This window comes from Streptosporangium sp. NPDC053982 (assembly GCF_055585205.1).
This window is the reverse complement of record NZ_JBVJKQ010000013.1, coordinates 217,133-272,426: the sequence shown is the minus strand read 5'-3', so window position 1 is coordinate 272,426 and position 55,294 is coordinate 217,133. Positions and strand designations below refer to the sequence as shown.

At 72.6% G+C, this 55,294-nt stretch carries 53 protein-coding genes (1 of these 53 only partly in view); 26 read left to right on the top strand and 27 right to left on the bottom strand.

Annotated elements, in window-relative coordinates; translation table 11 throughout:
* A protein-coding gene (locus tag ACZ6W9_RS25155; RefSeq protein WP_470119925.1) for a cellulose-binding domain-containing protein crosses the window boundary here: on the top strand, positions 1-787 show its 3' portion. The gene continues 470 nt to the left of window position 1, outside the view; 787 of the gene's 1,257 nt are visible here — the last part of the coding sequence; its start codon lies beyond the left edge, outside the window; it ends in the stop codon at positions 785-787.
* 148 nt (positions 788-935) lie between these two features.
* On the opposite strand, the gene ACZ6W9_RS25150 is transcribed toward ACZ6W9_RS25155, so the two are convergent.
* The 4 genes from ACZ6W9_RS25150 to ACZ6W9_RS25135 form a co-directional block, all read right to left on the bottom strand.
* A complete protein-coding gene (locus ACZ6W9_RS25150; RefSeq protein ID WP_470119923.1) occupies positions 936-1,796 on the bottom strand; it encodes a sugar phosphate isomerase/epimerase family protein in 861 nt (286 codons plus the stop codon).
* Positions 1,797-1,967: 171 nt separating this feature from the next.
* The gene (locus ACZ6W9_RS25145) at positions 1,968-2,804 is read right to left on the bottom strand and encodes a carbohydrate ABC transporter permease (RefSeq protein ID WP_389957300.1); all 837 of its coding nucleotides are present in this window, start codon (positions 2,802-2,804) and stop codon (positions 1,968-1,970) included.
* Positions 2,798-3,685 (bottom strand): carbohydrate ABC transporter permease, encoded by an 888-nt coding sequence (locus tag ACZ6W9_RS25140; protein WP_470119921.1) that lies wholly within the window; start codon positions 3,683-3,685, stop codon positions 2,798-2,800. The genes ACZ6W9_RS25145 and ACZ6W9_RS25140 overlap by 7 nt, the downstream gene beginning before the upstream one ends.
* Positions 3,686-3,847: 162 nt before the next feature.
* Positions 3,848-5,173: an ABC transporter substrate-binding protein gene (locus ACZ6W9_RS25135; RefSeq protein WP_470119919.1), complete on the bottom strand. Its 1,326-nt coding sequence runs from the start codon at positions 5,171-5,173 to the stop codon at positions 3,848-3,850.
* A 343-nt stretch (positions 5,174-5,516) separates the two neighbouring features.
* Here ACZ6W9_RS25135 and ACZ6W9_RS25130 point away from each other — a divergent pair, with 343 nt between their 5' ends.
* The 3 genes from ACZ6W9_RS25130 to ACZ6W9_RS25120 all read left to right on the top strand — a co-directional run bounded on the left by ACZ6W9_RS25130 (position 5,517) and on the right by ACZ6W9_RS25120 (position 8,884).
* Positions 5,517-6,518, top strand: coding sequence for an SIS domain-containing protein (locus ACZ6W9_RS25130; protein ID WP_470119917.1), 1,002 nt, complete (start codon positions 5,517-5,519; stop codon positions 6,516-6,518).
* Positions 6,519-6,775: 257 nt separating this feature from the next.
* Entirely contained in the window at positions 6,776-7,651 is an 876-nt protein-coding gene (locus ACZ6W9_RS25125; protein ID WP_389957310.1) for a PfkB family carbohydrate kinase, read from the top strand.
* A gap of 84 nt (positions 7,652-7,735) precedes the next feature.
* On the top strand, positions 7,736-8,884 hold the full coding sequence (locus ACZ6W9_RS25120) for a LacI family DNA-binding transcriptional regulator (protein ID WP_470119914.1): 1,149 nt from the start codon (positions 7,736-7,738) through the stop codon (positions 8,882-8,884).
* Here ACZ6W9_RS25120 and ACZ6W9_RS25115 read toward each other — a convergent pair.
* The 3 genes from ACZ6W9_RS25115 to ACZ6W9_RS25105 form a co-directional block, all read right to left on the bottom strand.
* On the bottom strand, positions 8,793-9,542 hold the full coding sequence (locus ACZ6W9_RS25115; RefSeq protein WP_389957315.1) for a hypothetical protein: 750 nt from the start codon (positions 9,540-9,542) through the stop codon (positions 8,793-8,795). The two genes, ACZ6W9_RS25120 and ACZ6W9_RS25115, sit on opposite strands and share 92 nt — an antisense overlap.
* A 125-nt stretch (positions 9,543-9,667) precedes the next feature.
* Positions 9,668-10,513 (bottom strand): hypothetical protein, encoded by an 846-nt coding sequence (locus ACZ6W9_RS25110; protein WP_389957317.1) that lies wholly within the window; start codon positions 10,511-10,513, stop codon positions 9,668-9,670.
* A gap of 161 nt (positions 10,514-10,674) precedes the next feature.
* Positions 10,675-11,640, bottom strand: coding sequence for a hypothetical protein (locus ACZ6W9_RS25105; protein WP_389957320.1), 966 nt, complete (start codon positions 11,638-11,640; stop codon positions 10,675-10,677).
* 236 nt (positions 11,641-11,876) lie between these two features.
* On the opposite strand from ACZ6W9_RS25105, the gene ACZ6W9_RS25100 reads away from it, so the two are divergent.
* Positions 11,877-12,311, top strand: coding sequence for a hypothetical protein (locus tag ACZ6W9_RS25100; RefSeq protein WP_362945718.1), 435 nt, complete (start codon positions 11,877-11,879; stop codon positions 12,309-12,311).
* On the opposite strand, the gene ACZ6W9_RS25095 is transcribed toward ACZ6W9_RS25100, so the two are convergent.
* Positions 12,286-14,061 carry an MFS transporter gene (locus ACZ6W9_RS25095; protein ID WP_470119911.1) on the bottom strand — a complete coding sequence of 592 codons (1,776 nt, stop codon included), beginning with the start codon at positions 14,059-14,061 and terminating at the stop codon, positions 12,286-12,288. The two genes, ACZ6W9_RS25100 and ACZ6W9_RS25095, sit on opposite strands and share 26 nt — an antisense overlap.
* Positions 14,062-14,153: 92 nt before the next feature.
* Between ACZ6W9_RS25095 and ACZ6W9_RS25090 the strand changes: the two genes are divergently transcribed.
* Complete coding sequence (locus ACZ6W9_RS25090) at positions 14,154-14,573, top strand: MarR family winged helix-turn-helix transcriptional regulator (protein WP_389957325.1); 420 nt, start codon at positions 14,154-14,156, stop codon at positions 14,571-14,573.
* Between the two features lie 142 nt (positions 14,574-14,715).
* Here ACZ6W9_RS25090 and ACZ6W9_RS25085 read toward each other — a convergent pair whose 3' ends face one another.
* Positions 14,716-15,675, bottom strand: a complete 960-nt coding sequence (locus ACZ6W9_RS25085; RefSeq protein ID WP_389957328.1) for an alpha/beta hydrolase family protein — start codon at positions 15,673-15,675, stop codon at positions 14,716-14,718.
* Positions 15,676-15,871: 196 nt separating this feature from the next.
* Here ACZ6W9_RS25085 and ACZ6W9_RS25080 point away from each other — a divergent pair, with 196 nt between their 5' ends.
* A complete protein-coding gene (locus tag ACZ6W9_RS25080; protein WP_389957331.1) occupies positions 15,872-16,471 on the top strand; it encodes a TetR/AcrR family transcriptional regulator in 600 nt (199 codons plus the stop codon).
* 142 nt (positions 16,472-16,613) lie between these two features.
* On the top strand, positions 16,614-17,648 hold the full coding sequence (locus tag ACZ6W9_RS25075) for an NAD-dependent epimerase/dehydratase family protein (protein WP_389957334.1): 1,035 nt from the start codon (positions 16,614-16,616) through the stop codon (positions 17,646-17,648).
* A gap of 160 nt (positions 17,649-17,808) precedes the next feature.
* Here ACZ6W9_RS25075 and ACZ6W9_RS25070 read toward each other — a convergent pair whose 3' ends face one another.
* Positions 17,809-19,296: a hypothetical protein gene (locus ACZ6W9_RS25070; protein WP_470119907.1), complete on the bottom strand. Its 1,488-nt coding sequence runs from the start codon at positions 19,294-19,296 to the stop codon at positions 17,809-17,811.
* A 377-nt stretch (positions 19,297-19,673) separates the two neighbouring features.
* Between ACZ6W9_RS25070 and ACZ6W9_RS25065 the strand changes: the two genes are divergently transcribed.
* The 3 genes from ACZ6W9_RS25065 (at position 19,674) to ACZ6W9_RS25055 (ending at position 21,971) form a co-directional block, all read left to right on the top strand.
* On the top strand, positions 19,674-20,447 hold the full coding sequence (locus ACZ6W9_RS25065; RefSeq protein WP_389957340.1) for a glycosyltransferase family 2 protein: 774 nt from the start codon (positions 19,674-19,676) through the stop codon (positions 20,445-20,447).
* Positions 20,444-21,220, top strand: a complete 777-nt coding sequence (locus ACZ6W9_RS25060; protein ID WP_470119905.1) for a TIGR04282 family arsenosugar biosynthesis glycosyltransferase — start codon at positions 20,444-20,446, stop codon at positions 21,218-21,220. The genes ACZ6W9_RS25065 and ACZ6W9_RS25060 overlap by 4 nt, the downstream gene beginning before the upstream one ends.
* 139 nt (positions 21,221-21,359) lie before the next feature.
* Positions 21,360-21,971, top strand: a complete 612-nt coding sequence (locus ACZ6W9_RS25055) for a class I SAM-dependent methyltransferase (RefSeq protein WP_362945693.1) — start codon at positions 21,360-21,362, stop codon at positions 21,969-21,971.
* Positions 21,972-21,997: 26 nt separating this feature from the next.
* Here the strand turns inward: ACZ6W9_RS25055 and ACZ6W9_RS25050 are convergent, their stop codons facing one another.
* The 3 genes from ACZ6W9_RS25050 to ACZ6W9_RS25040 form a co-directional block, all read right to left on the bottom strand.
* Positions 21,998-22,792 (bottom strand): PP2C family protein-serine/threonine phosphatase, encoded by a 795-nt coding sequence (locus tag ACZ6W9_RS25050; protein WP_389957348.1) that lies wholly within the window; start codon positions 22,790-22,792, stop codon positions 21,998-22,000.
* 417 nt (positions 22,793-23,209) lie between these two features.
* Positions 23,210-24,148, bottom strand: a complete 939-nt coding sequence (locus tag ACZ6W9_RS25045; protein WP_470119902.1) for an anti-sigma factor RsbA family regulatory protein — start codon at positions 24,146-24,148, stop codon at positions 23,210-23,212.
* Complete coding sequence (locus ACZ6W9_RS25040) at positions 24,145-24,570, bottom strand: STAS domain-containing protein (RefSeq protein ID WP_389957354.1); 426 nt, start codon at positions 24,568-24,570, stop codon at positions 24,145-24,147. The genes ACZ6W9_RS25045 and ACZ6W9_RS25040 overlap by 4 nt, the downstream gene beginning before the upstream one ends.
* Here ACZ6W9_RS25040 and ACZ6W9_RS25035 point away from each other — a divergent pair.
* Entirely contained in the window at positions 24,560-24,811 is a 252-nt protein-coding gene (locus tag ACZ6W9_RS25035) for a hypothetical protein (RefSeq protein WP_389957357.1), read from the top strand. The genes ACZ6W9_RS25040 and ACZ6W9_RS25035 overlap by 11 nt on opposite strands.
* Complete coding sequence (locus tag ACZ6W9_RS25030) at positions 24,799-25,869, top strand: NAD-dependent epimerase/dehydratase family protein (protein WP_362945680.1); 1,071 nt, start codon at positions 24,799-24,801, stop codon at positions 25,867-25,869. The genes ACZ6W9_RS25035 and ACZ6W9_RS25030 overlap by 13 nt, the downstream gene beginning before the upstream one ends.
* 4 nt (positions 25,870-25,873) lie before the next feature.
* Here the strand turns inward: ACZ6W9_RS25030 and ACZ6W9_RS25025 are convergent, their stop codons facing one another.
* On the bottom strand, positions 25,874-26,122 hold the full coding sequence (locus ACZ6W9_RS25025; RefSeq protein ID WP_389957363.1) for a hypothetical protein: 249 nt from the start codon (positions 26,120-26,122) through the stop codon (positions 25,874-25,876).
* 184 nt (positions 26,123-26,306) lie between these two features.
* Between ACZ6W9_RS25025 and ACZ6W9_RS25020 the strand changes: the two genes are divergently transcribed.
* The 3 genes from ACZ6W9_RS25020 to ACZ6W9_RS25010 are packed head-to-tail and all read left to right on the top strand — an operon-like array spanning position 26,307 to position 30,819.
* Positions 26,307-27,008 carry a TetR/AcrR family transcriptional regulator gene (locus tag ACZ6W9_RS25020; RefSeq protein ID WP_362945675.1) on the top strand — a complete coding sequence of 234 codons (702 nt, stop codon included), beginning with the start codon at positions 26,307-26,309 and terminating at the stop codon, positions 27,006-27,008.
* The gene (locus ACZ6W9_RS25015; RefSeq protein ID WP_362945672.1) at positions 27,002-28,735 is read left to right on the top strand and encodes an ABC transporter ATP-binding protein; all 1,734 of its coding nucleotides are present in this window, start codon (positions 27,002-27,004) and stop codon (positions 28,733-28,735) included. The genes ACZ6W9_RS25020 and ACZ6W9_RS25015 overlap by 7 nt, the downstream gene beginning before the upstream one ends.
* On the top strand, positions 28,732-30,819 hold the full coding sequence (locus tag ACZ6W9_RS25010) for an ABC transporter ATP-binding protein (protein ID WP_470119898.1): 2,088 nt from the start codon (positions 28,732-28,734) through the stop codon (positions 30,817-30,819). The genes ACZ6W9_RS25015 and ACZ6W9_RS25010 overlap by 4 nt, the downstream gene beginning before the upstream one ends.
* Positions 30,820-31,096: 277 nt before the next feature.
* On the opposite strand, the gene ACZ6W9_RS25005 is transcribed toward ACZ6W9_RS25010, so the two are convergent.
* From ACZ6W9_RS25005 to ACZ6W9_RS24990, 4 genes are all read right to left on the bottom strand, one after another.
* Positions 31,097-32,119 (bottom strand): hypothetical protein, encoded by a 1,023-nt coding sequence (locus ACZ6W9_RS25005; protein WP_389957372.1) that lies wholly within the window; start codon positions 32,117-32,119, stop codon positions 31,097-31,099.
* 152 nt (positions 32,120-32,271) lie between these two features.
* On the bottom strand, positions 32,272-32,829 hold the full coding sequence (locus ACZ6W9_RS25000; RefSeq protein ID WP_389957375.1) for a DUF4365 domain-containing protein: 558 nt from the start codon (positions 32,827-32,829) through the stop codon (positions 32,272-32,274).
* Between the two features lie 472 nt (positions 32,830-33,301).
* Positions 33,302-34,435 (bottom strand): epoxide hydrolase family protein, encoded by a 1,134-nt coding sequence (locus ACZ6W9_RS24995; protein ID WP_470119895.1) that lies wholly within the window; start codon positions 34,433-34,435, stop codon positions 33,302-33,304.
* 56 nt (positions 34,436-34,491) lie between these two features.
* Positions 34,492-35,673 carry a cytochrome P450 gene (locus ACZ6W9_RS24990; RefSeq protein ID WP_470119894.1) on the bottom strand — a complete coding sequence of 394 codons (1,182 nt, stop codon included), beginning with the start codon at positions 35,671-35,673 and terminating at the stop codon, positions 34,492-34,494.
* Between the two features lie 673 nt (positions 35,674-36,346).
* Between ACZ6W9_RS24990 and ACZ6W9_RS24985 the strand changes: the two genes are divergently transcribed.
* Positions 36,347-38,089, top strand: a complete 1,743-nt coding sequence (locus ACZ6W9_RS24985) for a hypothetical protein (protein ID WP_470119892.1) — start codon at positions 36,347-36,349, stop codon at positions 38,087-38,089.
* Positions 38,090-38,095: 6 nt separating this feature from the next.
* Here ACZ6W9_RS24985 and ACZ6W9_RS24980 read toward each other — a convergent pair whose 3' ends face one another.
* Positions 38,096-38,641, bottom strand: coding sequence for a hemerythrin domain-containing protein (locus ACZ6W9_RS24980; RefSeq protein WP_389957386.1), 546 nt, complete (start codon positions 38,639-38,641; stop codon positions 38,096-38,098).
* 241 nt (positions 38,642-38,882) lie between these two features.
* On the opposite strand from ACZ6W9_RS24980, the gene ACZ6W9_RS24975 reads away from it, so the two are divergent.
* Complete coding sequence (locus ACZ6W9_RS24975; protein WP_389957389.1) at positions 38,883-39,299, top strand: VOC family protein; 417 nt, start codon at positions 38,883-38,885, stop codon at positions 39,297-39,299.
* Between the two features lie 44 nt (positions 39,300-39,343).
* Here the strand turns inward: ACZ6W9_RS24975 and ACZ6W9_RS24970 are convergent, their stop codons facing one another.
* Positions 39,344-39,715, bottom strand: coding sequence for a DUF4267 domain-containing protein (locus tag ACZ6W9_RS24970; RefSeq protein WP_389957392.1), 372 nt, complete (start codon positions 39,713-39,715; stop codon positions 39,344-39,346).
* A gap of 89 nt (positions 39,716-39,804) precedes the next feature.
* Between ACZ6W9_RS24970 and ACZ6W9_RS24965 the strand changes: the two genes are divergently transcribed.
* On the top strand, positions 39,805-40,389 hold the full coding sequence (locus tag ACZ6W9_RS24965; RefSeq protein ID WP_389957395.1) for a TetR/AcrR family transcriptional regulator: 585 nt from the start codon (positions 39,805-39,807) through the stop codon (positions 40,387-40,389).
* Positions 40,390-40,544: 155 nt separating this feature from the next.
* Here the strand turns inward: ACZ6W9_RS24965 and ACZ6W9_RS24960 are convergent, their stop codons facing one another.
* The gene (locus tag ACZ6W9_RS24960) at positions 40,545-41,831 is read right to left on the bottom strand and encodes an alpha/beta hydrolase family protein (protein ID WP_470119983.1); all 1,287 of its coding nucleotides are present in this window, start codon (positions 41,829-41,831) and stop codon (positions 40,545-40,547) included.
* Positions 41,832-42,048: 217 nt separating this feature from the next.
* Between ACZ6W9_RS24960 and ACZ6W9_RS24955 the strand changes: the two genes are divergently transcribed.
* The 3 genes from ACZ6W9_RS24955 (at position 42,049) to thrS (ending at position 44,508) form a co-directional block, all read left to right on the top strand.
* On the top strand, positions 42,049-42,438 hold the full coding sequence (locus tag ACZ6W9_RS24955) for a hypothetical protein (protein ID WP_389957398.1): 390 nt from the start codon (positions 42,049-42,051) through the stop codon (positions 42,436-42,438).
* Between the two features lies 1 nt (position 42,439).
* Entirely contained in the window at positions 42,440-43,030 is a 591-nt protein-coding gene (locus ACZ6W9_RS24950) for a TetR/AcrR family transcriptional regulator (RefSeq protein ID WP_389957401.1), read from the top strand.
* 68 nt (positions 43,031-43,098) lie between these two features.
* Entirely contained in the window at positions 43,099-44,508 is a 1,410-nt protein-coding gene (thrS, locus tag ACZ6W9_RS24945; protein WP_470119888.1) for a threonine--tRNA ligase, read from the top strand.
* A gap of 57 nt (positions 44,509-44,565) precedes the next feature.
* Here the strand turns inward: thrS and ACZ6W9_RS24940 are convergent, their stop codons facing one another.
* Both ACZ6W9_RS24940 and ACZ6W9_RS24935 read right to left on the bottom strand, forming a co-directional pair.
* Positions 44,566-44,751: a hypothetical protein gene (locus ACZ6W9_RS24940; protein WP_389957407.1), complete on the bottom strand. Its 186-nt coding sequence runs from the start codon at positions 44,749-44,751 to the stop codon at positions 44,566-44,568.
* Positions 44,752-44,870: 119 nt separating this feature from the next.
* Complete coding sequence (locus tag ACZ6W9_RS24935; RefSeq protein WP_470119886.1) at positions 44,871-45,413, bottom strand: TetR/AcrR family transcriptional regulator; 543 nt, start codon at positions 45,411-45,413, stop codon at positions 44,871-44,873.
* A 143-nt stretch (positions 45,414-45,556) separates the two neighbouring features.
* Here ACZ6W9_RS24935 and ACZ6W9_RS24930 point away from each other — a divergent pair, with 143 nt between their 5' ends.
* Positions 45,557-48,343 (top strand): helix-turn-helix transcriptional regulator, encoded by a 2,787-nt coding sequence (locus tag ACZ6W9_RS24930; RefSeq protein ID WP_470119884.1) that lies wholly within the window; start codon positions 45,557-45,559, stop codon positions 48,341-48,343.
* 62 nt (positions 48,344-48,405) lie between these two features.
* On the opposite strand, the gene ACZ6W9_RS24925 is transcribed toward ACZ6W9_RS24930, so the two are convergent.
* The gene (locus ACZ6W9_RS24925; RefSeq protein ID WP_389957416.1) at positions 48,406-49,827 is read right to left on the bottom strand and encodes a hypothetical protein; all 1,422 of its coding nucleotides are present in this window, start codon (positions 49,825-49,827) and stop codon (positions 48,406-48,408) included.
* 291 nt (positions 49,828-50,118) lie between these two features.
* Between ACZ6W9_RS24925 and ACZ6W9_RS24920 the strand changes: the two genes are divergently transcribed.
* Entirely contained in the window at positions 50,119-50,538 is a 420-nt protein-coding gene (locus ACZ6W9_RS24920) for an SgcJ/EcaC family oxidoreductase (protein WP_470119882.1), read from the top strand.
* 16 nt (positions 50,539-50,554) lie between these two features.
* On the opposite strand, the gene ACZ6W9_RS24915 is transcribed toward ACZ6W9_RS24920, so the two are convergent.
* Together ACZ6W9_RS24915 and ACZ6W9_RS24910 are read right to left on the bottom strand one after the other, a co-directional pair.
* Entirely contained in the window at positions 50,555-50,710 is a 156-nt protein-coding gene (locus ACZ6W9_RS24915; protein ID WP_389957422.1) for a hypothetical protein, read from the bottom strand.
* A gap of 32 nt (positions 50,711-50,742) precedes the next feature.
* Entirely contained in the window at positions 50,743-52,236 is a 1,494-nt protein-coding gene (locus ACZ6W9_RS24910) for an MFS transporter (protein ID WP_470119880.1), read from the bottom strand.
* 235 nt (positions 52,237-52,471) lie between these two features.
* Between ACZ6W9_RS24910 and ACZ6W9_RS24905 the strand changes: the two genes are divergently transcribed.
* Entirely contained in the window at positions 52,472-52,843 is a 372-nt protein-coding gene (locus tag ACZ6W9_RS24905; protein ID WP_389957427.1) for a YciI family protein, read from the top strand.
* On the top strand, positions 52,840-54,198 hold the full coding sequence (locus ACZ6W9_RS24900; protein ID WP_470119878.1) for an RNA polymerase sigma factor: 1,359 nt from the start codon (positions 52,840-52,842) through the stop codon (positions 54,196-54,198). Before ACZ6W9_RS24905 ends, ACZ6W9_RS24900 begins: the two co-directional genes overlap by 4 nt.
* A gap of 77 nt (positions 54,199-54,275) precedes the next feature.
* Here ACZ6W9_RS24900 and ACZ6W9_RS24895 read toward each other — a convergent pair.
* Positions 54,276-55,294, bottom strand: a 1,019-nt coding sequence (locus ACZ6W9_RS24895) for a WD40 repeat domain-containing protein (RefSeq protein WP_470119876.1), incomplete at its 5' end; no start/stop codon positions are given.

The window sequence follows — 55,294 nt, the reverse complement described above, 5'->3', positions numbered from 1 at the left end:
GACACCGACCGTCACACCCACGGCCACCCCCACCGCGACACCCACCGTGACCCCGACTGTGACACCCACCGCGACGCCCACGGTGACGCCGACCGGCGAGCCGGGGTGCGCGGGGGCGGCGGTCTGTTCGGGGTTCGAGGACCAGACGGGTGTCCCCGCCGGTGACTGGCAGGTCGTGACGCCCAACTGCTCGGGCTCCGGCACCGCGGTGGTCGACACCTCGGTCGCGCACAGCGGAAGCAGGTCGCTGCGGATCAACGGCGGCGGCGGGTACTGCAACCACGTCTTCGCCGGGACGACCCGGGACGTCTCCGCCGTCGGCCCCGTGGTCTACGCGCGGATGTGGGTCCGGCACACGACGGCCCTGCCCACCGGCCACATCAGCATGATCACCATGGCGGACTCCCGGGACGGCGGCCGGGACCTGCGCGTCGGCGGCCAGAACGGCGCGCTGCAGTGGAACCGCGAGTCCGACGACGCCACGCTTCCCGAGCAGAGCCCCACGGGGGTCTCGCTCAGCACCCCGCTGCCGGTCGGCCGCTGGGTCTGCCTGCGGTACGAGATCGACACCACCCGGCAGTCGATCCGCACCCTGCTGGACGACCGGGAGGTCGCCGGGCTGCGCGTGGACGGGGTTCCCACGCAGGACGTCGACTCCCAGTGGCTTCGCCGTACGACCGCGCCGCGTCCGACCACGCTGCGGCTGGGCTGGGAGAGCTACAGCGGCGACCAGGACACGATCTGGTACGACGACGTGGCCCTGAGCTCCTCCCCGCTCTCCTGCTGAACGGCCTCGCGCTCCCCCCGGGCCTCGCGCAGCCGCGGGGCCGGCTCGCCCTCCCGCCGGACCACCGAATCGCCGAATCGCTGAGCCGCCTCGTCCGCCGGACCGCCGCCCTCCCAGGTCGCTCCCCCGTCTGGGAGACGGGCCCGGCTCAGGGGCGGGCGGAGGCGGTGCCCGAGGCGGGGAGGGCGGCGCGCACGGCCTCCAGGCAGCGCTCCACCACCGGGCGCGGGTCGAACGCGTAGGCGCCGTCGCCGAAGAGCTCGAAGGTCATGGCGCCCCGGTACCCCCGGCGGTCCAGGGCGGCGAGGTACTCGGCCAGCGGCAGTTCGCCGTCGCCCCACGCCAGGTGCCCCGCGGGCCGGCCGTCGATCAGGTGGACGTGGCGGACGCGGTCGCCGAGCACGTCGAAGTAGTCGTCCACGGTCTCGCCCGCGACGGCCATGCCCACCGTGTCGAGCACCGCGCCGAGGTTCGCCGCGTCCACCTCGCCGATCATCCTGGCGAGCGCCCGGGAGTCGTTGAGGAGGTTCGACTCCACACGCTGCAGCGGTTCGAGCACGCAGGTCACGCCGAGGGCGGCGGCGTAGGCGGCGATCTCGCCGATCGCGTCCGCCGAACGGCGCCAGGCCGCCTCCACCGGCTCGTTCTCGAAGCCGCGGCCCGGGGTCAGCAGGAGCAGCTCGGCTCCGAGCTCGGCGCACAGCTCGGCCGCGCGGCGGAACACGCCGATGCTCGCGGCGCGCAGCCAGGTGACGGGCGAGGCCACGTTGACCGGGTACATCACCTGCTCGGGGGTCAGGCAGCGGACCTTGAGACCGCGCGACTCCAGGCGGCGGCGTACGGCGCGAGCCTCGGCGTCGCTCACCTGCGGCACGTGGAACTGCGGCGCGATGCCCCACAGTTCGACGTGTTCCCGGCCGAGGGCCGCCGCGTCGTCGAGGAACCGCTCGAACGGCTGGTGCTGGTAGGCGAAGTTGGCGGCGGTGATCTGGTCGAGGGAGAGGGTCATCGGGGCTCCTGTCGTGTGGGGCGCGACGCGGACCGGGTGCGTTCGCCATCGTCCTCCGGTCGCGCGTCGCCGTCCTGGGTCCGCCGTCCTGGGTCCGAGGTCCCGGGACCGCGGCACGGGGTCCGGCGGTGCGGACGCCGTACCTCCGGGTGCGGGGTACGGCGGGGCCGTTCACTTGCCGATGCCGTCGGCCATGCCCTTGACGATGTAACGCTGGCCGAAGAAGAACAGCAGCATGACCGGGACCGCCGCGATGGTCATGGCGGCGAAGACGACGGGGAACTCGGTGCCGTGCTTGCTCATCAGGCTCATCAGCCCGACCGGGAGGGTCTGCACGCCGCTGCCGCTGGTGAAGATCATCGCGAAGAGGTACTCGTTCCAGGCGAAGAGGATGTGCAGCAGGACCGTCGAGGTGATGATCGGCTTGCACATCGGCAGGATGACGTGCCAGAACGCCTTCCACCGGCCGCAGCCGTCCATCTCGGCCGCCTCGTCGACCTCGCGGGGGAGGTCGAGCATGTAGGCGCGGATGAGGAAGGTGGTGAAGGGCACCCGGAAGGCGGTGTAGAGGATGAGCAGCGCCCAGAAGCTGTTGTACAGGCCCATCGACTGGAACATCTTCACCAGCGGGACGAGCGCCACGCTGGGGGAGAGCATGAGGCCGCCGAGGATCGTCCCGGTGACGAACCCGTTGAACGGGAGCTTCACCCGGGTGAGGCCGTAGGCGGCCCAGGCGCTGACGAACACGGTGGCGATCGTCGAGGTCACCGTGACGAGCACGCTGGTGGTGAGGTAGTCGCTCACCCCCCGGTTCCACGCCTTGCGGTAGTTCTCGAAGCTCCAGTCGACGGGGAGGGCGAAGGGGTTCCCGAAGAGCTGGGCGTTGGTCTTGAACCCGTTGAGCAGCATCCACAGCAGCGGGTAGACCACGACCACGGCGAGGCCGAGCAGGAACACCCACAGGAAGACGCGTGCGATCACGCTGAGGAAGCCGGTGCGGCTCACCATTCCACCCTTCTCCGGTTGGCGACCCACAGCTGCGCCACGGCGATGGCGAGCGTGATCACGAAGATCACCGTCGCGATGGCGGCGGCGTAGCCGAAGTCGTTGCGGACGAAGCCGCTCCGGTAGAGCCAGGTCCCGAGCACCTGGCTGGAGTTGTCGGGGCCGCCGCCGGTCATCACCATGACCTCGTTGAACACCTGGAACGCGCCGGAGATGGTGACCATCATCATCAGGCCGGTCATCTCGCGCACCAGGGGGACCGTCACGTGGAAGAAGCGGCGGAGGGGACCGGTGCCGTCGAGGGCGGCGGCGTGGTAGATCTCCGAGGGGATGCGCTGGATGGCGACGGCGAACAGCAGGGTGGAGTATCCGAAGCCCTGCCACTGGCTCATCGCGATGATCGCGGGCATCGCGGTGCTCTCCTGGCCGAGCCAGGAGCGGGTGAGGTCGCCGAGTCCCACCGCCTCCAGCAGGTGGTTGAGCGGGCCGAGGTTGGGCTCGTAGATGAAGTAGAACAGCAGGCCCGCCACGGTCAGCGAGATGGCGCAGGGGATGAAGTAGATCGACCGCAGGATCCGCTGCCACCTCTGGCTGCGGACGCCCTCGATGAGCGCGGCGAGCACGAGCGCGCCGCACACCTGGAAGGCGATCGAGACCACCGCGTACATCACGTTGTTGCCGAGCGACCTCCAGAAGACCGGGTCGTCGACGAGCTTGCGGTAGTTCTCCAGGCCGACGAACTCCTGGCTTCCGCTGTAGATGTCCCATTCGAGGGTGCTGAACCCGAGGTTCTCCGCCAGCGGGAAGTAGACGAACACCCCGACCAGCGCGAGCGCGGGGAGGACCCACGCGAGCCCGAGCGCTCGTTTGACGATGGTGGGCACCGGCATGCTCTCCTTACGCCGAGCGGGTCGTGTGCGAGCGGACCGCGGAAGGGCGGGCCTCGGACAGGCGGGGCTCGGACGGGCGGGCCGGTTCCGAGTGGGCCGCGGACGGGCGGGCCGCCCGCGACCGGAGCCGTCGCGGGCGCGTCGTGGACGGGCGGGTCACTTGGCCGACGCCGATGCCTTGCGCACGCTTTCGAGCACCTGCTCGGGGGTCTTGCCGCCGGTGATGAGCGCCTCGCCGCCGGCCAGCCACGCGTCGGCGACGTCGGGCACGGTCACGGTGTCGAGCCAGGCGGCGAGCCTCGGGGCCTTGTTGACCGCCTCGATGCCCTCGTACACGGCCTTGCTGGAGGTGTCGGTGGTGACGGCGCCGATGACCGTGCTGGGCTGGCCGTAGGGCGGGGCGGAGAGCGTTTTGGCGTTCTCCTGGCTCGTGGCGAACTTCATGAAGTCGACGGCGAGCGGCACGCGCGGTGAGGCGGCGTTGATGAGGTATCCCTCGGGCGCGCCCTCCAGCGTCGCCGGGTCGCCCGCGGCGCCCTGGGGGACGGGCAGCGGGAAGATGCCGAAGTCGGCGGGGTCGAGCTTGTGGTCGGCGGTGGCGTTGTCGAACTCCAGGATCTCCTGGTAGTACATCGCGGCCTTGGTGTCGGCGAACGCCTCCTGCGCGGAGGTGTAGAGGACGCCGTTGGTGCCGGTCCCGGTGTCGGTGCACTGGGTGACGAGCGACTTGAACTGCTTGAGCGCGGTGACGTAGCCGGGGTCGTCGAGCTTGGCCGTCTCGGGCTTGAGGTCGGCCTGGAGGGCGGCGGGCGGCACGTTGTAGGCGAAGAGCTGCTGCAGGTAGTGCAGGGCGGGCCAGCCGTCCTTGTTGCCGAAGGCGATGGGCTCGTAGCCGGCCTCGCGCAGCGGGCCGCAGCTCTTCAGCAGCTCGTCGAAGGTGGTGGGCACCTTGACGCCGGCCTTGTCGAAGGCGGCCTTGTTGTACCCCATGAACTTGCCGTTGTTGTAGAGCGGGATGCCGTAGTACTTGCCGTCGTAGGCGAAGGCCGACAGCGACCCCTCGCCGAAGGTCTTGCCCCAGGGGGTTCCGGGGCCGATCACGTCGGTGAGGTCGGCGGCGCGCCCGCCGCGGATGAAGTTCTCCGCCCAGTTGCCGGTCCAGGTGAAGTAGATGTCCGGCAGGGCGTTGGAGGCCGTCAGGGTCTTGGTCTTGTCCTTGACGCTCTGGTCGGTCTCCTGGATGAGCTCGACCTTCACCCCGGGGTGCGCCTTCTCGTAGTCGGCGGCGACCTTCTCGAAGTACGGCTCCAGCGGCTCGCCGGCGAACTTGGTGAGGACGCTCAGCGTGCCGGAGTAGTCCGGCTTCGCGGCGGCGTCGGCCGCGGGGGCCTTGGCCGGGGTGCCGCCGCCGGTGCAGCCGGTGAGCGTGAGCACCGAGGTCCCGGCGATAGCCGCGAACGTCGTCAGTACGCGAGAGCGCATGGGCTTCCTTTCTCTCGTGAGATCCCGTGAGAGGAGAGGGACCGCCGGTGCCGTGGCACCTCGGGTCCGCGCCGTGGGGGTGTGGTGCGACCTGGCCCGCCCGGTTGTCGGCTGACTGTACAGATATTCTGATACCGGTACCAGACCTAAACCAAGATCTTATTTTTCGAGAGTGCCCGACGAGACATAGCCGTGACATTTGCGCGATCTGACCAGGTAAATCAACCGATCAAAGGCATGGTGTTGACGGCTCACACTTCACTGTGCCAGCGTGACCCCTGCGTGATACCGGTATCAGGTCGCAGGGCGACGCCGGTCGTGGCATTCCCGAAAGGACGCGTAGATGCTCCGCTTCAACGAGCCCGAGTTCCTCTCCCAGACGGCGAGCGCGGTGGCGCTCCGCCCGCAGATCGAGGAGCTCGTCGACCGTCTGGTGGACGAGGGGTTCGACAACCTCCTCCTCGTCGGCGCCGGAGGCACGTACGCCCAGATGTGGCCGTACGAGCACCTGGCCCGGCGCTCCTCCACCCTCGACGTGCGCGCCGCGATCGCGGCCGAGCTGGTCGTCTCGGGTGACGCGCGGCTCGGCGAGCGCTCGGTCGTGGTCTTCACCTCGGTCTCGGGCACCACCGAGGACAGCGTCCGCGCCATCGAGTACTGCAAGGCCAGGGGCGCCTACACGATCGGCTTCACCGGCCACCCCGACTCGCCCATCGCCGAGCTGGTGGACGCCGCCCTCCTCTCGGAGCCGAAGACCTGGCCCTTCGACGTCCAGATGCTGTTCTTCATGGGCCGGCTGCTCTCCCGCCGCGGCGAGTTCGACGGCTACGACCGGCTCGCCGGCGAGCTGGCCGGCATCCCGCGGATCCTCGTGGACGTGGCCAGGCAGGCCGAGCCGGTCGCCGCCGCCTTCGCCGAGGCTCACAAGGACACCGACTACCACTTCCTCATCGGCGGCGGGAACCTGTGGGGCTTCACCTACCTGTACTCCATGTGCATCCTGGAGGAGATGCAGTGGCTGCGCACCACCAGGGTGCACAGCGCCGAGTTCTTCCACGGCTCGCTCGAACTGCTGGAGGAGGACACGAGCGTCGTCATCTTCCAGGGTGAGGACGAGACCCGCGCCCTCACCGACCGGGCCGAGGCGTTCGCCAAGCGCGTCTCCAAGGACGTCACCGTCTTCGACACGCGCGACTACCCCCTCGACGGGATCAGCCCGGAGTTCCGCGGCCTGCTCGCGCCGCTCGTGCTCGACACCGTGCTGAGCCGGGTCAGCAAGCACCTGGAGCGGGTCCGCGACCACTCGCTCGACCTGCGCCGCTACTACCGCGTCATGGACTACTGAGCCCTCCGCCGCCGCACCGGTGGCCGCCCGGGCGCGCGGACGCCCGGGCGCGGCCCCACCGGTGACCGCCTCCTCCCCGCCCCCTCCCGGGGCGACCGTCCCCCTTCCAGGGGTGACCTTCCCGGACGCTCCCTTCCGGGGCGACCCCCGGATGACCGCTCCCCGACCGCACGCGCGGGCCGGCGCCGTGCCCGCCGTACGCATGCCCTCCCCGGGTCCCGCGCCGCGGGGCGCGGAACCCGCGCACAGGAGAACCCATGAGAGTCCTCGGTTTCGGCGACAACATCGTCGACCGGTTCGTCGACCGCGGCGTCGACTATCCGGGCGGCAACAGCGTGAACGTCGCCGTCTACGCCCGCCGGCTCGGCCTCGACGCCGCCTACCTGGGGGTCTTCGGCGACGACGACCTCGGCCTGTTCCTGCGGGAGGCGATCGCCGCCCAGGGGATCGCCGTCGACCGGTGCGTGGTGCGGGCCGGTGAGAGCGGCGTCTCCACCCTGCGCGTCGACGACGGCGACCGCGTCTTCCTCGGCTGGAACGGCGGCGGGGTGACGGTGCGGGAGCCGCTCGTGCTCGACGAGGAGCTGCTCGGCTACGTGTCGGGCTTCGGCCTGGTGCACTCCAGCGTCTACTCCGGCAGCGAGGACGAGCTGCCGAAGCTCGCCGGGCTCGGCCCGCTGGTGAGCTTCGACCTGTCCAGCGAGGAGGAGTTCCGCTCCCCCGCCTACCTCGACCGCGTCTGCCCGCACGCCGACCTCGTCCTGCTGTCGTGCTCGCACCTGGACGAGGCCGCCACGCGCGACCTCCTCGCCGACGCCGTACGGCGGGGCGCGCGGCTGGCGCTCGGCACCCGCGGCGTGGACGGGGCGATCGCCTGCGACGGCGACGTCACCGTCGCCGCCCCGGCGCACCCGGTGACCGACCCCGGGCGGATCGTCGACACGATGGGCTGCGGCGACGCCTTCCTCGCCGGGTTCGCCGTCTCGCTGCTGCGCGGCGGCTGGTCGGCCGGGGTCCGGCCGCGGCATGACATGATCGAGCGGGCGCTGCGCGACGGCGCGGAGGCGGCCTGCGAGCAGTGCCTCGTCGAGGGCGCGTTCGGCCGCGGCCGTCCCGCCGCGTCGCCGCGCTGAGCGGGACGGGCGGCGGAACAGGATCTAGCATGTGGCGAGCCTCCGAACGCGAGATCCGAACGCGAGAAACGAGGGACGCGATCCATGCCAGGTGAGCGGAGCCAGGCGGGGCGGCCGACGATCTCCGAGGTGGCCGCCGAGGCCGGTGTCGGCCGGGCGACCGCCGCCCGCACGCTCGGCGGGTACGGATACGTCAGCCCCGAGCTGCGCGAGCGGGTGCTCGCGGCGGCCGAGAAGCTCGGCTACCGTGCGAACGCGCTGGCGCGCAGCATGTCGACGGGCGTGAGCCACACGCTGGGCGTGATCGTCGCCGACATCGGCAACCCCTTCTTCGCGGGGGTGATGCGCGGCGTCTCCGACGCCTCCCGCGCCCGCGGCTTCGACACGCTCGTGCTGAGCACGTACGAGAACCTGGAGGCGGAGGTCGCGGCGGCGAACGTGCTCATCGACAAGCGCGTCGACGGCGTCATCCTCGCCTCGGCCGCGGTCGGCCGAGGCGACGTGGCGCACATCAGGGCCGCGCTGGACCGGGGCATCCCCGTCGTGCTCGTCGACCGGGCGGTGGCGTCGGTCGACCTCGACGCGGTCGTCATCGACAACCGGGACGCGGCGCGCCAGGCGGTCGAGACGCTCGTCACGGCCGGGCACCGCCGCATCGGGTTCGTGTGGGGCCCGCCGGTGGCGGAGCCGCCCGCGACCCGGCGGGCGCTGCTGGCGGCGGCGTCCCGCAACCTGTGGACCGACGGGGAACGGCTGCGCGGCTACCTCGACGCGCTCGACGACGCGCGCATCCCCTTCGATCCCGAGCTGGTGATGGTGGGACGCAAGACCGAGGAGCGGGTGACCCGGGAGGTCGCCCGCATGCTCTCCCTCCCCGACCGCGTCACCGCGCTGTTCTGCACCGAGACCGAGGCGGTGACGGGGGCGCTGCGCGCCCTGCGGACGTCGGGGCTGTCCTGCCCGCGCGACGTGTCGCTGATCGGCTTCGACGACAGCGCCTGGGCGGCGGTCATGGAGCCGCCCCTGACGATGATCGAGCAGCCGGTGCACGAGCTCGGCGCGATGGCCGCCCGGACGCTGCTCGACATCGTCGAGGGGGCCGAGCCCCGGCGCGAGATGCACACCCTCCGCTCGCGCCTCGTCACCCGCTCCTCGGTCGCCCCGCCGCCGTCTCCGTCCCGGTCCCCTGCCCCGTCCCCGCCCCCGGGCGCGCCCCTGTCCCCGGGCGCGTGACGGGGCGGGGCCGCGCCGCGGCGATCCGGTCCGCACCGGCGATGATCCGCCGGGCCCGCGCGGCGACGTTCCTCGCGTCGGTGACCACGGAGTCGGCCACGGGACCGAACCGCGCCGCGAAGGAGGCGGCCCGGTCGGCCCGGACGGCGATCCGTCTGGCCTCGGCGGCGACCCTCTCGGCGTCGCGGCCGTTCTGCAGCGGCATGCGGCTGAGCTCGGTGGCCTGCGACTCAAGCCTCTCCGCGTCGGAGGAGATCCGGTCGGCGGCGGAACCGGACCGGGCGCCCCTGCCGAAGATGAGCCTCAGGAGGTCGCGGGCGTCCCGCGCCAGCCTGCCCGCGTCGTCGAGAAGCTTGATCGTGTCGCGTCCGACCTGGACGATGTCGCCGAAGACCCGCTCGACGGGCGCCGGGCTGGGCGGGTAGGGCTGACGCCCGGGTGCCGGCGCCGCCACCCGGGGGCGTCCCGGTGCCGGCGCCGCCACCCGGCGATCCGTGGTGAGCGTCGCCGTGTCGTCCGCGGTCACCGCCACCGGGCGGTCCGCGGCGGCGGCCACGGCGGGTCCCCCGGCCGATGGTCCGGCGACCACCAGCCCGGCGGTCATCCCGGCGCCGGCGAGTACCGCGCGGGCGCGGGAAACAGCGTTTCCTCCGGCCACTCCGACCTCCGTACGATCGATGGCGCGAGCCGTGTGATGGGATCTCCGAGGCGCGGGACGGGGCGCCTCCCGGACATCATGACGACGACGGCGCATACCACCGGCTCCCGGCGCGCACGGCTTACTCAATGATCGTTTCCTGCTTCCCGGCGCATGACGGAGGACACGGCGCCGTGCGGGGTGCCGCCGCCCGGAACACGCCCGCGGCGGACGGCACGCACCCGCTCGACGACGAGTTGCGCCCCCAGAGCCCCGGCTGTGGCGATGGCGAACGCGATGCCGCCCAGCTGCTCGGCCGTCACCGCGACCAGGAAGCAGAACACGGCGAACCCCACCAGCCCGTGGAGCACGCCCCGCACGGTCGCGATCGTCGCCGCCGGGCCGCCCTGGGCCAGCGCGAACGCGGCCACCACGCTGGTGGCGATGGGAAACGGCGCCAGGACGCCGGTGAGACCGGGGCCGAGCCGCGCGGCGGCAGAGGTGAGGATGAGCACGAGCACGGCGGTCGCCACGGCACGGGCGGGCAGGTCCCACCATGGCGGGGACACTTCCGTGACGCCGCCGGCCGGGCCCTCCGCCCTGGGCAGCGTCGCGACGGTGACGCCGATGGCCGCCAGCGCCAGACACAGTCCGGCGGCGGGGTGGAGGGTGAACGCGGACAGAGGCAGGTCGGCCGCCAGGCACGCCGACCAGCCGACCAGCAGCGCGACCGGCCAGGAGCGGGTACGCGACAGCACCGCGAAGACGGCGGCGAACAGCGCGAGCGAGACCAGCCCGAGCAGGGACGCCGACGCGGCGGCGGTCAGAAACCGCGCTCCGTGCTCAAGGTGGGTGATGAGCAGGATCGGCCCGGCCACGATGGGGAACGTCACCAGTGTGCCCGTCACCCGCGGCCCCCAGCGACGCCCTGCCAGGGAGGATCCGACGACCAGTGCCGGAGCGAGGACGAGCTTGAGCATCAGCAGTGTCACCGGCACATCCTGGCAGCACCGCCGTCGCCGGACGGGAACAGGTCTGATGCCCTGATCGGTGACGATGACGGTTGCGGACGGTGGCTCCGCACGAGGTCCGGCCCTGTCCGGAACCGCCGCCCGGTGACGTCCGGAGGATCGGCGCTCCGCCGGGCCGGCCGCTACCAGGGGACGACCGGGTACCAGCCGTAGCCGAACATCGACGGCAGCCGCAGGTCCCAGTACAGCAGCGTGAACGAGCCCGCGACGAGGAACGCGACGGCGGTCACGGTCACCAGGCGGGCCGGCCTCGCCGCCAGCCACCGCGCGAACCGGCCCCGGGCCGCGAGCATGAGCACGGCGAACAGCACCGCCATCACCGCGATGTTGCCCACCGACTGCAGGATGAACACGGCGGCGCCGTACAGGGGGTTGCGGGTCTGGGCGGCGTAGGTGAACAGCTTGTGGAAGAGCGGGAACGGCCGGCCGATGAGGAAGCCGCCGACGAACGCGCCCAGGACGACGAGACGGACGTTCGGGAAGCGGCGCTCCAGGCGCGCCAGCGGGTCGGGCACGAGACGCAGGGCGGCCAGGCCGAGCCAGATGAACGCCACCCCGATGATCCCGAACACCACCGACGCCTGGAGCAGCCGCACGGGCATCCCGTCGCCCACGGTCGCGGTCGAGAGCTGGGGCAGCCGGTCGCCGAGCAGGGCGCCGACCGCTCCGTACACGCCGCTGACCGTGATCATGCCGATGGCGAGCCGGCCGAGCGGGCGCAGCGTCTCCCGGAGCCTGACGCGCCAGGAGTCGCCCTGCCGGACGAGGGGGACGACCGCGCCGAACGCGGCCACGTTGCAGGCGGTGAACGTGCCGGCCAGCCCGGACACGAACGCGAAGACCGCCCCGGCCGCGGCGCCGGTGATCGCGGTGCCCTTGGCGTCGTGGCCGAGCAGCGTGTTGGCGACGTTGTCGCCGATCACGCTGTCCACGAAGTGGAAGGACCACAGGGAGGCGATCACCGCCCCGGCCAGCACGCTGAGCAGGACCAGCCGCGCCCGGCGACGCGGTGCGGGGGCGGCGGGGTCGGGAGTGGGGACCTGGCCGGTGACCCGGCGGCGGCCTTCGGCGGGGCCGGTGAGCGTCATGGCGGATCCTCGGGTGTCGGGAGCACCTTCATGGTCACGGGCCTCAGGCTTCCCTGTCGTCTCCGAACGTGCGGCGATCACGGCGTGCCGGCGCGGACCGGGACCGGGACCGGGGCACGGCGGTCCGGTGATCGGCGGTTATCGGCGGGGATCGGCGGCGAGCCGGCCGCCTCGCCGTGGCCGCCGCGGGGCGCCGGTCGAGGACGGGCGGACGTGCGGACGGGTACGGTCGGAACATGGCCGAACACAGCATGCCGCACGACTTCGCCTCCTGGTCGTGCCCCCACGGGCAGGACGCGCGCCAGGGCTGCGCGGCCTGCTACGCGGAGTCGGCGACCCCCGGCGCCGGACCGCCGGTGTGGGAGGTCGTGGCCTGGTTCACCACCGAGCAGCCCCTGCCCATCAGAACGCTGCAGGACGTCCACCACCACGGCCGCCAGTTCTCCATCGACCAGCCGTCCACTCCGCTGGTCTACCTGCTGACCGGCCGCACCTCCGCCCGCGACAGCGTCCAGGCGGTCGCGAGCGTCCTCGGCTTCCTGCTGCACGAGCGGTACACGGTGGACGGGTTCACCGCGACCGAGATCAGGGTGGCGCCGTTGCCGGCCGCCGATCCGGGAACGGGCCGGCGGACCGACACGTGGATCAGCGACCGCGGCCGTTCCCGGTGACCTCCGGATCGGCCCCGGCGCCTCCGGGACCGTTCCCCGGGTCCCCCGGGTCTCCGGGGCCGCCCGGTACGGCCCGCTCCCGCTCCGCCTCCTCGCCGGGCTCCGTTCCGGACCGCTCCCCGATGTGCCGGGCGCCCAGCGAGGCGCTGGCCAGCAGGCCGAGGGCGAGGAATCCCGCCGCGCCGAACGCCGCGTAGCGGGTTCCTGCCGCGAAGGACTCCCGCGCGGCGGCGGCGATCCCGGGGGTCCGGGACAGGCCGGCGATGGCCCCTCCGGCGCTGCGCTGCACCGCCGAGACGATCCCGTCGCGCTGGGCCGGCGCGACGCCGCCCATCCGGTCGAGCCGCCCGGCGAGGTCCGCGCCGAGCCCGGCGAACAGCAGCGTGCCGAGTACGGCGATGCCGAGGGCGGAGCCGATCTGACGGACCGTGCTCTGGGTGCCGGAGCCCTGGCCGCTGCGCCCGACCGGCACCTCGGCGAGGATCACGCCGGTGAGCTGGGCGGTGGCCAGGCCGATACCCATGCCGTAGCAGAACAGGAACGGCACCGGCAGCGCCCACGGGGTGGCTGCGGACACCACGAGGCCGAGCCCGGCGATGCCGGCGATCTCCAGGGCGAGGCCGGTCCGCACGACGAACGCCGGGCCGCGCGATGAAGCCAGGCGGGAGGCGAAGGCGCTGGCCGCGAAGGAGCCGGCGGCGAGCGGGAGCAGGGCGAAGCCGGTCTGCAGCGGGGAGTAGCCGAGGACGAACTGCATCCACAGCGGGAGCGCGAACAGCACGCCGAACTCGCCGAGGCTGACGATCAGGGCGGCGACGTTGCCGTTGCGGAAGGAGGGGATGGCGAACAGCGACAGGTCCAGCAGCGCCACCCGGCCGCGCCGGTTGCGGGCCCGCTCCACCAGCACGAAGACGGTCAGGGCGAGGGCGGAGGCGGCGAAGGCGACCGGCACCGGTGAGATCGGGAACGGCCAGGTCCAGCTCCCGGCGACGAAGGGCTCGGTGGACCGCCACCAGCCGTAGACCCTGCCCTCGACCAGCCCGAACACCAGCAGCCCGAAGCCCAGCGCGGAGAGCACGGCTCCGGTCACGTCGGCTCCGCGTCGGTCGGCCGGCTCGCGCGACTCCGGGACGAACGCCAGCACGCCGGCCACCACGGCGGCGGCGATGGGGATGTTGATGCCGAACGCCCAGCGCCAGGACAGGTCGGTGGTGAGCCAGCCGCCGACCAGCGGGCCCACCGCGGCCATCCCGCCGATCGTGGCGCCCCAGACGGCGAACGCGGTGGCGCGGTCCTTGCCCCGGAAGCCCGCGTTCAGCAGCGACAGGGTCGTGGGGAAGATCATCGCGCCGCCGACGCCCTGGATGATCCGGGCCCCGACGAGCATCGGCCCGCTGGTGGCCGCCGAGGCCAGCAGTGACGTCGCGCCGAACAGGACGGCGCCGATCAGGAGCAGGCGTCGCCGCCCCAGCCGGTCGGCCAGGCGGCCGAAGGTGAGCAGGAGCGCGGCGAACACCAGCGCGTAGGACTCCTGGACCCACTGCGCCCCCGTCGAGCTGAGCCCGAGATCGCCGATGATCTGCGGGACGGCCACGTTCGTGATCGTCGCACTGGAAATGATCATCGCCACGGCCAGGGCGATGAACGAGAGGCCCGCCCATCGTCCCCGTTCCGTGGCGCCTCTTCTTCCGCCCTCGGTCTCCGGCGCCGCCGACGCGTCCACCCGGGTCACCCCTTCCGGTCGAATCACTAAGCACCCTTAGTTTTCACGACAGGTGCCCCCGGTGTCGATCGGATAACGTGGCTCCGGGCTCCGGATTCCAGGTCGAGGGGGAAGATGCGGTGGACGGCCACGAGTCCTGGGCGCTCGGCCGCCTGCTCCTGGTCGCCGCGCGCCTGGTGGAGCGCGAGTGGAACGCCCTGCTCGCCGAGCGCGGCCTGACCCACGCGGGCTTCCTCGTCCTGCACGTCCTCGACGACGGTCCCCGTACCCAGCGGGAGCTGGCCGCCGGCACCTACGTCGAGGAGCAGACGATCCGGCCGGTGCTCGACCGGCTCGAACGCGACGGGCACGTCACCCGGAGGCGCGACCCGGCCGACCGCCGCCGCGTGATGGTGTCCCGTACCGAGCGGGGAGGGCGGGCCCACGCGGCGGTCGTGACGGGGGACCTGGCCGAGCGGATCATCACCGACCGGGTGGAGGACCCCGAGGCCCTGCGGGCCGAGCTGATCCGGATCATCACCGGCATCCGCGGCGGATGACCCGCTGGGCCGTCACGGAGGCGGCGCCTCCCCGGCTCACCCGCCCGGCCCGCTTCCCTCGGCCCACCTGTCCGGCCCCCTCTCCCGGCTCACCCGCTCGGCCCGCTTCCCCCGGCTCACCTGTCCGGCCCTCTCCCCCGGCTCATTTGGACTCGACGCGCCCGACCGGCTCGGGCCCGGCCGCCAGCGCGTCGCACGCCGCCTGCCAGGCGGGGTCCCCGGGGTGGAGCCGACTGCGGAGGTAGGCCGCGGTGAGCCCGGCGACCGCCGCCACCCGCCCGGGATTCTCGTCCGTGGTCTCGGCGACGTCGTATCCGGAGATCCCGCCGAGCCCGTGCTCCGCGCCGAACACGGTGAGCAGCGACTTCGGGCCCGGGGACAGGTGGTAGGGATCGGTGTGCCATTCCGGGCCCAGGACCGTCAGGTGGGGGGAGGCGTCCCTGTCGCCGGCCACGACGAGCGTGGGCGTCGTCATCGTGGAGAAGTCCGGGTTCAGGAAGACCGGGTAGTTCGCGGCCGCGACGTCGCTGAGGGCGTCGCCGCCCCTGCCGGGCCCGGCGAGCAGCACACCCGCTCCGATCCTGGGCTCGGCGAGGTCCGCCTCCGTCCCGTCCAGCGGGTCGGTGAGCCGCATGCCCAGCAGCAGGCTCGCGGTGTGCGCGCCCATCGAGTGCCCGGCCACGGCGACCCTGCCGCGGTCCAGGCGCCCGGAGAGGTGCGGGACGGCCGCCTCGATCTCGTCGAGCCGGTCGAGGATCCGCTTCATGTCCTCGGCCCGCGACCGCCAGTACAGCGGCGCCTCGGGGTGGCCGGGATCCAGGCTCAGCGTCCTGGAACTCAGGTGGGTGGGCTGGATCACCACGAAGCCGTTCGCCGCCCAGTGATCGACGAGGGGGGCGTAGCCGTTCAGCGAGGAGAGGTTGTTCGAGGGGCCCTGGCCGTGCGAGAGGAGGATGATCGGCAGCTCGTCTCCGGTCAGGGGCGCGGAGACGCGCAGCCGCAGGTCCACGGCGCGGTCCGGAGCCGGCAGCGTCACCGGGCCGACCGAGAGGACAGGGGTGGGCGCGCCGGTGGCGGTGGCCGCGCGGGTCGATTCGTTCATGGGGTGGTCTCCCTTTCCGGGATTTCGGTTTTCGGAGTCTCAGCGGCTTCGCCGCCGGGGCCGTACGGCCGGCGGCGGATGAGCCGGACGGACGACGCCGCGCTTCGGCTACGCTCGAACCCGAAGCGGAACGTCGTTCCAGAACGATACGGAACACGGTTCCGTTTAGTCAACTCATGACCGGAAGGAGAACCCGGTGTCCGATGGAGGTCAGGCGCCAGACCGGGCGCCGGCCCGGAGCAAGCGGTCCGACGCGCTGCGCAACCAGCGGGCGCTGCTCGCCGCCGCCGCCGAGGTGTTCGTCACCTCCGGCGTCGACGCGCCGATACGTGAGATCGCGGCCAGGGCCGGGGTCGGGATCGGGACGATCTACCGCCACTTCCCGACGCGGGCGGACCTCGTCGTCGCCGTCTACCGCCACCAGGTCGAGGCGTGCGCCGAGGCCGGTCCGGCCCTGCTGGCCGGCACCGGCTCTCCCTTCGAGGCGCTCCGCCGGTGGGTGGACCTCTTCGTCGACTTCCTGGTCACGAAACACGGGCTGGCCAACGCGATGCGGTCGGACAGCGGCGGCTTCGAGGCGCTGCACGCGTACTTCCTGGACCGCCTGGTGCCCGTCTGCGCGCAGCTGCTCGACGCCGCGGCCGACGCCGGCGAGATCGGCCCCGGCACCCGGGCCTACGAGCTGATGCGCGGCATCGGCAACCTCTGCGCCGGACACGACGGCGACCCGCGCTACGACCCCCGCCGGCTGGTCGAACCGCTCCTGCGGGGACTGCGGGAGCCGGGGCCGTCCTGACACCGGCGACCGGCCCCCGTACGGTGACCGGCCCGTGTGCGGAGAGCGGCCCGTGTCCTCCGCCGGGCCGTTTCCTTACGAGGTGCGAACGTCATCGCGGAGCCCCTCCTCCGACCCGCCGTGACGCGGTTACCGTCCCCGCATGAGAACACTGGTCACCGGCTCCGCCGGGTTCATCGGAAGCCACGTCGTCGAGGCGCTGCGGGCGGCCGGGCACGAGGTCCGGGGCTTCGACCTGCGGGACGGCGGGCGCGACGTCAGGGACGCCGACGCGGTCGGGGAGGCGCTGGACGGGATCGACGCCGTGGTGCACCAGGCCGCGAAGGTGGGCCTCGGCGTGGACGTGTCCGACCTCCCGGACTACACCTCGGTCAACGCCCTCGGCACCGCCGTACTGCTGGCCGCCATGGCGCGGCACGGCGTGCGGCGGCTGGTGCTCGCCTCGTCGATGGTGGTGTACGGCGAGGGCGCCTACGACTGCGCGTCACACGGCCGGGTACGGCCCGGCCCCCGCAGGGAGGAGGACCTCGCCCAAGGACGCTTCGAACCGCGGTGCCCGCGCTGCGACCTGCCGCTGGACCCGGCCGAGATCGGGGAGGACGGCCCGGTGGACCCGCGCAACGCCTACGCCACCACCAAGCTCGCCCAGGAGCACCTGGCCGCGAACTGGGCCCGCGAGACGGGCGGCACCGCCGTCGCGCTGCGCTACCACAACGTCTACGGCCCCGGGATGCCGAAGGACACCCCCTACTCCGGGGTCGCGGCGATCTTCCGTTCGGCGCTGGAGGCGGGCCGTGCTCCGCGCGTGTTCGAGGACGGCGGTCAGCGCCGGGACTTCGTCCACGTGCGGGACGTGGCCGCGGCCAACCTCGCAGCGCTCGCAGCGCTCGCGGCGCTCGGCGGGGGCGTCCCGGGCACGCCGGCCGCCTACAACATCGCCAGCGGGGAGCCGCACACGGTGGGCGAGATGGCCCTGGCCCTCGCCGGGGAGGGGGACGGGCCCGCGCCCGTGGTCACCGGTGAGTACCGCCTGGGCGACGTGCGGCACATCGTCGCCAGTCCGCTGCGGGCCGAGGCGGAGCTGGGCTTCCGCGCCTCGATCCGGTTCGCGGACGGCATGCGCGAGTTCCGCACCGCCCCACTGGGCGACCCGGCGTCGCTCATCTCCGCACGGTGAGGGGCCCCGGCCGCCACCGCTCTCCGCACGATGACGGGTGACCCGGCGTCGCCTCTCCCCGCGGAGTGAGGCGCCTCGGCGGTATCCGCCCCCGCGCGATGAAGGGTGACCCGGCGGCCACCGCTCTCCGCAGGCGAAGGGCGCCCCGGACTCGCCGCTCTCACCACGGTGACAGGACGAGTCCCTGCAGCAGGAGCCCGGCGGCGGCCTGGGCGGCGAGCCACCGGCGTCCGGGGACGACGGCGGCGGCCAGGGAGACCCAGATCGCGTAGGGGACCCAGATGCGCTCGACCTCTCCCCTGGTCACCCCGCTGACGTCGAGGGCGAGCACGGCCACCGCCGCCGCCGCGACCGGCACGCCGATCCGGTCACGCGACCGCCGTGCGGGACCCGTCATGGAGATGAGACCGCGCGGGAACCGCCCCTCGCCGGTCACCGGAGTCGCGCCGGCCACCGGAGTCGTGACGGTGGCCGGCCCGGTGGCCGCCCGGCCCGCCAGGACGGCCAGCCCGGCGGCGGTCGCAGGTCCGGTCAGCAGGGCGAGCACCGCGAGGTTCGCGACGAGGAAGTACAGGTAGGGGCGGGCGGCCCCGGGATCGGCGGCCCACTCCGCGTGGGTGGCCGCCACACCGGCGGGCCACAGGAAACCCCCGGCGGCGAAGGCGGCCGTCACCGCCGCCGCCCCCGCCAGGCAGGCGACCGCGACCACGCGGGTGATCCGTACGGCGACGGCGGCGGCCACCGGGACCAGCAGATACGGCACGAGCCCGTAACTGAGGTACGGCAGGGCCCCGAGCAGCACGCCCGCCGCCCCGCCGCACAACGCTCCGGTGACGGCCCGCGTCCCGCCGCGCGACGCCCCCGCCGCCCCCGACGCCCTCCGGACCTCATCGGGGGACGTCCCCGCGGTCTCCCGGTTCCCGTCGCGCCGCGTCCCCGCGGCCTCGGTCCCCGCGGTCACGGTCTCGCCGCGCCGCGTCCCCGCGGTTCCCCGGGCCCCGCCGTACACCAGCAGCGCCACGCCCCAGGCGCCCACCCCGGCGAAGAAGGCGTCCATGGTCGTGGCGATCCAGACGGCGGCCGGGGTCAGCGCGAGGTACGGCAGGGCACGGCGGGCCGTCTCCTCCCCGGCGAGCCGCCGGACGGCCAGCGCGACGGCCACGGTCGCCGAACAGCCGGTCGCGACGGCCAGCAGCGCCGCCGGGAGCGGGCCCGGCAGTCCTGCCCGGGCCAGCGCCCACAGCACCAGCACGGGCAGCGGCGGGTGCCCCCGTACATGGGTGGGATAGGCGGGCAGCCGCTCGGTGAAGGACGCCAGCCAGCCGAGCGGGTCGTCGCCCACGACGGGCAGCACGGCGAGATACTCCTGCCGGTGGGTGAACGGCCAGGCGAGCCCCTCCCCGGAGGACGCCAGCAGCACCGCCCAGGCGAGGGCCGCGCCGTACGCGACGAGGAGGGCCGCGCCGAAACGCAGCCGCGTGACGAGGACCGGGAGCACGGCGACCGCGAGGACGGCGAAGGCCAGCGGCGGCAGCAGCGCGGCAGACGGTACGCGGAAGTGCCCGTGCAGCGGCGGCAGGTGGTCGATGCGCAGCACTCCGGCGGCGTGCAGCACGGCCCCCGCCGCGAACGCCGCGACGATGAGCACCGCCCATACGGCGAGAGCCTTACCGGCGGAACCGGAACCGGAACCGGAACCCGAGCCCGGCCCGCCCGCCGAGCCGCTCCCCGGACGGACGCCCGGATCGGGAACCGGCGCACCGGGAGAACCTCCGCCCGGACGGTCTTCGAGGCCGGATCCCGAGCCGCCTCCCGAACCACGTCCCGAGGTGGTTCCCGGCTGGGACGGGCCACGTCCCGAGGCGGTCCCCGCGCGTGAGGGGTCGCGTTCGCCACGCGCGTTCCCGCGTCGCCCCGGAAAGTCGATGATCATTTTTTCAGCGTAGGCGCGGACCGGTCCTCCGCCCGGGACACGTCATCACACCGTAAGAGTTGGCGGCCTCCGGCGGACCTAACGTCGCAGGCATGAAGATCGATGTGGTGCTCCCCTGCCTGAACGAGGCGGCGGCCCTGCCCTGGGTGCTGGAGCGCATGCCGTACGGCTACCGCCCGATCGTGGTGGACAACGGCTCCACCGACGGGTCAGCGCGGGTCGCCGCCGAGCTGGGCGCGCTCGTGGTCACCGAGCCTCGGCGTGGTTTCGGGGCGGCGTGTCACGCCGGGTTGCTGGCCGCCACGGCCAAGGTGGTGTGCTTCATGGACGCCGACGCCTCGCTGGATCCCCGCCAGCTGCCGAGGGTGGCCGGGCCCGTCGTCTCGGGCGACGCCGAACTGGTGCTCGGCAGGCGGGTTCCGGGTCCGGGGGCCGCCTGGCCGCTGCACGCGCGGCTGGGCAACGCCTTCCTGGGGTGGCGGCTGGCACGCCGTACCGGCGTCCGGCTGCGCGACATCGGCCCGATGCGGGCCTGCCGGCGTGCCGACCTGCTGGGGCTCGGGCTGACCGACCGCCGTTTCGGTTACCCGCTGGAGATGGTCCTGCGGGCGGCGGACCAGGGCTGGCGGATCAGCGAGACGGGGGTGGACTACCTGCCCCGCACCGGGCGGTCCAAGGTGACCGGCACGGTGCGCGGTACGGCGCGTGCGGTCGCCGACATGCGGAAGGTCCTGCGCGGCGACGCGCACGACGCCCGGGACGACGGGCCGGTCAGGGTCGTGGCCCTGGTACGGAAGCAGGGCGCGTCCCCGGCTTCGGAGGAGGCCGCGCGGAAGGTGGCGAGCGGGGCGGGGGAAGGGGCGTGAACCCCGGGCGGAACGACGCGGACCCCGGGCGGAACGACGCGCGGCAGGAGGCGGACCCCGGGCGGAACGGCGTGCGGCGGGACGCGAGCCCTCGGTGGAACGGCGTGCCGGACGATGCGATCCCCAACGGGGGCGGAGGTCAGATCGTCGTCATCGCCAAGGAACCGCTGCCCGGCCGGGTGAAGACCAGGCTCACCCCGCCGTTCACCCCGGCGGAGGCCGCCGCCCTGGCCTCCGCCGCCCTCGCGGACACTCTGGACGCGGTGGCACGCGTCCCGGTGCGTCACCGGGTGCTCGCGCTGCGGGGCCGTACCGGGCCGTGGCTGCCGCCGGGGTTCACCGTGCTGCCGCAGCGGGGCGACGGGCTGGACGAACGGCTGGCGGCCGCCTTCGACGACGCCCACCGCGCTCACCCGGAGCCCGTCGTCCTCATCGGCATGGACACCCCGCAGGTCACCTCGTCGCTCCTGATGTCGGCGATGGATGAGCTGGTCAGGTGTGACGCGGTGTTCGGCGCGGCGGCCGACGGCGGGTTCTGGCTGCTCGGCCTGCGCAGGCCCGACCCCGCGTTGCTGCTCGGCGTCCCGATGTCCCTGCCCGTCACCGGAGCCGAGCAGTTGCGGCGGCTGCGGGCGGCGGGGCTTTCGGTGGGTCTGCTGCCCTCGTTGCGGGACGTGGACACCGCGGAGGACGCGGCGGCCGTGGCGGCGGAGGCCCCGTCGTCCCGCTTCGCCGCCGCCCTGGCCGGAATCCGTGTGGGAGCGACCCGATGACCCGTCGCCCCGGCCGTGTTCCGCACGGCAACGACCCGATGACCCGCGGCCCCGGCCCGGTTCCGCACGGCAACGACCCGATGACCCGCGGCCCTGGCCCGGTTCCGCACGGGAACGGCCCGGCGATCGGAGGGTCACGGTGATCGGAGGGCTCTACGAACGGTCGCTGGCCGGGGCCGAGGTGGAGGTGGAGTACGCCGACGGCCGTACCGCGCCGCTCGACGCCACCCGCTGGCTCGCCCCCATCGACGGCGACGAGGCGATGCTGTCCCGCTGCCACGGCCCGACCCTGGACGTCGGTTCCGGGCCGGGGCGGCTCACCGTCGCGCTCGCCCGGCGCGGGATCGCGGCCCTGGGCGTCGATGTCACCCCCTACGCCGTCCACCTCACCCGGCGCGCGGGCGGCCGGGCGATCTGCCGGAACGTCTTCGAGCCGCTGCCCGGAGCGGGCCGCTGGGCGACCGCGTTGCTGGCCGACGGCAACATCGGCATCGGCGGCGACCCGGACGCCCTGCTCCGCAGGGTCCGCGAACTGATCAGGCCGGGCGGCGAGGTGATCGCCGAGGTCCGGCCACCCGGTACGGCGGGCCGGGTCGAGCGGGTACGGCTGCGCGGACGCGAGCTCACCGGCACGTGGTTCGCGTGGGCCACCGTCTCCGTGTCCGACCTGGGCTCCCTGGCCGGGCGCACCGGCTTCACCCGCGTGGAGGCGTGGAAGGAGGCGGGACGGTGGTTCGCGAGCCTCCGCTGACACGACGCCCGCCGTTCTCTCCGGGGCTACGCCGGGTCGCCGGTCACCTGGGCGATCAGGACGCACGTGTCGTCGGCCTCGTTGCTGGGCACCATGGCGTCCATGACGGCCGTGAGCCGGTCGCGGAAAACCCGCGGCGTGGCCGGGGGCGGCGTCGCGCCGAGGGCCGGGACCACGGGCGGGAGGAGCGCGGCGACCGCGGACGGAAGCGCCGGCGGGAGCGGTGACGAGGCCGCCGGAGCCGGGCCGATCACGCCGGCCACCGCGCGGCTCAGCATGTCCAGGCCCTCGTACAGGTCGCCGCCGCGCTTCTCGATGAGCCCGTCGGTGAACATCACCAGCAGGTCGTCGGGGTGCAGCCGTACGGATCCGCAGGTGTAGGCGGCGTCCTCCGAGACGCCGAGCAGGACGCCCGGGTGCAGCAGGCGCTCCACCCGGGTGCCCCGGGCGAGGAGCATCGGGGGGTGGCCGGCGTGGGTCCAGCGCAGGGTCCGGTCGGCCGGGCGGTAGCGGGCCACGAGCGCGGTCGCGAGCACGTCGGGGCGCAGCCTGCACAGCATGCGGTTCAGCACGCCGAGGATCTCCGCCGGGTCGTGGCCGGCGAAGGCCAGGCCGGTGATCGCGTGGCGCAGTTTCGCCATGGCCGAGGCCGCGGGCAGCCCGTGACCGGCCACGTCTCCCACGGCGAGCAGCACCTCGCCGTCGTCCAGGGGGATCGCCTGGTACCAGTCGCCGCCCAGGTACGCCTCGGCGACGGCGGGCTGGTAGCGGGCGGCCACCCGCATTCCGGGCAGGACCCGGGGCTCGTCGGAGGCGGGCATGATGAGTTCGTGGAGACTGGCGGTGAGCTGGTTCTCCTTCGCCCGCCAGGCGCCGCCGTCCCCGCCTCCGGACGGCCCGGCGGCGGGTTCTCCCGCCTGGGCGGCTCCGGCGGGCTCAGGGGCCGGCGCGGCGTCGGCGACCGGCCGGGCCTTGGAGCCCGGCTCGCTCCCGGCGGCCGTTGCGGCCCTGGAGACCGGATCGGCCGTTGCGGCCTTGGGAACCGGATCGGCCGTTGCGGCCCTGGAGACCGGCTCGGCCGTCGTGGCCGGTCCGGCCCCGGGGGCCGTTTCGATGACGTCCGGCCCGCCGGGGAGCAGCAGGCGGCGTTCGTTGACGGATTTCAGGGTGGCGTCCTTCCATACGGTCAGGCGTCGGCCCGGAACGATCCGGGCGGCGGCGAGGCCCGCACAGGGATGTCAGACGGTGAAGTACGCGCGGACGGTGGTGCCGTCCGCGCCGGTGCGGATGCGAACGAGGTCGCTGAGCAGGTTGGTCATGAGCAGGCCGCGGGAGCCCTGCTGCCTGGCGGCGGCGGGTCTGCGGCCCGCGAGGAGGTCGACGATGTGACCGGTGTCGCTGACCTCGACGACCGCCCGGCCGTCCTCGGACCAGAGGCGCAGGGTCCCCGATCCTCCGCCGTGGTCGAGGCTGTTGGAGGCGAGCTCGCTGGCGATCAGTCTGAGGTCCTGGAGGCGCGTCCCGGAGAGCCCCATGCGGGAGGCGTGCTCGACGGCGAAGGCCCGCACCCCGGACAGGCCGGTCTCGTCGAAGGCGAGTTCGGCGGCGTTCCCGGGAGCGGGCAGCGGCCGGTTGTACGCCTGTACGGCGTACTCGGGCGCGTACTCCTCGCTGATGCGCAGCCCGGAGGCGTCCATGATGGCGGGATGGGTCATCCCGGCGTCGCGGATGACCTCGGGATCGAGCCCGTCGAGGTCGTACGGGCACAGGATGGTCACGTCCCGGCCCACGAAGGCGAGGTTGATCAGCGCCTCGTGCTGGACGCACGCGGGATACTCCGCGGCGGACCGCCCCGCCCAGATCGGCTCGCCGATGATGCGCACGCGGCGGCCGGGGTGAAGGTCGGCGAAGGCGGTCAGGATGGCGGGGATGATGCGCCCGGGGTTGCGGCCGGCCTCGTTCATGTCGATGAGACGCACCTGGGAGGCCGACTCGCCCAGCTCGTCGCGGATCAGCCGGAGGTTCCGCTCCGGCACGGCCACCGCGACGGGCTCGCCCGCCTCCAGGCCCCCGAGCACGAACGGCACGGTCCCCTGGAGATACTGCCCGCTGCCCCGGTAGAACAACGCCGGGTGGACGAACGGGTCCGCCTCGGTCGTCGCGGTGGTGGTGCTCATGGGGTCTCCACTTGGATCGGGGAGGGGTCCGGCCCGATCAGGGTGAGTACGGATCGCAGGCAGTAGGGGGAGTGATGCAGGTACACCTTCTTCCCCGAAGGAAGGCTGCGGGCGGCCTCCGTCAGCAGCCAGACTCCCCGGACGTCGATGAACGTCAGCTCGGAGAGGTCGAGGTGCATGTCGTCGCCGCCGAGGGTCAGGCCGCCCAGGGCGTCCGCCCAGGGTTCCCTGGTCGTCCGGTCGATCTCACCGCTCACCTTCAGGCGGATCGGCGCGGTGAGCACGCTGATCCGCAGCCCGTGGAAGGACTGCTCACGTGCGTCGTGCGGAGGAAGGACGGCTCCACCGGATGGGGGTTGTCCACGCGGTCTCGCACCCGGCCAGATCGACATGATGACCACCCTGAGGTTGATGATGGGCACCTCCAACGTACCCGCTATCCGGTATGAGGTCGAAGGGCTGGAACGCGGAGTGTCACCGAAATGGATCGATCCCGCTTCGTCCCTCTTCGCCACCGGCGGCCCCTCCAGCATGGGCGAACAAATGATCCTTTTCAGCGGTATCGGGGAGGAGCTGCAGGCCATACCGATGATTACCCAGCCCGCTGCCCGCTATGCGAACGATTTCCCCTATGCGAAAAGATGGGACGCATGCGAATTCTGATCATCGGCGGAACCCGGTTCGTCGGCCGGCACATCACCGAGGCCGCGATCTCGGCCGGGCACGAGGTCTCCCTTCTGCATCGCGGCAGGACCGGAGCGGACCTCTTCCCCGAGGCCGAGCACCTCGTCGCCGACCGCGACGGTGACCTGTCGCTCCTGCGGGACCGCGGGTGGGACGTCACGATCGACGTCACCGCGTACGCGCCGTCGCAGGTCGAATCCCTCGCGTCGGTCCTGACCACCGGCCAGTACGTCTTCGTCTCGACCTGCGCGGTATACGCCGCGCCGAAGGCGCCCGGATACGCCGAGGACGCGCCGCTGGCCGAGACCGACGGCCTGACCTCGGAGGAGGTGACCCCCGCGTCGTACGGCCCGCTGAAGGTGCTGTGCGAGCGGGCCGCGATCGAGCTGTTCGGCCCGGCCACGCTGATCGTCCGCCCGACGTACGTCATCGGCCCCCACGACCACACCGGCCGGTTCACCTACTGGGTGAACCGGATCGCCCGCGGCGGCGAGGTCCTGGCCCCGGGCGACCCCTCCGACCCGATCCAGGTGATCGACGGGCGCGACATGGCCGCCTGGATCATCTCGATGGCCGAGCGGGCCGCCGCCGCCCGGGCCGCCGCCGGAGCCGCCACCGGGACCGCTCCCAGGACCGCCGCCGGGGAGGAGGGGCAGGCCGCCGGAACGGACCCGCTGGACGGCACGGGCGTCTTCCACGCGGTCAGCCCGGCTCCGCCGTTCACCTTCGGCGACATGCTCCAGGCGATCGCGGACGAGGTCGCCCCGCCCGGTACCACGCTGACCTGGGTCGGGGAGGATTTCCTGCTGGCCGAGGGCGAGAACGGCCGGTCGCTGCCGCTGTGGTCGGGCGGCGGTGACCGGGGCGCGCTCAACACGGCCGACCCGGCCGCCGCCAACGCCGCCGGGCTGGCGCCCCGCCCCCTGGCCAGGTCGGTGCGCGAGATCCGCGAGTCCGAGGCGGGGTACGCCACGGGCAACGAGATCACCCCCGAGCGGGAGGCGGAGCTGCTGGCCAGGTGGCGTTCGCGTTCCTGACCCCTCACTCGCCCAGGTCGCGGGCGGCGTTGTCCAGGCAGTTCGCCAGGGCGTCGAGCTGCTCTCCGGTGACGGTGTCGCCGGAGAGCGACTCCGGCAGGTCCCGGCGGCGCGCGACGACCAGCGGCCGGTGGTCGTCGTCGATCTGCCCGCTCACGAGGACCAGGCACTCGCCGCGGACGAACACCAGGGCCGTGTCGGGGTCCTCGGCCTCCAGCAGCTGCCGGACGCACTCGCGGTCGACGAGCGCCATGAGCCACCTCCCCTCGCCGGTGACCTGGCCGTACCCGGGCTTCTCCCCCGCCTAACGACCGTTCGGGTCAAGCCGCCGCATCCGGCTCACGACCCCCGGCGTTCGCCGTTCGCCGTAAGAGATCACCGATAGGAGTTCGGAAAATGAGTGAGTGAGTCACTCACTCATTCGCTATGGTGGCCGCGTGATCTCCTCCTCACAGCGCGCCGCGCCCCTCCCTCCCGAGGAACGGCGAGCCTCCCTCATCGAGTCCACCCTCTCCCTGATCCTCGACCACGGCCCCGGGGTGAACACCCGGCAGATCGCCCAGGCGGCCGGCGTGGCCGAGGGCACGATCTTCCGGGTCTTCACCACCAAGGACGAGCTCGTCGACGCCGCCGTGGCCAGCGCCTTCGACCCCGCCCCACTGGTGCGCGATCTCGACGCCATCGACCGCTCCTCCCCGCTGGAGGCCCGGCTCGCCGCGGCGATCCGGGTCCTGCAGCGCCGTGCGGCACGCATCTTCCGGCTGGCCGACGCGCTGGGGGCGGCGGGCCCGGCCGCCGCCCACCACCACCGCCAGGCCTGTACCGAGGAGGGCGTCACCGTCCAGCGGGCGCTCGCCGACCTGATCTCTCCCGACCGCGTCCTGCTGCGCCACGAGCCGTACGAGACGGCGCGGCGGCTGCAGCTGCTGACCGTCGCGTGCAGCCATCCCCTGCTCACCGAGGGCGACCCGCTGCCGCCCGAGGAGATAGCCCACCTGCTCCTGCACGGCGTCCTCGTCCCGGAGCACGCCGCCCGCCCGGCGGGAACGGGCGACGCCGGCGAGACCGCGCGCCACGCCGTCGGCGCCGCGCCGAGTGCGGCCCCGGACTACGCCTCCACCGGGGAGGGCCCGTGCTGATCCGGCTGCTCCGCACCCATCTCCGCCCCTACACCGGTTCCCTGGCCGCCGTCGTGGCGCTGCAACTCCTCGGCACCATCGCCTCGCTCTACCTGCCGAGCCTGAACGCCGACATCATCGACCGGGGCGTCGCCACCGGCGACACCGGCTACATCCTCACCACCGGCGGCTGGATGCTGGCCGTCTCCCTCGTGCAGATCGCCTGCTCCATCGCGGCGGTCTACTACGGCTCCCGCTCGGCGATGGGCTTCGGCCGCGACGTCCGCGCGGCCGTCTTCCACCGGGTGGGTTCGTTCTCCGCCCGGGAGGTCTCCCAGTTCGGCGCGCCGTCGTTGATCACCCGCAGCACCAACGACGTGCAGCAGGTCCAGATGCTCGTGGTGATGTCCTGCACGATGCTGGTCGCCGCGCCGATCATGGGCGTCGGCGGCATCGTCATGGCGCTGCGCCAGGACATCGGCCTGTCGTGGCTCATGCTGGTGTGCGTCCCGGCCCTGCTGGTGTCGATCGGGCTGATCATCTCCCGGATGGTCCCCCAGTTCCGCGCCATGCAGGACCGCATCGACACGGTCAACCAGGTGCTGCGCGAGCAGCTCACCGGCATCCGCGTCGTGCGCGCCTTCGTGCGCGAGCGGGAGGAGACCCGGCGGTTCGCCGGGGCCAACGAGGCGCTGACCGCCACCGCGCTGCGCGTCGGGCGGCTGACCGCGCTCATCTTCCCGACCGTGATGCTGATCCTCAACGCCTCCAGCGTCGCCGTGCTGTGGTTCGGCGCCGCGCGGGTGGACACCGGCGAGATGCAGGTCGGCGAGCTGACCGCGTTCCTGATGTACCTGATGCAGATCCTGACCTCGATGATGATGGCCACATTCATCTCGATGATGATCCCGCGCGCCTCGGTCTGCGCCGAGCGCATCGCCGAGGTGCTGGACACCGAGTCCTCGGTCGTCCCGCCCGCCGACCCGGTACGGCAGGTGCGCGGCCACGGCGAGCTGGAGATGCACGACGTCGGGTTCCGCTACCCAGGCGCCGCGTCCCCGGTGCTGTCCGGCATCTCCTTCCGCGTCGAGGCCGGCCGCACCCTCGCCGTCATCGGCAGCACCGGCTCGGGCAAGACGACCCTGCTGTCGCTGGTCCCCCGGCTCTTCGACGCCACCTCCGGCACGGTGTCGGTCGACGGCGTCGACGTGCGCGACCTCGACCCACAGGTCCTCTGGCGGCGTATCGGCCTGGTGCCGCAGAAGCCGTACCTGTTCACCGGCACCATCGCGAGCAACCTCCGGTACGGCAACCCCGACGCCACCGACGAGGAGCTGTGGGACGCCCTGGAGGTCGCCCAGGCGCGCGACTTCGTCGAGGCGATGCCCGAGGGCCTCGACGCCCCCGTCGCCCAGGGCGGCACGAACGTCTCCGGCGGGCAGCGGCAGCGCCTCGCCATCGCCAGGGCGCTTGTCCGGCAGCCGGAGATCTACCTGTTCGACGACTCGTTCTCGGCCCTCGATCTGGCCACCGACGCCCGGCTGCGCGCGGCCCTGCGTCCGCGCACCGCGGACGCGGCCGTCGTCATCGTCGCCCAGCGCATCTCCACCGTCGCCGACGCCGACCAGATCGTCGTCCTCGACGACGGCGTGATCGCCGGCATCGGCACCCACGAGGAGCTGCTGGCCTCCTGCCCGACATACGTCGAGATCGTCGAGTCCCAGCGAGCCGTGGAGAGCCCTGCATGAGCAACCGGTCCGTGTCCCCCGCCTCCCCGGCCGCGCCGGCCCCGCCGGGAGCCGCTCCCGCCGCCGCCTCGGCGACCCCGGCGGCCCCCGCCGCGGCCGCGGCCGCCTCTCCCGCGGCCGCCCGTCCCCGCCCCCCGATGGGCGGCGGGCCCTTCGGGCGCGGCCCGTTCGGCGGGATGCCCGCCGAGAAGTCGATGGACTTCGGGCCGTCCGCGCGGCGGCTGGTCCGGCGTCTGGCCCCCGAGCGACCCCGGATCATCGCGGTGATCCTGCTCGCCGTGGCCAGTGTGGTGTTCTCCGTCATCGGCCCGAAGATCCTCGGCCGCGCCACCGACCTCATCTTCAGCGGCGTCATCGGCGGCCGGCTGCCCGCCGGGACGACCGTCCAGCAGGCCGCCGAGGCGGCCCGCGCGTCCGGTCACGGCGACTTCGCCGCGCTGCTCGCGAAGATGGACGTCGTCCCCGGCCGCGGCATCGACTTCGCCGCGCTCGGCACGGTCCTGGTCTGGGCGCTGGCCCTCTACCTCGCGGCGTCGGCGTTCGCCTGGCTGCAGGGCCACCTCCTCAACGACGTGGTGCAGCGCACCGTGTTCCGGCTGCGGTCCGACGTCGAGGACAAGCTGAACCGGCTTCCCCTGCGGTTCTTCGACGCCCAGCCGCGCGGCGAGCTGCTCAGCCGCGTCACCAACGACATCGACAACGTCTCGCAGACCCTGCAGCAGACGCTGAGCCAGCTGCTGACGTCCCTGCTGACCGTGGTCGGCGTGCTGGCGATGATGTTCGTGATCTCACCGCTGCTCGCGCTGATCGCGCTGGTGACCATCCCGCTGTCGACGGTCGTCACCGGGCAGGTCGCCAAGCGTTCGCAGAAGCTGTTCGTCGCCCAGTGGGCCCACACCGGCTCGCTGAACGCCCACATCGAGGAGGCGTTCACCGGTCACGAGCTGGTGAAGGTCTTCGGGCGGCAGCCGGAGGTCGAGGAGGTCTTCCGGGAGCGCAACGAGGAGCTGTTCAAGGCGAGCTTCGGCGCCCAGTTCATCTCCGGGATCATCATGCCGGCGATGATGTTCATCGGGAACCTCAACTACGTCGCGATCGCCGTCGTCGGCGGCGTGCGGGTGGCCACCGGCTCGATGAGCCTGGGCGACGTGCAGGCGTTCATCCAGTACTCCCGGCAGTTCACCCAGCCACTGACCCAGGTCGCCTCGATGGCCAACCTCCTGCAGTCGGGGGTGGCGTCGGCCGAGCGGGTCTTCGAGCTGCTCGACGCCGACGAGCAGACCCCCGACCCGGCCGAGCCCGCCCTGCCCGGGGTCCGGCGCGGCCGGGTCGAGTTCGAGCACGTGTCCTTCCGCTACGACCCCGACCGGCCCCTCATCGAGGACCTGTCGCTGGTCGCCGAACCCGGGCAGACCGTCGCGATCGTCGGCCCGACCGGCGCGGGCAAGACCACCCTGGTCAACCTCATCATGCGCTTCTACGAGCTGGACGGCGGGCGCATCACCCTCGACGGCGTCGACGTCACCGCGATGCGCCGTGAGGACCTGCGTTCGCGGATCGGCATGGTCCTGCAGGACACGTGGCTGTTCGGCGGCACCATCCGGGACAACATCGCCTACGGCGACCCCTCGGCCACCGAGGAGCGGATCCTCGCCGCCGCGCGGGCCGCGTTCGTCGACCGGTTCGTGCGCACCCTGCCGGACGGCTACGACACCGTCATCGACGAGGAGGGCGGCAACATCAGCGCCGGTGAGAAGCAGCTGATCACCATCGCCCGCGCCTTCCTCTCCGAACCGTCCCTGCTGATCCTCGACGAGGCGACCAGCTCGGTCGACACCCGCACCGAGCTGCTGGTGCAGCAGGCGATGGCCGCGCTGCGCGCCGACCGGACCAGCTTCGTCATCGCCCACCGGCTGTCCACCATCCGCGACGCGGACCTCATCCTGGTGATGGAGGAGGGCCGCATCGTCGAGCACGGCCCGCACGCCGAGCTGCTCGCCGCGCGGGGCGCCTACCACCGGCTGTACTCCGCCCAGTTCACCGGCGCGGCGATCCCGGACGAGGAGGAGGCCGCCGTCGGCTGAGCGGCCTGTGACCGACCGAGTCCTCCCGGGATGACCTCCGGGAGGACTCGGCTGCTCGCTCCGGTCACAGACGCCGATGCCCTGCCACGAGGGACTCCCGGCGGGGCATCGGCACTCGCGCCTCGGTGGGCGGGCCGTCTTCCGTTCCGTTCCCGAAATGGCTCTGCCGATCGTGAAGCGCCTTCACCGGGCCGCGGCTCTCCACCGCGGCCTTCCGCAGTGCGCCACCACACGACGGTCGGCCCGATCACAGCCGGAAGCATGCGGCCGGCCGTTTCTAGTCGTCTTCGATTCCCGGCAGCACAGAGAAGGAGGTCAGGCGACGCAGTGAGCGGCGCGTGCCACGAACGTCGAGGTCACCGGTCACGGTGACCTGAAGACCGGTCTCGTGTGCCCGCACCGCCAGTCTGTAGTCGGACTCGTCCAGCTCGACGCGGAATCTTCGTGCGTTGGCTGTGTCGTCGCCGACACCCTGTACGACCACCTCGCCCTTTCCGGCCTTTCTCTCCCGGAAAAGGCGCACCACCAGTCCGGAAACCGTGACACCTACTCTCGGCTGTCTCGTTCGCAGGAACTCCGCGGCCTCTCCCAGGATTCTCTGCTCGCCGGGAGTGATTCTCAGTCGTGTGGGCTCATGGGATCCCGGTGCCAGCGGAGACTGCGAGAAACGGATCTGATACACCTCGTGATCCGGACCTCCCAAGGAGCTCAACGCCTCCAGTTCGGTCGCGTTGGGGGCGCTCTGCACCGGCTCTCCGAATGAGGCAAGCGGCCTTTCTCCATCGCCCACTTCTTTTGCGAGGCGCTGAGCTCTTCTCGCAGCGGCGAGCATTCTGCTCGTCACCCGGCGACCGAAGGGCAGAGGACGGATGTTCAGCAGGGGATCCTGACCGGCCGTCGATGCCACCGGGGCTTCCATATAGGCGTCTTCCAACGGAAGGGCCAAGGACAGGATGAAGCTTCCCGGCTGCGTGGAGATCCTGGCCTGAGCCGCATAGGACTCGACCCGCTGCGGACGCCGAGACGGCAGAACCAGGGAATCGACGTCCAGAGCCGTCGCCGAGGCGAGCACATAATTTCGCAATGCGGAGATCGCAGAATGTGCAACGGAGAGGGGCGCCTCCCCAGGCGGAGCATTGGGACTCAACCGTACGGAGACGTTGTCGGCGCCACCGAAGCTCATATCCGCCGAGATCTCCTGCGGGAGACGTCGCTCCACGTAGGCCAATGTCCGCAGAGCCTCGTGGATGCGATCCGCGTAATCGCGGACCTCCTGGCTCACCGGGAGGATGACCTGCATGCCCGCCTCCGAATCGGGTGATCCTGGACGCCACAGCGTGGTTCGGCCGTCGTCGTCGGCAAGGGTCCACCCGGCGCCTCGCAGGTAGCCGACGAATGAGGACAGTGAGGGAGCGGCAGGACTCCCGCCCTCAGGGGGACCACCCGCGTAGGTCACGACGCTTCCCATGCGTCCACGCTCGGTACGGGAGTGGACCTACGGACTCCGTAGGTGCTCAGCATCAGACGCAGACCACCGCGGTCCAGGGTATGGGCAGCAGGGAGGCGGATCGCCTGAGTCTTAGCGTTTTCGGAGGGGGGAAACCCCTCAAGTGAGATCCATGCTCCATGCCCCAGGAGAAGCGTTCCATCCGTGTGCAACCGCACGTTCTCACCGTCCTTCGATACGCCGATGACGGCAAGTATCCGCCGGATCACATGATCATTTCGTCTTAGCACGTCATAGGTATCGATGTCCAGGTCGTAACTGTAGTCACCGTTGTCCAGCCTGCGGAGATCGACCGTGGTCTTGACCTGCACCAGCACGGCCGGATTGTACGATCCCCGCTCGGCACCGCGATGGAAAAGCTGGACGTCGGCTTTCTGGAGATCCAGGGTCGCGGGTCGCCCATGGAGGAAACCACAGCCCGCGGCGACGACTTCAAGCCACGCCTCCCCGAAATCACCCTGCAGGTTGTTCTGCTCCCGCCCTCGCCCGGCGACCACCGACACCCCGATTCCCTGGACACCCCTGAAATCCTTCTGTACGAGGGTACGAAAAGGTCACATAGCGCTGGTCGGAAAAAAATATATCTTTCATAACGACACCCATGGCCACCCATGGAAACAGCGCAGAATTTTTCTGCATCTACCCCAAAGGTGACACCAGAGACACTAACCGATAAAAGTTGCTTTGTAGATGAAAGGGTGCACTCCAAACACTGTTCGGCGCTTTTGGAAGCGTCGGCCGTAAGGACCTCTCCATCGGGCGCTGGGCCCGGTACTCACAAGGACCCGGACAGGACTGGCGACCACTCATCGATCCAGCCGCCCTCCCGGTAGGCGGTGACGGCACCGGACGGTCCACCCCGTCCGCGAGCCTGCCGTTGTACCACTCTGGCCCGCCAGGTTCCCCGTTCGATCACGAAGAGCGGGTCATGCTTGCCGTCCTCACTACGGTGGCCCACCGCCTGCCCGGTACGGCTCAGCGGACCTGGCGGAAGAACTCCCGGACGTCACCCGTCAGCAGGTCCGGCGCCTGCAGCGCGGCGAAGTGGCCGCCGCGGTCGAACTCCGACCAGTGCACGACCCGGTGCTCCCGCTCGGCGAACGACCGGACGGTCGAGTCGCCCGGGAACACCGCCAGGCCGGTCGGCACCGGGCAGAACTCCACCTCCCGTCCCCACGACGCGGCGGCCTCCCGGTAGAGGCGGCCCGCGGACCCGGCGGTGCCGGTCAGCCAGGTCAATGTCACGTTGGTGAGGATGTCGTCGGTGTCCATCGCGCCGGCGCCGTGCCCGTAGTCGTCGAACCACTCGGTGTTCCAGGCGAGCAGGCCGACCGGCGAGTCGACGAGGGCGTAGGCGATCGTCTGCGGCCGGGTGGAGTGGATCTCCGCGTATCCGGACCGCTCCTCTCTCCACCGGCTGATCCCCGCCAGCCGCTTCTTCTCCGCCTCGTCCAGCTTCTCGGCCTCGGCGGGGTCGCGCGGGAAGGCCGTGAAGGAGTTCATGTGCAGCCCGGCGACGTGGCCGGCGTCGATCCTGGCCAGTTCGGGGGAGATCCGCGCGCCCCAGTCGCCGCCCTGGGCGCCGTAGCGTTCGTAGCCGAGGCGGCTCATCAGCTCCGCCCAGGCCCGCGCGATCCGCGGCACGTCCCACCCGGTCTCCGTCGTCGGCCCGGAGAACCCGTATCCGGGGAGAGACGGGATGACGAGGTGGAAGGCGTCCGCCGGGTCGCCGCCGTGCGCGCGGGGGTCGGCGAGCGGCCCGGCCACCTTCAGGAAATCGGCGCCCGAGCCCGGCCAGCCGTGCGTGAGGATCAGCGGGAACGCGTCCGGCTCCGGCGAGCGCACGTGCAGGAAGTGCACGTTCTGCCCGTCGATGGTCGTGGTGTACTGCGGGAACGCGTTCAGTCTCGCCTCGTGCCGTCGCCAGTCGTAGCCCGTCCTCCAGTACTCGGTCAGCTCTCGCAGCCGGCCGGACGGCACGCCGTACGACCAGCCCACGCCGGGCAGCTCGTCGGGCCAGCGGGTACGGCCGAGCCGGTCGCGCAGGTCGTCCAGGTCGGCTTGGGGGATGTCGATGCGGAAGGGACGGATCTCGCGGTCGTCGTTCATATCGGGAACGGTACGACCGATCGCGGAAGAACGGCTTCCGCGATCGGCCGGTCCGGTCACCAGCGCACCGGCAACTCGTGCGGGCCGAAGGCGACCATGCCGCTGCGCCAGCGCAGCTCCGCCGGGTCCGCGGCCAGGCGCAGGTCCGGGAACCGGCGCAGGAGCGCCGCAAGGCCGGCCCGCAACTCCACCCGGGCGAGCCCTGCGCCCAGGCAGAAGTGCGGCCCGTGACCGAAGGTGAGGTGGTCGTTGCGGGACCGCCCGAGGTCCAGGGCGGTCGCGCCGGAGAAGGCGCCCGGGTCCCGGTTGGCGGCGGCGGTCCAGGCCAGGACCATGGAGCCCGCCGGGACGCGTTCCCCGCCGACCTCCACGTCCTCGGTGGCGATCCGCGCGGTGCCGTGGACCGCCGGAGTCATGCGCAGCAGCTCCTCGACCGCGGCGGGCACGCCGCCGGGCTCGCGGCGCAGCCCGGCGTACCGCTCCGGGTCGCGCAGCAGCACGTACGCGCTGATCGCGAGCTGGTGGACGGTGGTCTCGAACCCCGCGCCGATGATCGTGCCCGCCACGCCCACCAGTTCGGCGTCCGTCAGCTCGTCCCGCCGGTCGGGGGCGGTGATGAGCGTGCTGAGCAGGTCGTCCCCCGGCTCCGCGCGCCTGGCGGCGCCCAGGTCGGTGAAGTAGCCGTGCAACCGCATGAGCGCGTCGAAACTCTCCTCCGCGGAGTGCGCCGTCAGCGAGAGCGCGGTCTCGATCCACTTCCGCAGCGCCGGCCGGTCCGCCTCGGGCACGCCGAACAGCCGGCAGATCACCGAGACCGGCAACGGCGCGCAGAACGCCTCGACCAGGTCGGTGGGCCCGCCCGCCGCCTCCATCCGGTCGAGCAGGTCCTCGGCGACCTCCTCGACCCCGGCCCGCATCGCCTCGACCCGCCGCGGCGTGAACGCCCGCGACACGGCCCGGCGCAGCCGTCCGTGCTCGGGGGGGTCGAGGTTGAGCAGGCTGTCCGGCAGGCCGATCGGCCGGTCGGAGTATCGCGGCGCCCCCGGGCGGAACATCCAGGCCCGGCTGAACACCGGGTCCGACAGCACCCTGACGACGTCGTCGTAGCGGGTCACGAGATAGCCCGTGTCCCCCGACGGCATGCGGACCCGGAACACCGGCTTCTCCGCGTCCAGTTCGGAGAGCAGCGCGGGCGGGTCGAGGGGGGACGGCCAGTCCAACGAGAAATCACGCATCATGGGACCTCCTGCCGTCATGATCCGCCCCCGTACGGCCGCCCGCCTCCCCCACGGGAGGGATCCGCCTCCCACCGTCTCACCATGACGATCTCCCGATGACAGGTTCCCGTGGCGATCTCCTCGTGCCGATCTCCTCGTGCCGGATGCGAGGCTCCCTCGGGGATCTCCTCCCGCCGGTCTCCGCCGCGCATGACCGTCGGCCCTCTCCTGTGACCGGTCCCACGAGCGGCCGGCCGCACCGCGCCGGACGGAATCGGGCGAGACGTATGCGCGAATCGTCAACACAGGGGCCCTCACCGATGGCATGATCACCCGAGCGGTTCCGTACCGGTCCGAGCTGGGATGCCCTGAAAGGTCCCAGGGGACCTGAGGAGCCGGGGAGTGACCGCACGAGCATGTGCCGGAGGCGGATGTCATGGACGCCGGAGGATACGAGCGGACCCGACGGGCCGCGCGAACCGATCATGCCGTACGGATCACACGGACCGGTCGCGCCGGACAGGGCGCGTGGTCCGAGCGCACCGGGCGGGCCGCGCGGACCGAGCGCGGCGCATGGGCCGCATGGGCCGAGCGCGCCGAGCGCGCCGGCCGTACCGGGCAGGGCTCGTGGTCCGGGGGCGCCGGGCGGGCCGCGCGGACCGGCCGCGGCGCCGGCGCCGGGGTGTGATCGGCGGTGGGGCTCGACGGAACACCGATCCCCGGCTGGGCCGGACCCTACGTCGGCTGGATGGTCGGACGGTACTGGCCCGAAGGCGACGAGGAACGGTGCTTCCGCCTCGCCGACGCCTGCATCGACGCCGCCCACCGGATCGTCGCGGGACCGGGAGCCGACCGCCGGATCACCCCGGACGACGGACCCGACCGCCAGATCGTCTCGGGCGACGGACCCGACCGCCGGATGACCCTCGGCACCGGGCCCGGCCGTCAGATCGACGCGGAGGCCGGAGCCGGTCCTGGAACCGCCGCCGGGAGCGGGTCCGGCCCCCTCCGGAGCGGCGGGAAGAGCGAACGGACGTGGGACGGCGCGGCCCACGCCGCCTTCGCCGAACACGTCGCCAGGGTGGTGGGCGGGCGTGAGGCCGAGCTGGTCACCCGGCTGGTCGGCACCGCCATAGCGATCAACGACGCCGGGGTGCGCGTCCGGAACACCAAGCACACGATCGAGGCCACCGTACGGCTCACGATCGCGCAGCTGGGCCATCTGCTGGCCGCCACCATGACCGGCGACGCCTCGACCCTGGCGCTCGCCTCCGCCCGGCTGCGGCTCGCCCGGCTGACCGTCGCGCACATCGGCGAGCGGACCCTGAACGACATCGCGCTGTCCACGGCCGTCACCGCCGACGCCGCCGGTGGACTCGTCAGCGCCGGGCAGGACCGCCGTGACGCCCTCGACGCGCGGCGCCCGGCGACGACCACGCTCGCCGAGCTGGCCGATCACGTCGCCGCCGCCGACGATGTGATCACCGAGGAGCGGTCGGGCGCGGAATGGTCCGCAGGCGATGCCGCCTCCGGCGTGCCGGACGCCGATGGCCGGTATCTCCTCCCGTTCCTCTACCCCGGTCTGATGTCCACCGGCCTCATGGGTGGCGGCCCGTACGGCGGGGCCGCGTCCCCGTCCCGCTCCCCCGCCGGCCGCCGCACCGCGCCCGCTTCTCCGTGGCCCGGCCTCGACTCCCCCACCGCTTCCGCCACCGACCGGTCCTCCTCCGCCGGCTGTTCCTCCGGGACCGCCTCCTCCTCCACTGGCCGTTCCTCTTTTTCTTCCGCCGGCCGTTCCGCGAGCACCTCTTCCTCCTCCGCCGCTCCCGTCCGCGACACCGCGCCGGGCCGCGCCCCCGCCTCGAGCGCGGCGCGCCCTCTCTTCGGCCTCGACCTCGACCTCATCCGCCGCAGCGTCTCCACCCCGGCCGTGCCGGCGGGGACCTCCAGGACCGGCCGCCCCCGCAGAGCGCCCCGGCCCGAACCCGAGGCACGGCGCCCGGCCGGAGCCGAACCCCGGCCTGTCGCGACCGGCGCCGAACCCCTGGCCAGAGCCGAGCCCGAGTCCATGGCCAGGACCGAGTCCGTAGCCGGGACCGAGTCCGGAACGGGAATCCGGAACGGACCGGTGGTCAGGTCGGGAACCGAGTCCGGACTCGGAGACGAGATCGGATCCCGGAGCGGGAGTGGGACCGGAGACGAGCCCGGAAACGGGACCGGGGACGGAACCTGGACCGCGGCCGAAGCCCGGGACACGGCCGAGGCACCGGCTTTCGACCCCTCCTACAACAAGGTCCACGAAGCCCTCGCCCCGGCGGCCGGGGGGATCGCCGTCCCCGGCTCCCCGGACGAGGACGCATCCGCGGAGCCGTCCCCGTCCGCACCCGGTTCCCCGCCGTCGAAACGGCTGCGCGTGCGGCGGAGGCGCCGCGGGTGATCCCGTTCAGTCTCCGCGGACCCGGAGGAAGGCGGGCGGCGAGCCCTTCCACTCCGGGAGGTCCAGGGAGTTGAGGGCCTCGACGATCTTCTTCTCCTCGTAGCGGAAGTGCGACTCCAAGATGGCGCTCAGGCCGTCCAGTTCGTCCCGTACGGCCCGCGCACCGGCCGTATCATCCGCGTCCTCCGTATCGGTCATGCCGGTCATTCCGGTACGCGGTGTGAGGCCGCCGAGCAGTTCCTCCACCCGCGACAGGATCCCGGTGACCATCAGGTGGTCGTGCTCCAGCTGCTCGATCACGGGGCGCAGTTCGGGGAACCGTTCGGCGAGGACGGGGAACGCGCCGCCGTCCTCACCGGTGTGGTGCCTGGTCAGCGCGGAGCAGAAGGTCATGCAGTGCGCCCACAGCGTGCGCGGGCGTTCGCCGCCGTCGAGGTGGGAGTCGAGATCCTCGCGGATCCGGTCGAGCTCCTCGCGGAGCTGAAGGTGGACTTCGACGAGCTGGTTGCCGAACGCCGCGAGGCGGTCACCCGGCTGGTCGGATGCGGTCATGGATGTCGTCCCATGATTCGGCGCCTCCATGCCCACGGCGGTCTCTTCACCGGGTGCACTGCGACGCTGAGCCGAGATTCCACCATCCCGGCGGCGCATCGTCAACCGCCGCCCGGAGGGGACGACTCCTCGAAGACGGCGACGGCGGCGACGTCGCGGGAACGCCGGGGAAGAACCTCCGCGGCCCCGGAACCGTCGCGCCCCTCCGGTACGGTCTTGCCTTCCGGACGAAGGAGGCCGTATGGCACGCAGGATCGACCTGACGATGGACTGCTCGGATGCGGGCAGGCTGGGCGGGTTCTGGAAGCTGGCGCTGGGATACGAGGACGAGCCGCCGCCCGCGCCGTTCACGACCAGGGACGAGTGGGTGAAGCACTTCGACCCCTCCGACACCGCGGAGGGCGGGGCCTGGCTGCACGATCCGGCCGGGGTCGGCCCCCGCCTGGTGTTCCTGGAGGTTCCCGAGCCGAAGACGGCCAAGAACCGGCTGCACATCGACGTCCGGGTGGCCGGGACGGGCGGTCCCGAGGAGCGGTGGGCCAGGGTCGTCGAGGAGGTCGAACGGCTGACGGCGGCCGGCGGCACGGCGCTGCACGAGTTCCCCGGCCATCACGTGATCATGGCCGATCCCGAGGGCAATGAGTTCTGTGTCTGCTGAGCGGCCCGGCGGACGGAACCCGGGGATCGGGCGGGTGCGGGGGATCAGACGGCGAACAGCAGGGCGGCGTTGATCAGGACGACCACGGCGGTGGCGAAGTGGATGCCGAAGGCGACCGCCTTCGTGCCGCCGTTGCGCAGGACGATGAGGGTGTCCGTAAGGGGCAACAGCGCGACGACGAGCATGTACCAGGCTTCGGCGCGGGCGCCCACGAAGATCAGCAGCGCGAGGCCGAGGATGCCGTAGACGAAGTCGCGCTGGCCCTTGATGGTCAGGTAGACGGCGTCCCCGTTCTCCTTGGCGGGGACGCCGTAGCCGGCGGCGGAGGGCCGGGGGGACAGCAGGAACCGCGCGCCGATGAAGATGATGAACAGGTTGAGCACGACGGCGAGCCCGTAGGCGATGGGGGCGAGCATTGCCCCTCCTTTTTATCTAGCACCGCTAGGAACAAGAGTGAAGCTAGCATAGCTTCGACAGTTCCGCTAGCGGCGCTAGAATGAGGACCATGTCGATCCAGACGCGCCGGGAGCGCGAACGAGCGGAGCGGGAGCGGCTGATCATCCGGGCCGCCCGGGAGCTGGCCGAGTCGGAGGGCTGGGACGCGGTGACCACGCGCCGCCTCGCCCAGGAGATCGAGTACAGCCAGCCGGTCCTCTACAGCCACTTCAAGGGGAAGGGCGCCATCATGGCGGCGGTCGCGATCGAGGGCTGCGCCGACCTCGCCGCCGAGCTCCGCACGGCCCGTACGGCGGCGGCCGGCCCCCGGCAGGCCCTCGCCGCCGTTGGCGCCGTGTACACCGGATTCGCCGAACGGCGGCCCGCGCTGTACGACGTGATGTTCACGCACGCCGTGGATCTGCCGTTCGCCACCGACGAGGCCCCGCCCGCCCTGAAGGAGGCCTTCGGCGAGCTGCGCGAGGCCGTACGGCCTCTGCTGCGGGAGGACGAGACGGAAGCCGACCTGGAGACGCTCACCGAGGTCTTCTGGGGTGGGCTGCACGGCCTCGTCACGCTCATGCGCGACGGCAGGTTCCGGAGCGAGCACCACGACCTCCGGATGGCGCTCCTGCTCGACCGCTTCTCCCGCTGACCCGCCCGCACCCGCCACACCGACGCCGATCTCGCCGCCGATCCGCCCACGCCCGCCGTACCGGCGCCGGCCCCGCCGGCCTGCTCGCGCCCATCGCACCGGCGCCGGCCTCCCGCCGATCCGTTTCCGACCGCCCGCCGTACCGGCCCCGATGGTCAGGGGTTGTGGAAGGTCAGCTCGGGGGTGGCAGGGGTCGGCCCGTCGAGCAGCGGCTGGGCCTTCCCGCGCAGGTGCCGGTCGAAGAATGCGCCCACGTAGGAGGTGGTGATCTCCGCCGACCGGTCGCCGGGCAGCGGCGCCTCGGGGTCGGTCACCCCGAGCTGCCGGCCCAGGACCGGGATGTCGATGAAGGAGAAGTGGCCGGTGTCCTTCACGGTCAGCCAGCGCTTCCAGCCGTCGAGACGTGCCCAGTCGCGGGACCAGGAGACGTCCTCGGAGCCGGGTGAGTGCCCGGCGGCGGTGCCGAGCATCATGAAGGGCCGGCCTCCGAGCCCGGAGCCGGGGACGGGCGCGAAGAACGTGCCGTCCATGTTCACCCCGGCGCGGACCCGCCGGTCGCCCGCCATGAGGCTCGCCGCGGCGTTGCCCCCGATGGAGTGGCCCACCGCCCCGATCCGCCTCGTGTCGATCATCCCCGACCGCTTCCATGCGGGCCGGTGGCCCGCCGTACGGTCGCCCGCCGTCGCCGCCTGAGCCGTCGTGGACGCCTGAGCCGCTGTGGACGTCTGAGCCGCCGCGGACGCGCGGCGGCCGGTCAGCGCGTCCAGGACGAAGGAGAGGTCGGTCGCCCTGCCGGTCGCGACCCTGGCCATCATCCCCTTCTCGGCCCCGTCCGCCGGCGCGCCCTCGACGGTCTCGCAGGCCACGCAGGTGAGGGTCCGGCCGTCCGGGAAGGTCGTGCCGAACGACTCGTAGGCGTGGTCGACGAGCGCGACGACGTAGCCGCGCGAGGCCAGGTCCTCGGAGAGCACGGTGAGCGTGGCGCGGTTCAGCGAGAAGCCCGGCGAGACCAGCACCAGCGGGTGCCTGCCCCCGGCGGGGCGGGCACCGGTCCGCGCGTTCGTCCGGGTCCCGGCGAGCACCTCGGGCGCGAGCAGTTTGTCCCGCCCCTGGGCCTTCAGCAGCAGCCGGGCTTCCTCGGTCGTCATGTACGGCGCCGCAGCGCCGTCCCCGGCGGTCCTGGCCGGGTAGTACACCGACACCATGAGCCGCCGCGCGCCCGCCGACGGCACCCACGGGTCGGTGCGGGTGTCGTCCACGAGGTGCAGGACGTCCCGGCCGACCGCGTACGGGCCGCTGGGCGCGGGAAGCCGCAGCTCCACGGCGGCGGCCGGCGCGGCACCCGATGACGACGCGGCGTCGGACGGCGAAGCGGCGACGGCGGTGAGGGCGGCGGCGGCCGACAGGGAGAGCGTCAGGGCGGCGGCGCGGCGCACGGGCATGACCACGGGAACTCCGTTCTACGGGGTGAAAGGGAGAGCCCCTCGGGGGGACGGGATCGAAGGTAGAAGCCGGGACCACCCCGCCACATCGGCCGATCGGCAGGCCCCCTTCCCCCACCTTCGTCAGGGGTGCGGCCCGGCCTCCCCGGCGACGGCGGCCGTGCGCGGGCCACGATGAGGCTTGCCATAGATTATCCGTACGGATAAATTTATTCGCATGGATAAGAAATCGACATGGACCCCCGTCCGGGCGATCTTCGTCGCCGTCCTCGTCATCTCGGTCGCGACGCTCGGTGTGTCCGCCGTCGTCGGCGGCAACTGGGTGGTGTGGCTGCGCGGGGCGGCCGTGGCCGCGGCGTCCGTCTGGCTCGTCGCCCTGACCGGGCAGGCCGAACGCGGGAGGAGATCCGCGTACGTGCGCATCCGCTTCGTCAGCGTCGCCGCGCCCATCGGGATCCTGCTCATCCTGCTCGCACCCGACAGCGGCTATCCGGTGTGGATGAAGGCGGAGCAAGGAGTGGTCGGCGTCCTGGTCGCCGCCGTCGCGCTCATCGTCAACCGGCGCTCCGTGCGTGAGGCGTACCCCAAGGGTGGCAAGCTCGGGTGACATGAGAAGCCCCGGGACTCGTCAGGCGGCCACCGAGGCGCGCAGAGCCCAGATCGCCTCGGCCGCGATCGCCGTGCTCGCCGAGCGCGGCTACGCGGAGACCACGTTCGAAGCCATCTGCGAGCACGCCGGGCTCAGCAGCAAGAGACTGATCACCTACCACTTCTCCAGCAAGGACCGGCTGCTGGAGGCCGTCGTCCAGCAGGTCGTCGCCGATGCCGCGGCCTTCATGCGCCCGGCGCTGGAGGCGGCGCGCGGGGCCCGCGCCCAGCTGGAGGCGTTCATCAGGTCGAACATCGCCTTCGTCGCCCGCCACCCGGGGCACGTGCGCGCGGTGCAGCAGATCGCCTTCAACCAGGCCCCCGTCGGGGGCGGGGAGCGGGACGCCGCGACAGCCAGGCTGACGGCGCTGTTCGCGGACGGGCAGCGTACGGGGGCCTTCCGGGCGTTCGACTGCACCGTGATGGGGGCGGCCCTTCGCGCGTCCATCGACACGATGGCCGAGCGGGTCGTCGACGGCCTCGATCCCGGCCTCTGCGCGGACGAGCTCGTCGAGCTGTTCGACCGGGCGACCCGTGCGCCTGAAGGCTAGGGGCCGGGGATGTCACTCTGCTACCGTTTTCCGTATGCAGCGTGCCGCCATGACGACGACGCCGGAGAGTGTCCCGGCGCGCTGACAGATGTCTTGATCCGAAGCCCCGGGGCGAATGCCCCGGGGCTTCTCGGTCTTCGCGGTCACTCGCCTCCCGGGACCGCATCCACGAGGAGACCGCCATGCACGACCACCGCAGACTCGGCCGCGAGCTCGGCCTGTTCGACACCGACCCGCTGATCGGCGCGGGCCTGCCGTACTGGCTGCCGGACGGCGCCGCCGTACGGCACGCGCTGGAGGAGTACATCCGCGAGGCCGAACGGAGAGCCGGCTACCGGCACGTGTACTCGCCGGTGCTGGGCAAACGGGAGCTGTACGAGATCTCCGGGCACTGGTCGCACTACAGCGACGACATGTTCCCGCCCATGGACCTGGGCGGTGAGCGGTTCGTCCTGCGGCCGAGCCTGTGCCCGCACCACGCGCTGATCTTCCGTTCCCGTTCGCGCAGCCACCGCGAGCTGCCTCTGCGCATGGCCGAGCTGGGCGGCATGTACCGCTCGGAGCTGTCGGGCGTGCTCGGCGGGCTGACCCGCGTCCGGGCCATCCAGCTCAACGACGCGCACATCTTCTGCACCCTGGAGCAGGTCGCCGACGAGGCGGGGACCGCGCTGGAGATGATCCGCCGGGCGCACCGGGCGATGGGGATCGTCCCGGCCCGCTACCGGCTCTCCCTGCCCGGCCCCGGCGGGAAGTACGTCGCCGCCCCCGAGCTGTGGCGGCGCTCCACCGAGCTGCTGACCGAGGTCCTCGACCGCTCCGGTCTGCCGTACGAGGCGGCCGAGGGCGAGGCCGCGTTCTACGGTCCCAAGATCGACGTCCAGGTCGCCGACGCCGCCGGCCGCGAGTCCACCCTGTCCACCGTCCAGGTCGACTTCCACCAGCCCGAACGGTTCGGCCTGCACTACGTCGGCGCGGACGGCGCCAGGCACCGGCCGGTGATGGTCCACCGCAGCATCATCGGCAGCGTGGAACGCGCCGTGGCGCACCTCATCGAGCACCACGGCGGCGCCTTCCCCGCCTGGCTCGCCCCCGTCCAGGTGGTGGTCCTCCCGGTGTCCGACGCCGAACTGCCGGACGCCGCCGCGCTCGCCGGCCGCTGCACCGGGCTCGGGCTGCGGGCCGAGGTCGCCGGGCCGGAGCACGGCAGCCTGGGCGCCCGCGTACGGCAGGCCCGCCTGGCGCCCTACCACGTCGTCATCGGCGCCCGGGAGGCAGCCGCCGGCCAGGTCGCCCTGCGGCTGCGGGACGGACGACGGCTGGAGGGCCTGCCGGCCGCCGAGGCGCTGGCCCGCATCCACGCCCTCGTCGAGTCCCACGGCACCGCCCTGTGGGACACCGACACCGACACCGGCACCGGCACCGAGGCCGGGGCCGGGGTGGCGGGTGCGGGCGGGCGGGCCGGTCTGACCGCGGGCTGAGCCGTACGGAGACCGTACGGAAGACGCCCCCGTGGATCGCCGGGCCGCTCCCGGGGGTCAGGTGACGGCGAGGCTGCGCTCGACCGCCTTGACCACCAGCTCGTCCACTTCCTCGGGGGCGAACGGCTCCGGGAGCGTCAGCGTCTCCACGATCAGCCGGTTGAGCGCCGGCATGAGGAGCCTGACCGAGTTCGCGTCGCCCGGCAGGCCCCGCTTCAGGCGGTAGGAGACGTTCGCGTCCATGTCCGCGCGCACCCTCCCGGTGAGTGGGTTCGACCCCACGCTCTTCACCCCCGTCGGGCGGGAGTCGTTCGGCAACGGGGCGCAGGTGACCTGGTTCCAGCGCGCCGCGCACTGACCCGCTATGAGATTCCGGCGCCCCGCAGCAGCGTGTCGACGACCACGTCGGCGGCCTGCGCGGCGCTCAGTTCGGGCAGATTCTCCGCGGCGTGCAGCATCAGCGACGGCAGGACCGCGGCCAACCAGCCGGGCGGCAGGTCGGATCGCAGGAGGCCCTCATCGGTGGCACGCCGCAGGAAGCGGTCGACTTCGTCGATCAGCCGCCTGCGACGCTCGCGGAGCGTCTCCTCCGCGAGCAGCCGACTCGTTTCCACGGGCCATCTGCGGTTGACCGCGATGACTCCCTCGACGTACCGGTGCAACGCGACGGCGACGGGGGCCTCCCGCAGCCTGGCGGCGTCGACGACCTCCTCGACCGCGTCGTACCGCGCCTGGTACACGGCGGCCAGCAGTTCCTCGCGGGATGCGAAACGCCGGTAGACCGTACGGCGATCGACTCCCGCCCCGGCGGCGATGGCGGCCATGCTCACCGAGGGGTCGTCGGCCAGCAGACGGGCACCCGTGCTCAGGACGCGCTCCAGGTTGCGTGTCGCGTCTACTCTCATTTCCACAACCTACCCGCGGTGTGGCACATGACTTTCCTTATGCCTCTTCATGATGAAGAATATAGATTTAACTGTCACATAACTGACGCACATCATGAAGACATGTCATCGTCCGTCGTGACGGCGCCGAGCGCGGGAGAGTCGTGGAATCGCTCATCCAGACGATGGTGGACCGGAATGACGAGCGGGAGCGGCTGTCCGCGTTCGTGACGGCCGCCGAGGGGCGGGCCCTCGTTCTCAGGGGCGAGACCGGGGTCGGCAAGAGCGCCCTGCTCGACCATGTGGCCGGCCTCGCGACCCCCGGACACGAGGTGATCCGCGCCGCGGGGGTCGAGGCGGAGTCGGAGTTGCCCCATGCCGGCCTGCACCAGCTCCTCCACCCGCTCCTGCCCCGCCTGCCCGGACTCGGCGAGGGGCGTCGCGCCGTCTTCGACGTGGCCTTCGGCCTGTGCGAGGGGAGGACGCCGTCGGTCATGTCGCTCGGCATCGCCGTACTCGACCTGCTGGCCCTGGCGACGGAGGAAAGACCGTTACTACTGTTGCTCGACGACGGCCAGTGGCTGGACGCCTCCAGCATCGAGGTGTGCGGGTTCGTGGGACGCCGGCTCACCGGCGTCCCGGTGAAGATGCTGATCGCGGTACGGTCCGATGTCGGTTCGCGGTTCGACACGGCCGCGCTTCCCGAGCTCCCGGTGGCGGCCCTTTCCGGCGAGGCCGCCGAACGGCTGCTGGACGCGCGCCACCCGCGGCTCGACCCACGAACCCGGCGCGTCGTCCTGAACCAGTCCATGGGCAATCCGCTCGCCCTCCTCGAGCTCCCCTCCCACCTGGGCGGCGACCACGCGCGCCGTACGGCCGGGGAGCCGCCGGGGGCCGGCGGTCTCCTGCCGTCCCGCCGGCTCCAGCACGTCTACGGCGTGCGCATCGAACGGCTCGGCGCCACCGTACGCGAGGAGCTGCTGCGGGGCGCCCTCGACGGCGCCGGGGCGGGACCGGGCGGAAACCGCCCGGCCGGCGCGCGGTACCGCATGCGCGGCACCGACGAGGCGGTCGCGGCCGGCCTGCTGGACACCGACCCCCTCACCGGCGAGGTCGTCTTCCGGCACCCGCTGGTCCGTTCGACCGTCGTGGGGCTCGCGACCCCCGACCAGCGCCGCGCGGCGCACGCGCACCTCGCGCGGGTGCACCGCGACGACGTCGAGCGGCGCGCCTACCATCTGGCGGCCTCGCAGGTGGACCCCGACGAGGAGGTGGCCGCCGCGTTGGAGGCGGCGGCCGGCTCCGCGACCCGGCGGGGCGGCGCGGTGACGGCCGTGGCCTGGCTGACCCGTGCGGCCGAGCTGAGCGAGAACCCCGCCGATCGGTCCAGGCGGCTCGGTGACGCCGCGTTCATCGCCGGACACGCCGCGCTCCTGGACCAGGCGCGGGAACTCCTCCGTGCGGACCCCGCGCCGGGCGGGGCCGACTCCCCCGCCACGGTCGTCACCTCGGCGTACGCGGCCCTCTACGAGGACGGCGACGTACGGTGGGCGCACCGCCGGGTCGCGGCGGCGATCGAGGACCTGCGTCAGGCCCCGCATGGGAGCCCGCGCGCGGACCCCCGTGACGGCCGCGGGTCCGCCGAGACGCTCGCCCGGCTGGTGAACCTGCTCCTGGCCATCAGCCAGTACGCGAGCGACGCCACGCTGTGGGACCGTACCGGGCGGTTACTGGACTCCCTGGGAGACCGCGTCGATCCGCGTTCGGCGATCTACCGCGACGCGTGGAGCGACGTGGTCCGGTACGGCACGGGCGTGCACGAGCGCGTCGAGCGGGCGTTCACCGACGTGCAGGGCCTGGAGCCGTGGGACGTCTCACGCCTGGCGGTCGCCGCCTACCACGTCGACACGCTGAGCCGATACCGCCCTCACCTGCGGCGTGCCGTAGACCGCGAGGTGGAGACCGGTGCCGTGGCGAACGGCATGACCATGCTGCACCTGATCATGCTCGATCAGCTGGCCGTCGGCGAGTGGGACGAGGCCGAACGCACGGGACAGCGGGCGCTGGAGCTGACCACCTCCTGCGGGTACGCGCTGTTCGCCCACCATACGCGCGCGTACCTGGGGCTCCTCTCGGCACTGCGCGGCCGGGTGGAACGCGCACGGGAGCTGCAGGCCGTCACGGACGCCTGGGCCAGACCGCGCGGAGTCGGGTTCCTGACGCAGATCGCGGACGCCGTCGGCACGGCGGCGGCGCTGAGCGAGGGAGACTACGAGGCCGCCTACCTCCATGCCATCGGCATCACGCCGCCGGGATCGTTCGAGCGCTACGCGCACCAGGCCTCGCGCACACTGCTCGACCTGGTCGAGGCGGCGGTGCGCACGGGTCGTCTGGAGCAGGCCCGCCGGCACGCCCTGGCCGCGCTCGACGCGGGTCTGCCCGGCGTCTCGCCCCGGCTGGCGCTGATCACCTATGGCGCCCTGGCCATGACGACCGCCGACGAGAAGGAGGCGGAGGACATGTACGGCAGGGCCGAGGCCGACCCGGCGGGCGCCGGGTTCCCTTTCGAGCTGGCCCGTATCCGCCTCGCCCACGGCGTGCGGCGCCGGCACACCCGGGGGCCCGGGGCGGCCCGGCCCCTCCTGGCTCGCGCCGCCGAGACCTTCGAACGGCTCGGCGCCGCGGGCTGGGCCGGGCGGGCCCGAGCCGAACTGCGGGCCTCGGGGGTACCCGCCGGCTCCGCGTCGCCGCACCCGACCGCTCTGACCTGGCAGGAACGCCGGATCGCCGACCTCGCCGCCGCCGGGCTGACGAACAAGGAGATCGGCGAACGGATGCACCTGTCGCCGCGCACCGTCGGCTCCCATCTCTACCGGATCTTCCCCAAGCTCGGCGTCACCTCCCGCGCCGCCCTGCGCGACGCCCTGGGCAGGCTCGGGGACGCGCTCTGAGAACGGAGGCGGAGGGCGGGCCGGGTGCGGCCACCGCACGGTGGCCGCACCGGCCCGGCCGGTCACCAGTTCCTGACGGACCCACCGAAGTTGTATCTGATGGTCGAGTACTTCACCGCGTAGTGGACGTACTTCTCGGCGCCGCCCCCGTAGGCGTAACGCTCCAGCCCGACGTGCGTTCCGTGCATCTCGGCGCTGCCGTCGCTGATGAGGGAGTAGACGGGAGACCCGGAGTCGCCGGACCAGGTCATCTGCTCTCCGTTCGCCCGCTCGTACGCCAGCAGGTTCTGGGTGCACCCGCCGTGGTTCGCGAAGCAGACGGTCGCGCTCGTGTTGGTGATCTTCGCGAAGCAGCGCTCGTCACCGGTGACGCCGCCGGAGACGCAGATGCCGCTGCCCCCGTCGGGGGTGTTGTAGCCGAGTCCCGGGTCCCACGCCCATGAGACCTTCCTGGTGGTGGTCGGGCTGGTCCAGATCCGGTCGCCGTAGTTCTCGGCGCAGCAGTCGAGCTTCAGCACGTCGTCCCGGGGATAGTCGACCCGGTAGACGGCCGTGCCGTACTCGTAGCCGCCCGAGAGCCAGTTCGCGCCGATCCACCCGCAGTGCCCGGCGGTCGTCGAGTACGTGGCGTCGCTCCCCGGGTCGGCGTCCATCGAGAACCCGCTGGAGCAGACGGAGCCGTCACTGGCGTAGATCCTCGCCCCGCCGAAATGCCACGGGCCCCGATCCTGAACCCTTCCCACGCCCTCCATGAGGCGGAGGGAGGCGGCGGGCGAGTAGTGGCCCACGTCCTCCTTGACGACGGTGCCGGGGGCCGTACGCAGAACGAGCCTGCCCGCCGTCCTCCTCAGCTCCGCGGCGAGGGCGTCGGGCAGGTCTCCGGTGACCACGGTCGCGTCCTCGGCCGCGTCGAACCGGAAACTGATCCCGTACCGCGGATGCTCGGCGTGGAAGGCCATGAGCCTGTCCGCCGTGGCCTTGATGTCGGCCGCGGTGAGGGTGCTGCGCTTCACGGTGATCGGCGCGCTCGGCGCGTCCAGCCCGCTCGGCGTGTCCGGCGCGTTCGAGGCGTCCGGCGTGTTCGGCGCCTTCACGGCCGGTGCGTTCGGCGTGCCGCCGGAGGACGTGCGCCTCGCCTCGGCGGCGGTCCTGACCTCGGTCAGCTCGCGGGCCGAAGCCGTCCGCGGCACGACCGCCGTGACATGCCCGGCGCTGTCGGCGGACATCCCGATGATGCCGTGCTCCTTCGCCCAGCGCTCCCTGCTCTCCGCGCGGGTCTCCATCTCCTTCTGCGAGGCCAGGGCGGTCTCCATCTTCTTCCTGGCCTGGGCCGCGCCCGGATCGGGGGTAGCCGTGACGGTCCGGTTCGCTCCCGCCGGAGCGGGGTCGGCGGAGGCGGCGCCGCCGAGGGCGCTCGACGTCATCACCGCGCCGAACGTCACCGTCGTGACGGCCAGCAGGCGCACCCGCGAAGGCAGGGCCATCGGCCGGAAACGGTGCGAAGAACGCCCGCGTTCCTCGCCGATGCCGGAGCGAACCTTCTTGGTCGTTGGAAACAACTCGATCCTCTCCCGGGTCGAGGAGGGCCCGGTTCTCTCCCCGGGCACCCCGTTCTGACGTCTCCGACGATGAGGCTCCGAAGGTCTGGTGGCTTGAGTCATCTGACTGCACGCCGCCGACTGAACCCCGCCGCGCACCGCTCCGCCCGGACGGCTCGGCTCCGGCGGGCGGGACGGATTGACCTCAAGTCAGGTTGAGGCGGCACCGTGGTCCGCATGAACGCGGAGCACATCGACGAGCACACCCATGAGACCGAGATCGAGGCGATCAGGCGGGTGGTCGCCGCCGTCCAGCACTCCCAGCGGAACATGCTCCCCGGGGAGTTCGCCGACCTCTTCCGGCACGACGCCGTCTGGACGACGGCCCACGGCAGACGGCTCTTCGGCCGCGACGAGATCTCGGAGTTCACCCACAAGGTGCTCCCCGGCGCGATGACGGACGTCACGCCCACGTACGAGGTGGAGCACGTGCTGTTCATCCGGCCCGACGTCGCCGCGGTCAAAATACGCCAGCGCTACCTCACGCCCGGCGGCGAACCGGTCGGGAACGCGGGCAGCCCGATGTACGTCATGTCCAAGGAGGACGGCCGCTGGCTCCTGACCGCCTGCCAGAACACCGAGGTCCTCGACACGTGACGACTCGCCCGGACGGTCACTCCGCGGCCCGGAACGCCCGGCGGCAGGCGCCCGGCGTCGTGCCCAGGGCGTTGAGGAAGCGCCTGCGGAGGTTCGTCGCCGAGGAGAGACCCGCGCGTCGGGCGACGGCGTCCAGCGGCAGGAAGGCCGGACCGCCTGCGGTTCGCGGCACCGGCGCCGGACACCGCACCGCGACACCGGCCCCTACGGGCGGGCCTCCTCGTACTCGGGGAGCGCCGCCGGGACGGCCCCGTCCACCGGGCGCATCGTCAGGACCAGTACGGCCAGCCCGGCGAAGAGGACCGCGGCGATGACGCCGACGACGTGCAGGCTCGCGGTGAACGCCTCCCGCGCGGCGGCCAGCAGCTCCGCGCCCCGCCCGGCCGGAAGGCGTCCGGCGGCCACGAGCGCGGCGGCCAGCGAGTCGGACGTGCCGCCCATCCGGCCGCGGTAGACCACCGCGGCCACCACGCCGAGCAGCGCGAACCCGAGCGAGCCGCCGAGGTAGTTGCCGGTCTCCGACATCGACGCCGCCGAACCGGCGCGCTCCGGCGGCACGGACCCGAGGACCAGCCCGGTGCCCAGCGCGAACAGCGGTCCGGCGCCGAGTGCCAGCACAGTGATGCCGGTCATCGCCAGCGGCAGGGCGTACGGACCGCCGACCACGGCCAGCAGCAGACCGCCCAGCGCCGACACCGCCAGCCCGCCCGCGATCGCGGTCGCCGGCCTCATCCACCGGACCAGCATCGGCGCGGTCATGGTGCCGGCCGCCACGCCCAGGCCCATCGGCGCGAACAACACCGCCGACGCGAACGGCGAGAAGCCCAGCACACCCTGCAGGTACTGGGTCACCATCAGGCCCGTGCCGGCCATGGCGACACCGGCGAGGACCAGCCCGACGATCACGGCCGTGAACGGGCGGTTGCGGAACAGCCGCAGGTCCAGCAGCGGCGTCGCGAGGCGCAGCTGCCGCCGTACGAACACGGCCCCGACGGCCGCGCCGGCGACGAGGACCACCGCCGGCACGACCGACACGCCCTCGACGGTCAGCTGCTTGACCCCGTAGACCATCGCGAGCACCGCCACGAGCGACAGTCCGGCGCTCACGAGATCGAGCCGCCCGGCCCGGTCGTCACGGAACTCCGGCAGCAGGAACGGCCCGGCGAACAGCAGCATCGCCATCGCCGGCACGGCGATCAGGAACACCGATCCCCACCAGAAGCGCTGGAGCAGGAACCCGGCGAGCACGGGCCCGAGAGCGCCGCCGGTGAACTGGCAGGTCGCCCAGATCGCGATGGCCTTCCCGCGCCGCCGCTCATCACGGAACATATCGGTGATCAGGGCGAGCGTGGACGGAGCCAGGGTCGCCCCGGCGACGCCCAACAGCGCCCGTACGACGATCAGCGTCAGCGGGCCGGTCGCGAAGGCCGCCACGACCGACAGCGTCGCGAACGCCGCCGCGCCGACCAGCAGCAGCCGCCGCCGTCCGATCCGGTCGCCGAGCGTGCCCATCGTGATGACCAGCCCGGCGACCATGAACCCGTAGCCGTCGCTGATCCACAGCTGCTGGACGTTCGTGGCCCCCAGGTCGGCGCTCAGCCGCGGGAGCGCGAGAAGCAGCGCCGTCGTGTCCACCGCGACGAGCAGCGTCGGCAGTGTGAGGAGCGCCAGCCCCAGCCATGTCCGGTCGACTCTCATATCGAAAACCCCTGTCCTCTCGACGTCTCGCCGCCTGGTCGGAGCGGCGGGGGGTTTCTTGACATCCGTACGGCAGGCGGTTTCCGGCACCGCCGGCAGGCGGTTTCCGGCACCGCCGGCGCGGGGCGGCGAAAATCTTCTGAGAAAGTTCCGGTGGGGATGTCAAGACGACGGCGACGGCTCCGACCGACCGGCGAAGGACCCGGACGGGCCCGTGAACCACGAGGAGTGCCAGATGAAGTTCCTGATCAGCATGCACATCAACCCGGCCGTGCTGGACGCGCTGACCGACGAGGAGAAGGCCGCGATCGGCGAAGGCCACGGGAGGTTCATGGAGATGCTGAAGGAGTCCGGTGAGCTGATCACCACGCAGGCGCTCGTCGACCCGTCGCAGGCCGCCGTCGTGTCCGTGCGCAACGGCCAGCCGGTGGTGACCGACGGCCCCTTCCTGGAGGCGAAGGAGTACCTCGGCGGCTTCTACTTCGTCGACTGCGAGAGCAAGGAGCGGGCGATCGAGCTGGCGGCGCAGATCCCGGACGCCGCGATCGAGGGCCTGGGGGTCGAGGTGCGCCAGGTGATGTTCGCCGATGGACAATCGGAGATGTGACGTCGCCATCCACCGAGGACCCGCTGCCCATCGAGGACCTGCTGCGTGAACTCACGCCGCAGGTCCTCGGCGCTCTGATCCGCCGGCACGGCCGGTTCGAGGAGTGCGAGGACGCCGTGCAGGAGGCCCTCCTCGCCGCCACGGTGCAGTGGCCGGCCGAGGGGGTGCCGGACAATCCGCGCGGCTGGCTGGTGACCGTCGCGTCCCGGCGGCTCATCGACCAGATCCGCAGCGAGCACGCCCGCCGCGAGCGGGAGACGGCGACGGCCGCCGCCGAGGTGGTCCCGGAGGACGTGCCGGACACCGACGACACGCTCGTCCTGCTGTTCCTGTGCTGCCACCCGACGCTGACCCCGGCCTCCCAGACCGCCCTGACGCTGCGGGCGGTCGGCGGCCTGACCACCGCCGAGATCGCCCGCGCGTTCCTGGTGCCGGAGGCCACGATGGCGGCCAGGATCAGCCGGGCCAAGCAGCGCATCAGGGCCGCGGGCGCCTCGTTCGGCCCGCCGGGCGGCTCCGGCGTCGCCTCCGGCTCAGGTCCGGGCGGCTCGGATTCCGGCACCGGCACCGGCACCGCCTCCGGCGTTGGCTCCGGCTCCGGCTCAGGCCCGGACGGCTCCGGTTTCGGCCTGCCGGCCGGTCCGGAGCGTGAGGAACGGCTCCGCGTCGTCCTGCACGTGCTCTACCTGATCTTCAACGAGGGCTACACCGCCTCCTCGGGCAGCGAGCTGCACCGCGCCGACCTCGCGCACGAGGCGATCCGGCTGACCAGGATGGTGCACGCGCAGCTCCCCGGCGACGGCGAGGTGACCGGGCTGCTCGCGCTGATGCTGCTGACCCACGCCCGCCGTACGGCGCGCACGACCGCGACCGGCGACCTGGTGCCGCTGGACGAGCAGGACCGTACGCGCTGGGACCGCGGGATGATCGACGAGGGCCTCGATCTGGTCAAGGCGTCGCTGGCCGGCCCGGAGCTGGGGCCGTACCGACTGCAGGCCGCCATCGCCGCCACGCACGCCGCCGCGGTCACGGCCGCGGAGACCGACTGGCGGCAGGTCCACGCGCTCTACCTGATCCTGGAACGGATCGCGCCCAACCCGATGGTCACCCTCAACCGCGCGATCGCGCTCGCCGAGGTCGAGGGCCCGGCGGCCGGGCTGGACCTGCTGGCCGCCCTGGACGGCGACGAGCGGATGGCCGGGCACCACCGGCTGCTGTCCGTACGGGCTCACCTGCTGGAGAAGACCGGTGACGCGGCCGGGGCGTACGAGCACTACCGGCGCGCGGCGAAGGCCACCGCCAGCATCGCCGAACAACGCCACCTGGAGTCCCGCGCCGCCCGCCTGCGACCGTAGCCCCGAACGTTCCTCTTCCGATCGACCTCCCGCCTCGGCCATGGCGGGTCCGGTACGGCGGGCGGGAGCGGCTGACCTCATCGAGTGACCGGGCAGTTGGGCTGACGGTACGGCTCGCCGGGGATGTATCGCCGCCACTCTTCGGGGGCGAACGGCCGAACCGCGATACCGCACGCGGCCCGCAGGAGGCTCTGAAGGTCGTACGGTATCCCGACGTTCCAGATCCGCACCGTGCCATCGGCGCCGGCGGAGGCCAGACGTTCACCGTCCGGGCTGAACGCCACCGAGCGCACCGAGCCGGTGTGGCCGGTGAAAGGGGCACCGATCCGCCTGCCGGTGGCCACGTCCCAGACCCGAACCGCCCCGTCGTCTCCGGCGGAGGCCAGACGTTCACCGTTCGGACTGAACGCCACCGAGCGCACCGAGCCGGTGTGGCCGGTGAAAGGGGCACCGATCCGCCTGCCGGTGGCCGCGTCCCAGACCCGAACCGTGCCATCGACTCCGGCGGAGGCCAGGCGTTCACCGTTCGGACTGAACGCCACTGAGCGCACCGGGCCGGTGTGGCCTGCGAGAGGAGCGCCGATCTGCCTGCCGGTGGCCGCGTCCCAGATCCGCACCGTCCTGTCGGCTCCGGCGGAAGCCAGACGTTCACCATCCCAGCTGAACACCACCGAGTACACCGGGCCGGTGTGGCCGGTGAAAGGGGCGCCGACCTTCTTGCCGGTGGCCACGTCCCAGATCCGCACCGTCCCGTCGTCTCCGGCGGAAGCCAGACGTTCACGACCCGGACCGAACACCACCGAGTTCACCCAGCCGGTGTGGCCGGTGAAAGGGGCGCCGATCTGCCTGTGGGTGACCGCGTCCCAGACCCGCACCGTGTCCTCGACTCCGACGGAAGCCAGACGTTCACCGTCCGGACCGAACACCACCGAGTACACCAAGCTGGTGTGGCCGGTGAAGGGGACACCGATCTGCCTGTGGGTGACCGCGTCCCAGACCCGCACCGTGCCATCGGCGCCGGCGGAAGCCAGGCGTTCACCGTCCGGCCTGAACGCCACCGAGTACACCGGGCCGGTATCGCCGGTGAAAGGGGCAC

Excerpts from the sequence above, each read along its gene's own strand:
- ACZ6W9_RS25150 (WP_470119923.1), bottom strand. The coding sequence starts at position 1,796 with ATGACCCTCTCCCTCGACCAGATCACCGCCGCCAACTTCGCCTACCAG.
- ACZ6W9_RS25145 (WP_389957300.1), bottom strand. The coding sequence starts at position 2,804 with ATGGTGAGCCGCACCGGCTTCCTCAGCGTGATCGCACGCGTCTTCCTG.
- ACZ6W9_RS25135 (WP_470119919.1), bottom strand. The coding sequence starts at position 5,173 with ATGCGCTCTCGCGTACTGACGACGTTCGCGGCTATCGCCGGGACCTCG.
- ACZ6W9_RS25130 (WP_470119917.1), top strand. The coding sequence starts at position 5,517 with ATGCTCCGCTTCAACGAGCCCGAGTTCCTCTCCCAGACGGCGAGCGCG.
- ACZ6W9_RS25125 (WP_389957310.1), top strand. The coding sequence starts at position 6,776 with ATGAGAGTCCTCGGTTTCGGCGACAACATCGTCGACCGGTTCGTCGAC.
- ACZ6W9_RS25120 (WP_470119914.1), top strand. The coding sequence starts at position 7,736 with ATGCCAGGTGAGCGGAGCCAGGCGGGGCGGCCGACGATCTCCGAGGTG.
- ACZ6W9_RS25105 (WP_389957320.1), bottom strand. The coding sequence starts at position 11,640 with ATGACGCTCACCGGCCCCGCCGAAGGCCGCCGCCGGGTCACCGGCCAG.
- ACZ6W9_RS25100 (WP_362945718.1), top strand. The coding sequence starts at position 11,877 with ATGGCCGAACACAGCATGCCGCACGACTTCGCCTCCTGGTCGTGCCCC.
- ACZ6W9_RS25085 (WP_389957328.1), bottom strand. The coding sequence starts at position 15,675 with ATGAACGAATCGACCCGCGCGGCCACCGCCACCGGCGCGCCCACCCCT.
- ACZ6W9_RS25075 (WP_389957334.1), top strand. The coding sequence starts at position 16,614 with ATGAGAACACTGGTCACCGGCTCCGCCGGGTTCATCGGAAGCCACGTC.
- ACZ6W9_RS25065 (WP_389957340.1), top strand. The coding sequence starts at position 19,674 with ATGAAGATCGATGTGGTGCTCCCCTGCCTGAACGAGGCGGCGGCCCTG.
- ACZ6W9_RS25050 (WP_389957348.1), bottom strand. The coding sequence starts at position 22,792 with ATGCCCGCCTCCGACGAGCCCCGGGTCCTGCCCGGAATGCGGGTGGCC.
- ACZ6W9_RS25045 (WP_470119902.1), bottom strand. The coding sequence starts at position 24,148 with ATGAGCACCACCACCGCGACGACCGAGGCGGACCCGTTCGTCCACCCG.
- ACZ6W9_RS25035 (WP_389957357.1), top strand. The coding sequence starts at position 24,560 with ATGATGGGCACCTCCAACGTACCCGCTATCCGGTATGAGGTCGAAGGG.
- ACZ6W9_RS25030 (WP_362945680.1), top strand. The coding sequence starts at position 24,799 with ATGCGAATTCTGATCATCGGCGGAACCCGGTTCGTCGGCCGGCACATC.
- ACZ6W9_RS25025 (WP_389957363.1), bottom strand. The coding sequence starts at position 26,122 with ATGGCGCTCGTCGACCGCGAGTGCGTCCGGCAGCTGCTGGAGGCCGAG.
- ACZ6W9_RS25010 (WP_470119898.1), top strand. The coding sequence starts at position 28,732 with ATGAGCAACCGGTCCGTGTCCCCCGCCTCCCCGGCCGCGCCGGCCCCG.
- ACZ6W9_RS25005 (WP_389957372.1), bottom strand. The coding sequence starts at position 32,119 with ATGCAGGTCATCCTCCCGGTGAGCCAGGAGGTCCGCGATTACGCGGAT.
- ACZ6W9_RS24995 (WP_470119895.1), bottom strand. The coding sequence starts at position 34,435 with ATGAACGACGACCGCGAGATCCGTCCCTTCCGCATCGACATCCCCCAA.
- ACZ6W9_RS24990 (WP_470119894.1), bottom strand. The coding sequence starts at position 35,673 with ATGATGCGTGATTTCTCGTTGGACTGGCCGTCCCCCCTCGACCCGCCC.
- ACZ6W9_RS24980 (WP_389957386.1), bottom strand. The coding sequence starts at position 38,641 with ATGACCGCATCCGACCAGCCGGGTGACCGCCTCGCGGCGTTCGGCAAC.
- ACZ6W9_RS24975 (WP_389957389.1), top strand. The coding sequence starts at position 38,883 with ATGGCACGCAGGATCGACCTGACGATGGACTGCTCGGATGCGGGCAGG.
- ACZ6W9_RS24970 (WP_389957392.1), bottom strand. The coding sequence starts at position 39,715 with ATGCTCGCCCCCATCGCCTACGGGCTCGCCGTCGTGCTCAACCTGTTC.
- ACZ6W9_RS24965 (WP_389957395.1), top strand. The coding sequence starts at position 39,805 with ATGTCGATCCAGACGCGCCGGGAGCGCGAACGAGCGGAGCGGGAGCGG.
- ACZ6W9_RS24960 (WP_470119983.1), bottom strand. The coding sequence starts at position 41,831 with ATGCCCGTGCGCCGCGCCGCCGCCCTGACGCTCTCCCTGTCGGCCGCC.
- ACZ6W9_RS24955 (WP_389957398.1), top strand. The coding sequence starts at position 42,049 with ATGGATAAGAAATCGACATGGACCCCCGTCCGGGCGATCTTCGTCGCC.
- ACZ6W9_RS24950 (WP_389957401.1), top strand. The coding sequence starts at position 42,440 with ATGAGAAGCCCCGGGACTCGTCAGGCGGCCACCGAGGCGCGCAGAGCC.
- ACZ6W9_RS24940 (WP_389957407.1), bottom strand. The coding sequence starts at position 44,751 with ATGGACGCGAACGTCTCCTACCGCCTGAAGCGGGGCCTGCCGGGCGAC.
- ACZ6W9_RS24935 (WP_470119886.1), bottom strand. The coding sequence starts at position 45,413 with ATGAGAGTAGACGCGACACGCAACCTGGAGCGCGTCCTGAGCACGGGT.
- ACZ6W9_RS24925 (WP_389957416.1), bottom strand. The coding sequence starts at position 49,827 with ATGGCCCTGCCTTCGCGGGTGCGCCTGCTGGCCGTCACGACGGTGACG.
- ACZ6W9_RS24920 (WP_470119882.1), top strand. The coding sequence starts at position 50,119 with ATGAACGCGGAGCACATCGACGAGCACACCCATGAGACCGAGATCGAG.
- ACZ6W9_RS24910 (WP_470119880.1), bottom strand. The coding sequence starts at position 52,236 with ATGAGAGTCGACCGGACATGGCTGGGGCTGGCGCTCCTCACACTGCCG.
- ACZ6W9_RS24905 (WP_389957427.1), top strand. The coding sequence starts at position 52,472 with ATGAAGTTCCTGATCAGCATGCACATCAACCCGGCCGTGCTGGACGCG.